Here is a 57,671-nt window from a genome sequence, read left to right as displayed (position 1 = left end):
GGTTTTAAACTTCGCAATATTACTTTTATCAGATACTTTCACGGCAATATACCAGGTCGCCAGGGCGAAAACCAGCATCTTCAATAAAAGACTGATGTATTTTTTTTGTCTTCCAGTCAACTTTCGATAATTAGAGAGCAATGTTACTAAATTTTAGCCAAATGATTAAGTTTTGTCGAATGCAATCCGCGAATAAAACGCAAAATTTGTAATATTGTATATGCAGAAGGAAAAGGCGAAAGAAAGAATAATTTTAGGGATCGACCCCGGTACCGTTGTACTGGGATATGGCATCATCAAAGAAGTTGGCAATAACATATCCTTGATCTCAATGGGGGTCATCAAAATGGGACATTTAGACGATCATGCTCTAAAACTACAACGTATTTTCAAAAAAACTTCGGCTTTAATGCAGGAATATAATCCCGACTGCGTAGCCCTTGAATCACCATTTTATGGCAAAAACATACAGGTCATGCTCAAACTAGGGCGAGCTCAAGGTGTTGCTATGGCGGCGGCGCTGGCGCAAGATATTCCGATCTTTGAATATTCTCCAAGAAAGATAAAACAATCCGTTACAGGAAATGGAAATGCGACAAAGGAGCAGGTTTCCGCTATGCTAAAAAATCTATTAAAATTTGAGGAAACACCACAATTTTTAGATGCCACCGACGGATTGGCAATTGCTGTCTGCCACTCGTTTCAGAAAAATGCAGTATCAGGCAACAGTAAGTCGTACACGGGATGGTCCGCCTTTATCAAAGATAACAAGGATCGAATCAAGTAATCACATTTGCACCTGACGAATCACATTCTTCACATTCAATTCCACAATATCCGTCATCGTTTTACACTTGAGGTAGGAGTTGTTCTGATAAAATTCAGCATAGCCCTCACGTAACTGTTTGATATTCTCCTGGGTCGAGAGCACCTGCGTTTGCGAGGCATCCCTCAGATCAGCGATCCGATGTCTTTCGCTTCGAACTCTATGCACAATAGAGGAACGCTCCTCTTGTTGGTATTGCAGTACTGTTTTTTCATTGAGATGTTCCATCGCCAGTTTGACATAGGGAAGATTCTCCTTAAAAAATTGCGGCATATATACCTTCGGATTTCCTTCATAAAACTGCTGGTCAAAATCTATTGCCCGAATTCGAAACTGGAAATCATCAAAATCTGGTGTAATCTGCATCACGAAATTGTATGCCCGCATATCCCCCAACAACGTAATAATACATCGCTCATTAAACTTGACAAATTCTTTGGAAATCCGGGTCAGATTATAATCAGGCGAGAACATACGTGTTTTCGAAAAAGTGTCTCCCGGAATTCCAACAATATGTTCCTCAACCAAGGTATCATGGTCTACCATATAATTCACCTGATTGGGCGACAATATTTCTTCCAACTCCAGTCCATATATTCTTGATGCATCGGCCTGCTTGATGTAAAAATAATCATACACATCATTTAAACGGTTCACGATACGAATACGAAAGGGTTTCGTATTGCCAAAGCCGCAGTACTCGACACGATCAATATATTTATGCTGGACGATTCGCGTATTACCTGATGCTTTCAATTTAGCATAAATCACCTTCAACCCGTCATATAATTGGTCAATGAGATATTGTGGATACAGTGGAGTCTCCCAAAAAGTATCGTTGCCAAATTTATCCATAACAGGTACTGTCTCCGTAAAATTCAGTAGATCCTTATATCCTATAGGCAATTTTTCATCTCGCTGATACAGCTTAAGGTATTTATGAAGTCCTTCCCCTACTTCAAAAATCGGCTTCTTTTTCGAAATCTTTACATCTTGAACTTCTTCCATCGCTATTCCGTATTTGATTTTTCGTTTACTCAAACATCACACGGTTGGCTACATTTTTAACCTAACAACCGCTAAATACGAACTGATTAGATTGTTAATAGGCCAACTGCATTTCCTACTTCTTAAAAAGGCAATACTAAATTAATTTATCATAATCCTGATTTCAAACATGAAAACAATCACTTAACCTATAATAAGATCACCATGAAACAATTATAATCACTTTCAATCAAAAACATATAACATTATCAATATGAATAAGTATTTTTTATTAAATTTACATCTATAAACCGAAAATTCTTAGTAATTTTGAAATAAATTTAATTACTTTAGCTATTGGTCCGATTTTGATGCAACGGCCAATTAATGAACACAAAAACCATTGTTAATGGAAAATCAATATGCAAACTATGATCTAGACAATTTGGATATCCAAATCTTGTCTATTCTAATGAACGATGCCTCTATTCCTTATACAGAAATAGCAAAAAAGCTAATTGTATCAGGTGGTACAATTCACGTTAGAATGAAGAAGATGGAAGAATTAGGTATCATTAGAGGGTCAAATCTAATTATCAATCCTCAAAAAGTCGGATTTGATATCACGGCCTTTTTGGGTATCTATCTTGAAAAAGGTTCACAATATGCAGATGCGGTAGATAAATTGAAAGAAATCAAAGAAGTGGTCGAATTACATTATTGTACTGGCCAATACAGTATTTTTGCAAAAATCATCTGTAGAGATACAGTTCACCTCAGAAAAGTATTGAATGAAGATATTCAATCCGTACCTGGGATTCAACGTACCGAGACGATCATCTCTCTCGAAGAGAGTATCAAACGTCAAATCAGCTTAGTCTAGTATAAAAAAAGCTTCCATAAAAATGGAAGCTTTTTTTATACTATCTGTTCTAACATTTCGATATAGAGATCGATCCCTGCTCTAATTTCATCGATATAGATAAACTCATCCGCCATATGTGACCGAGCGCTATCACCAGGCCCCAACTTCAGAGAAGGGACAGGAATAAGAGCCTGATCGCTCATCGTCGGCGATCCATATACCTTACGCCCCAGGACAACACCTGCTTTGACAATTGGATGCGTTTCAGGAATAGAAGAAGACTTCAGACGCGTCGATCTCGCTGTGACCTCTGATTTTACATGAGACTTGATAATATCCAACGTCTCTTCATTCGAATAAGCATCTGTGGTTCTGACATCGACAACAAAGTTACAAGTAGCCGGTATCACATTATGTTGTGATCCCGCCTGAATTACGGTTACCGACATCTTAATCGGGCCTAAGGTTGACGAAGTCCTTTCAAACGTATAATTTTGAAACCATTCAATATCCCTAATCGCTTTGTAGATTGCATTATCGCCCTCATTACGTGCGGCATGTCCAGCTGTCCCTAATGCTGTACAATCCAACACCATCAGTCCCTTTTCTGCAATTGCCAAATCCAATAAGGTAGGTTCACCCACAATTGCAAAATCAATTGAACCGATATCATCCAAAACAGATTCTACACCGTTCTTACCTGAGATCTCTTCTTCGGCACTAGCGACAAGACAGAAGTTATACTTCAAGTCCGTATGCTGGTAAAAATACAAAAATGTAGCTATCAATGATACCAAACAGCCTCCGGCATCGTTGCTCCCCAATCCGTACAATTTACCTTCCTCTACAGTCGCCGCGAAAGGATCTCTTGTATAACCTGTATTTGGTTTTACTGTATCGTGATGGGAGTTGAGTAATATCGTAGGTCTGGTGCTATCATAATGAGCGTTATATACCCAGACATTATTGCCTTTTCGATGTGTTTTGATATCACGCTCCTGAAAGAAGCGAACAATTAAATCCGCTGTGAACTCTTCCTCTTTACTTAAAGACGATAGTCCAATTAATTGTTTTAAAAGGGCCAAAGCATCTTCAAATAAGCCCTGCTTATCCTTCATGGTATAGTCCTCCTGCTTTATCCGCAGATAGTTTAATTCCTTTTATAAAAGCAGAACTAAAACCATTATGTTCCATTTCGTTCAATCCCGCTATTGTACAGCCCTTCGGTGATGTTACCTTATCAATCTCTCCTTCTGGATGAGCATTGGTGTGCAATAACAAATCAGCAGCGCCTTTTGCAGTTTGAACCGCCATCTTTAATGCATCATGCGCATGAAATCCGATTTCAACTCCACCTTGTGAAGCAGCACGAATCGCACGTAGGAAGAATGCGATACCGCAAGCACACAACGCTGTTGCCGATGTCATCAGGTCTTCATTAATTACAACCACTGAACCAACAGTTTCAAACATCTTCTCAACCTCTTTCAAACTATCCTCTGAAGCATTGTCACTGGCAATACACGTCATTGATTGCGCTATTGCAATTGCCGTATTGGGCATTGCTCGTATCACTGTGGCATCTGCCCCCAACTCTGCTTTTAAATCGGCACAAGAAACTCCCGACACAATAGAGACAAAAATCTGATTGGTCTTTTCAATTACAGGAGCCACTTCCACCAATACCTTTTTTAGTTGTTGAGGTAGGATTGCGAAAACAACAATATCAGCCCCCTTTACAGCGAGTTTATTATCATTACTTATTGAGAAGCCTTGGCGCGCTTCTTCGGCCAGTGCATTCAAATTTCTCCTCGTCAAGGTAATATCGGCAGCATGGGCAAATTCACTTTTTACAAGTCCTTTTGCCAAAGAAAGACCGATATTACCGCTTCCGATAATGGTGACCTTTTTCATAGCGATCGTTGGGTTTAGGTTAGATTTTTATTTTAATGTCAAGCAAGTGCCAAATTGTCCTTGTTGAAACAAATGCAGATTATTAGCATTTCCAATATAGACCTCTTGAACACCTTTATTTATAGCATTGAATGCATTTTGCAACTTAGGGATCATCCCGTCGTTCACTACGCCGGATTCCTTAAGATGTTCAAACTCTTCTGACTTAATCGTTGGGATTACCGAATTCTCATCTGTTACATCCCGTAAAACGCCGTTCTTCTCGAAACAATAAACCAAAGAAGTTTCATATAATGAAGCCAAAGACACCGCCAATGAAGAAGCTATTGTATCCGCGTTGGTATTGAGCAATTGTCCAAGGCCATTATGTGTAATAGCTGAAAACACAGGAACAAAACCCGCTTCCAAAAACTTTTTGATGGCCAAGGTATTTACAGAGTCATGTAACAAATCACCTACAAAACCATAATCGATATCTTTTACAGGACGCTTTATCGCTTTAATGACATCCCCATCAGCTCCGGTTAATCCGACAGCATCACATTTCAAATTTTGCAACTTCGCAACGATTGTCTTGTTTGTCAATCCGGCGTATACCATTGTTACAACGCGTAACATTTCCTCATTTGTCACACGCCGCCCTTCTACCATTTGGGCTTCGATGCCCAGTTCACTAGCCAAACGAGTTGCAATTTTACCTCCACCATGTACAAGAATCTTTTTCCCTGATAATGCGGAGAACTTTTCTAAAAAAGAATCCAATTGGCGTTCATCATCAATAATATTCCCGCCAATTTTAATAATATTTAATACACTATTAGCCATTACGCAACTTTTCCCAATAAAAATAGTTTTTCAAAAATCAATAGGATTGTACTATACCAAATCCTCTAACATACGTTTCAAAACAACCTGAGCAGCCCAAACACGGTTGCTGGCCTCTTTAATCACGAGTGAGTTTGGCCCATCCAAAATTTCTGAAGATAATTCGAGATCTCTTCGTACTGGCAAGCAATGCATGATTTTGGCATCATTTGTCAGCTTCAGCTTCTTATTATCCATCATCCAATCTTTATCAACACCATATACCTCGCCATATTCCTGATAAGAAGACCAGTTTTTCACATAGACAAAATCAGCATTCTTTAAACTTTCTTCAAGATCATTAGATACGGTTGCACCGGCTGTAAATTCTTCACTTAACTCATAGCCCATAGGTTGAGCTATCGTAAAATCGACCAATCCCTCTTCTTGCGCTTTGCACATCCATTCTGCAAAAGAATTAGGTACCGCTTGAGGTAATGCCTTAACATGCGGAGCCCAAGCCAAAACCACTTTTGGTTTCTCGGTCTTTTTATACTCAGTGATGGTAATCATATCCGTCAAACTCTGTAGCGGATGCCGCGTTGCACTTTCTAAGGAAACAACAGGAACACCACAGTATTTAATGAATTTGTTGAATAAGTCTTCACTATAATCCTCTTCGCGATCTTTCAATTTTGGAAAGGAACGAAGTCCCAAAATATCACAATACTCGCCCATAACAGCAGCGGCTTCACGAATATGTTCAACAGTTGTCCCGTTCATCACAACACCATCCTGTGTTTCAAGAGCCCAACCATCTTTATCCATATTCATAACCATCACATTCATGCCCAAATTCATCGCCGCTTTTTGTGTGCTCAAACGTGTACGTAAACTGGGATTCAAAAATACAAGTCCCAGCGTTTTGTGTTGACCAAGATCCTGATTGTCATATGGTGCAGCTTTCAAATTTAACGCTTCTTGAACAACGTCCGCTACACTGGAAACATCCTTAACAGAGAAAAACTTTTTCATCTATATCTATTTATTCGAGTGCATCTTCAACGGCAATAAATAAGCGCGTCACACTCAGTATATATTTTAACTAATACAGTGCAATCAAATTTCCACAAGCTGAAACAGCCATTGGCCAATTTGACAGCATTTAGGGGTTTACGCAACCGTTACGGCCTTTACATGCTCCTTTAATGCAGATAAAAACTGATCCGCATGCTCTTTCGTCATATTCAGGGCAGGTAATAAGCGAATCACAAATGGCTTAGCCTCTCCCGTAAAGATACGGTTCTTTAACAAGAGATCCTTCTTCACATGACCCAACGATGCTGGAAGTTCGATACCGATCATTAATCCCCTACCTCTAACTTCAATAATTTCCTCTATTTGCTTCAATTCATTGATAAGATAGGTGCCGACTTGTGCAGCATTTTCCATAAGCTGATCTTGTTGGATGACCTCCAAAACAGCCAAAGCTGCCGCGCATGCAAGATGATTCCCCCCGAAGGTAGTACCCAAACTGCCGTAAGTAGCTTTAAATTTAGGCGATATACTTATTGCTCCGATTGGAAACCCATTGCCCATACCTTTTGCCATGGTATAAATATCAGCTTCGACGCCGGAATAATCCTGGGCGTAGAATAAGCCCGTCCTGCCGTAGCCACATTGTACTTCGTCTGCAATGAAAACTGCATTATATTGATCACAAAGAGACCGAATCAAACGAAGAAAAGAAACTGAAGCCTCCCGAATACCGCCAACTCCCTGAATACTCTCTACAATAACGGATGAAATTTCCTCACCATAAGATGCGAAAGCGCTGGTTAAAGCCTCTTCATCATTAAAAGGAAGAAAAACAATATTGTCCGTCTCGTTTACAGGAGCCACGATACTCGGATTGTCTGTTGCAGCAACAGCTAACGATGTGCGTCCATGAAATGCTTTTGAAAATGCAATAACCTTCTTTCTTTTGTTATAAAAAGAAGCTAATTTCAATGCATTTTCATTCGCTTCTGCGCCCGAATTACAAAGAAATAAATCATAATCAACCTTTCCCGACACTTCCCCCAACAATCGGGCAAGTTCACGCTGAATTGGAATTTCAACAGAATTAGAATAGAACGCAATGCGGTTCAATTGCTCTGTTATACGTTGTACATAATGTGGGTGCGTGTGTCCGATCGATATCACAGCGTGGCCACCATACAAGTCCAAGTAAGCATTTCCTTCGGCATCCCACACCGTTGATCCATTAGCTTTTACTATGTTAATGGGATTAATGGGATAAACATCAAATGGTTTCATCTTAATGAATTATAGATTGATAAACGAAATAGCTTGTAATAGAAAAAGCTATCAGATTTTAGCAATACAAATATATTAGTTATAACGGTAGGAATGGTCATAAAATAAAAAAAGTCCTCTTAAAAAGAGGACTTTTTTATGTTAGATCAGCAGAATACTATTCTCCGTCTACTTTTTCTTCACCTTCTACTTCGGCTTTAACTTCTGCAGGAGCTTCAGTTTCGGCAGTAGCAGCTTTTTTAGCACCACCACGACGACGAGTCGCTTTTTTCTCAGCAGCAGCAGCTTTTTTACCGTAGATTTCGTTGTAATCAACTAGTTCGATGAAAGCCATTTCTGCGTTATCACCTAAACGGTTTTCCATTTTGATGATACGCGTGTAACCACCTGGACGGTTAGCTACTTTTTCAGAAATTTCGCGGAATAAGATAGAAACTGCGTCTTTATCTTTCAAATAAGCGAATACTGTACGACGAGAGTGTGTTGTGTCGTATTTAGATTTAGTAATCAAAGGCTCAACATACGTACGTAACGCTTTAGCTTTAGCCAAAGTAGTTGTAATACGTTTGTGTAGGATTAATGATGTCGCCATGTTAGCCAACATTGCTTTTCTATGGCTATCCGTACGGCCTAAGTGATTTACTTTTTTTCCGTGTCTCATTTTGATTTTATTATACTAACCGTACCGTTTTTGTATAGTTCAAATAGGTAAAAATCACCTATTCAGACAGCCAAAAGGAATTACGACTAGTGGTCGCTTAATAAATTATTATTCTTCGTCTAATTTGTATTTCGCCAAGTTCATTCCGAATGATAAACCTTTTGATTTAACCAATTCTTGGATTTCACTTAACGATTTTTTACCGAAGTTTCTGAATTTCAACATATCAGCCACGTCATAAGTTACTAACTCAGCCAATGTGCGAATATCTGCAGCCTTCAAACAGTTCAATGCACGAACTGAAAGATCAAGATCTACTAATTCTGTTTTCAGAATCTTACGCATATGTAAGATTTCTTCATCAACAACTTTAGTTTCTTCTTTCGTTTGAGACTCAAGAAGCATATTCTCATCAGAGAATAGAATAAAGTGTTGAATTAAGATCTTAGCAGCTTCTTTCAAAGCTTCTTCGGGGTGAATTGAGCCATCAGTAGAGATATCCAACAACAATTTCTCGTAGTCAGTTTTTTGCTCTACACGGTAATTCTCAATGGTATATTTAACATTCTTGATCGGAGTAAAGATCGAATCGATTGCGATAACACCTACTGGAGCATCCACAACTTTATTCTCATCAGCATTTACGTATCCACGACCTTTGGCAATACTCAATTCCAATTCAATTGTCACTGAATTATCCATGTTACAGATTACCATGTCTGGGTTCAAGACCGTAAAGTTATTAGAGAATTTTGTGATATCACCAGCTAAGAATTGTTCTTGACCATTGATTACTACAAATACCTTTTCGTTGTCGCCAATCTCACCTGTTTTTTTGAAACGAATTTGTTTCAAGTTCAAGATAATTTCAGTTACGTCTTCAACAACACCTTTGATCGTTGAAAATTCGTGCGAAACGCCAGAAAACCTTATCGACGTAATTGCATATCCTTCTAAAGAGGACAATAGAATACGGCGCAAAGCATTACCAATGGTTACACCAAAACCAGGCTCCAATGGACGAAATTCAAACGTACCATCAAAATCCGTAGATTTTTGCATGATAACTTTATCCGGTCTTTGAAATGCTAAAATTGCCATTTATTTTCTTTTAATGTTTTATTTGTAATAATAATTGTAATACAATAGAAGATGCATACCCCAAAAATTGGACTATGCATTCTTCTATTTTATTTATTATTTAGAGTATAACTCAACGATTAAGTTCTCTTTGATGTTTTCAGGAATGTCAGCTCTTTCTGGATAGCTTAAGAAAGTACCTGTCAATTCTTTCGCATTCCACTCTAACCAAGAAAATTTATTTACAGTACGACCTGCAACTGAATTTGTGATGGCTTCAAGTGTTTGAGAACGTTCACGAACTGCTACAACGTCACCTGGACGCAAGCTATATGATGGAATGTTAACAACTTCGCCGTTAACAGTAACGTGTTTGTGGGATACCAGCTGACGAGCAGCGGCACGAGAAGTAGCGATACCTAAGCGGTAAACTACGTTATCCAAGCGAGCTTCTAACAATTTCAAGAAGATCTCACCTGTAATACCTTGTTTAGAGGCAGCTTTAACAAATAAGTTTGAGAACTGACGCTCCAATACACCGTAAGTGTATTTTGCTTTTTGTTTTTCTAACAACTGAATAGCATATTCAGATTGTTTACCTCTGCGTTTAGAAGCTCCATGTTGTCCAGGAGGGTAATTTTTCTTTTCTAACGCTTTATCTGGGCCGAAGATCGGCTCTCTAAATTTACGGGCAATTTTGGACTTAGGTCCTGTATATCTAGCCATTTTCTTTTACAATTAAAGTATCTATCAGCCTATAGCCGATGAATCTTATCTTTAAATTAATTAAACTCTTCTGCGTTTTGGAGGACGACAACCGTTGTGAGGAAGTGGAGTGATATCTTTGATAGTAGTCACATCGATTCCTACTGTTTGCAATGTTCTGATTGCCGATTCACGACCAGCACCAGGTCCTTTAACAAACACTTCAACTTTACGTAAACCCAAATCGTGAGCAACTTTTCCACAGTCTTGTGCAGCCTGACCAGCAGCATATGGCGTGTTCTTTTTAGAACCACGGAAACCCATTTTACCAGCACTAGACCAAGAAATAGTTTGACCTTGATTATTCGTCAAAGTTACAATGATATTGTTAAACGTTGCGTTAATGTGAGCCTGACCTACAGGTTCGATAACAACGATACGCTTTTTTGCAGCTTTTTTAGTTTTAGCCATTTCTTATTTATTATTTAGTAGCTTTTTTCTTGTTTGCAACTGTCTTACGTTTACCTTTACGAGTACGTGAGTTGTTTTTAGTACGTTGACCACGAACTGGTAAGTGTTTACGGTGACGCAATCCACGGTAACAACCGATATCCATTAAACGTTTGATGTTTAATTGAATTTCAGAACGCAATGCACCTTCAACTTTCAATTCGTCGTTAATGATGGTACGAATTGCTGCCAATTGCTCATCATTCCACTCTTGTACCTTCACATCTTCGCTGATACCAGCTTTTTCCAAGATATATTCAGCTCTTGTACGACCGATACCAAAAATATAGGTAAGGCCGATCACACCTCTTTTGTTTTTAGGTAAATCAATACCTGCTATCCTTGCCATATAATATTAAGCTATTATTTTTTTAATGAATTAACCCTGACGTTGTTTAAACTTTGGGTTCTTTTTGTTGATTACAAAAACTTTACCTTTACGACGGATGATCTTACAGTCCGCGCTACGTTTTTTTATTGATGCTCTTACTTTCATGATATTTATTTTTTCAAAAGCTTGCACTAATACAAGGGCTTACGGCTATTTATAGCGATAAGTAATCCTTCCTTTAGTCAAATCATACGGAGACATTTCCAATTTAACTTTATCACCAGGTAAAATTTTGATATAGTGCATGCGCATTTTACCAGAAATATGGGCAATGATTTCATGTCCATTTTCCAACTCTACCCTAAACATAGCATTAGAAAGTGCCTCTCTAATTATACCGTCTTGTTCTATTGAGGCTTGTTTAGCCATATATTCTCGATTAAATTTAATTTAAAAGCCTGCGAACAGGAGTGCAAAGATAAATAAAAATAATTGAAAACCAACTACTTTTTGTTCAAAACTTTCTCTACATGTTCGAATGTCAGCAACACATCTGGTTCTCCTTTTCGGATTGCAACCATCTGTTCGAAGTGCGCCGATAATTTCCCATCCACTGTACTTACTGTCCAACCATCATCCCAAAAACGAACACCCGCACGCCCTGCATTGATCATCGGTTCGATACAAATAACCAAACCTTCTTCCAATTTAGGACCAGCACCTCGTTTTCCATAATTGGGAACCTCAGGTTTTTCATGTAAGTGATAACCAACTCCGTGTCCAACCAGTTCACGAACAATTCCGAATCCGAATTTGCTCACATACTCCTGAACAGCTGAAGAAATATCCCCAACACGTTTACCAGCCACCGCCTGTTCAACACCTTTGTACAATGATTCCTTTGTTACATCCAGTAACAACTGTGCTTCTTCAGATATTTCACCTACACCAAAGGTGTATGCTGAATCACTGATAAAGCCGTTCAGATTGACACCACCATCGACCGAAACAAGATCTCCATCTTTAATTTCATAATCACTTGGAAAACCGTGTACAATTTGATCGTTGACAGATATACACAAAGAATATGGAAATCCCTGATAATTTAAGAACGCAGGCGTCCCGCCGTTATCATGAATATACTCATAAGCTAATTTATCAAGAGATATAGTCTTTACCCCAGGTTTAATCACTTTTGCGATTTCACCAAGCAATTGCGAAAGCACATCTGCTGACTTCCGCAATTGCTCTATATCTTCTGCTGACTTATAAAATACTTTAGACATCTAAAGAAATTAAATTGCCGAATGATCCATTCCCTCAACAGACGCGGCCGAACGACCTTTAATACGACCTGTTTTCATTAATCCATCGTAATGACGCATCAATAAATGAGATTCGATCTGTTGCAAAGTATCCAACACCACACCTACTAAAATCAATAATGACGTACCACCGTAGAAGTGCGCAAATTGATTATTAATACCAAACAAACTTGCAATAGCAGGTAGAATAGCAATGATCGCTAAGAAAATTGCACCTGGAAATGTAATATTTGATATTACGCGGTCTATAAAATTACTAGTTTCCAATCCCGGTTTAATACCCGGTACAAAACCTCCGTTCTTCTTCATGTCGTCCGACATCTGTTGTGGGTTCACCATAATCGCTGTATAGAAAAACGTAAATGCGATAATTAACACCGCAAATGTCACGTTGTATGCAACAGAAGTATAGTTACTCAACGAAGTCAAAAATTCCGACTGAAGATTTGGGAAGAACTGTCCTAAACTCATTGGCACAAACATGATTGCCTGCGCAAAAATGATAGGCATTACACCTGCAGCATTTACCTTTAACGGTATATACTGACGTACTCCACCGACTTGCTTGTTTCCAACGATTTTCTTCGCGTATTGTACAGGGATCTTACGAACACCTTGTACGATCAAGATCGTAAAGATCACAACAAAGAACAAAGCTACAAATTCAAGCAACAATGGAATTGGACCACCACCACCTTTCGCCATTCTAGAAACCCATTCCGCAGTGATACCACTTGGCAATTGAGCGATAATACCAGTCATGATGATCAAAGAAATACCATTACCGATACCTTTATCCGTAATTTTCTCTCCTAACCACATCACAAATAAAGTACCGCCTGTCAAAACTATAGCAGTCAGAATAGTGAATAATGGGTCAGCTATTGTCTTAGCACTTGGCTCGATTTGAGTACGTACATAAGCAAAAGCTTGAAGCAAAGTAATCCCTAAAGTTAAATAGCGAGTAATTTGATTCATTTTTTGACGACCACTTTCCCCTTCCTTCTGCATCTTTTGGAAGTAAGGAACCGCGATGCCCAGCAATTGAACAACAATGGATGCCGAGATATATGGCATTACCCCTAAAGCAAAGATAGCCGAACGAGAGAATGATCCCCCCGCAAACATATCCAGTAAGCCCAATAAACCCTCTTTTTGACCAGAAGCCAAAGCATGAGGATTTACACCTGGTAATACCACGTGACATCCAATACGGTAAATCAAAAGAAAAAGTAAGGTATTTAGAATACGCGTACGTAAATCATCGATTTTCCAAATATTGGTTAAGGTTGTGATTAGTTTCTTCATTTATTAAATTTTAACGATAGAACCGCCTGCAGCTTCAATAGCTTTTTGAGCAGAAGCAGTAAACGCGTGCGCTGTTACTTCAACTTTAGCTTTCAACTCACCGCGACCCAAGATTTTAACTTTGTCATTTTTAGACACTAAACCATGAGCTTTCAATGCGTCGAAATCTACAGCTGTTAAATTGTATTTCTCGATCAACGCTTGTAAAGTATCTAAGTTTACACCATTATACTCAACACGGTTGATGTTTTTGAAACCAAATTTAGGCACACGACGTTGCAAAGGCATTTGACCACCTTCGAAACCGATTTTCGTAGAGTGACCTGAACGAGAACCAGCACCTTTGTGACCACGTGTTGAAGTACCACCACGACCAGAACCAGTACCACGGCCAATACGTTTGCTACTTTTTACTGCACCTTTTGCAGGTTTTAAATTACTTAAGTTCATTTTTAAACTAAATTGTGCTAGCCCTTCGCTCTCACTAAACAGGTACTAGCGATTAAAAAATAATGATTATTAATAACAAGTAATGGAAGAAGCCCAAAGACCTCTTCCATATGCTAATATTAAATAGTTTCGATAGCTACTAAATGGTTTACTTTACGTACCATTCCAATAATTGATGGAGTAGCTTCAACTTCTACTGAGTGGTTGATTCTTTTCAAACCCAATGCCTCAATAGTTTTCTTTTGGCGCTCGCTTCTGTCGATAACGCTCTTTATCTGGGTGATTTTGATTTTTGCCATGATAATTAACCGTTAAATACTTTATTCAAATCGACACCGCGGTGTTGTGCTACTGTATACGCATCACGCATATCTGCTAAAGCAGTTACAGTTGCTTTTACCACGTTGTGTGGGTTAGAAGAACCTAATGATTTAGCCAATACATCTTTGATACCAGCAGACTCCAATACTGCACGCATTGCACCACCTGCTAAAACTCCTGTACCACCTACAGCTGGTTTAATCAAAACTGAACCACCAGAATATTTACCATATTGTGCGTGCGGAACAGTACCTTTGATAATAGGAACTTTTACCAAATTTTTCTTTGCGTCATCGATACCTTTCGTGATTGCTTCAGTTACCTCTTTAGCTTTACCTAAACCGTAACCAACAATACCGTTTTCATCACCTACTACAACAATTGCAGAGAAGCTGAAAGTACGACCACCTTTAGTAACTTTAGCTACACGTTGGATACTTACTAAGCGATCTTTTAATTCAATTTCGCTTGATTTTACTCTTTTTATATTGCTTAATGCCATTTCTTTCTATGATTAAAAGTCTAAACCGCCTTCGCGAGCACCTTCAGCCAAAGATTTGATACGGCCATGGTATAAGTACCCATTACGGTCAAAAACTACTTTATTAATACCTGCTGCTAATGCTTTTTCAGCCACCAATTTACCTACAGCTTTAGATTGATCAACCTTGTTACCAGATGCAACAAACTCTTTTGACAAGCTAGATGCAGCAACTAATGTTTTGCCTGCATTGTCATCAATGATTTGCGCATAGATACCTTTGTTACTTCTAAAAACCGATAAACGTGGACGTTCAGACGTTCCAGCAAGGTTTTTTCTGATTCCTTTTTTGATTCTCTCTCTACGAGATGCTTTTTGTCCTGCCATGATTATTATTTTTTAGCTGATTTACCTGCTTTTCTTCTCAATACTTCACCTGCAAACTTGACACCTTTTCCTTTGTAAGGTTCTGGTTTACGGAAGCCACGGATTTTAGCCGCTACCTGACCGATCAATTGTTTGTCAGCACACTCTAAAGTGATTGTAGGGTTTTTACCTTTGTCAGCAGTAGTTGATACTTTAACCTCGTTTGGCAATACAAAAACAATCTGGTGAGAGAAACCTAAAGTTAACTCTAATACATTACCAGTACTTGAAGCACGGTAACCTACACCGACTAACTCTTGCGTAGTTTTGTAACCTTCAGTCACACCGTGAACCATGTTAGCCAACAGGGAACGGTATAGACCGTGTAATGCTTTGTGTTTCTTTTGATCAGTTGGACGTGTTACAACGATATTACCCTCTTCTTGAGCAATCGTGATGTCACGGTCAACTTGTTGTGTTAATTCGCCTTTAGGACCTTTTACTGAAACTAAGTTTTTGTCCGAAATAGTAACAGTTACCCCAGCAGGGATAGCGATAGGCGCTTTTCCAATTCTTGACATTTCTTTGTGCTTTTACCTAGATTAATAAACGTAACATAAAACTTCACCACCAACATTTTGAAGTCTAGCTTCCTTATCTGTCATTACACCTTTCGATGTTGACAAGATAGCAATACCTAAACCGTTCAAAACACGAGGCATAGTATCAACGCTTGCATACTTTCTTAAACCAGGTTTACTCACACGTGTCAACGTACGAATAGCCGGAATTTTGCTAATTGGATTATATTTCAATGCGATTTTGATCGTACCCTGTACGCCATTCTCATCGAATTTGTAATTAGCAATGTAACCTTTGTCAAAAAGAACTTTAGTGATCTCTTTTTTTAGGTTCGATGCAGGAATTTCAACAACCCTGTGGTTGGCCTTGATGGCATTCCTTACTCGTGTAAGGTAATCCGCAATTGGATCTGTAGTCATTATATATGAAAATTTGTGACAGCGGTTTCCCTCCCAACCATTGGTATGGGACCTTCTATCTGTTAAACAATTTTAAAATGCAAAAACCCCGGCAATCCTCAGTTGAATTGCCCGGGCAAAATTAAGTATTTTTTTTTAATTACCAAGAAGCTTTTTTCACCCCTGGGATTTTGCCATCTAAAGCCATCTCACGGAATGTTACACGAGAGATACCGAATTGACGCATATATCCTTTAGGACGACCAGTCAATTTACAACGATTGTGTAAACGTACTGGAGAAGCATTTTTAGGCAATTTATCTAATGCAACGTAATCGCCAGCAGCTTTTAATTCTGCACGTTTTGCCGCATATTTAGCTACCAATTTGGCGCGTTTTACTTCGCGTGCTTTTAATCCTTCTTTAGCCATTGTTATTAGTATTTTGATTTTTAAATGGTAAACCGAATTGTTTCAACAATTCTAAAGCCTCAACATCATTTTGAGCAGAAGTCACGAAAGTGATGTCCATACCTTGGATCTTGTTGATTTTGTCAATGTTGATCTCAGGGAAAATGATTTGCTCAGTGATACCTAAGTTATAGTTACCACGTCCGTCAAAGCCTTTATCGTTGATACCGCGGAAGTCACGAATACGTGGAAGCGATACTGCTACCAAACGGTCCAAGAACTCAAACATATTGTTGTCACGTAAAGTAACACGTGCCCCTACAGGCATACCTTTACGTAATTTAAAGTTTGAAATATCTTTTTTCGATTTTGTAGCAACGGCTTGTTGACCTGTGATTAAAGTCAACTCAGCGATAGCGTTATCGATTAATTTTTTGTCAGCTGTTGCAGCTCCTACGCCTTGTGAAACAACGATTTTCTCAAGTTTAGGAACCTGCATAATACTTTTATACTGAAATTTTTCTTGAAGTGCTTTACGGATTTCCTCCGCATATTTCACTTTTAATCTTGGTACGTAAGTCATTATTTAATTTCCTCCCCTGATTTTTTAGCGTAACGAACTAATTTACCATCTGCATTTAACTTACGACCTACACGTGTAGTTGCACCTGTTTTAGGATCGATAACAGCTAAATTAGAGATGTGAATACCAGCTTCTTTCTCAATGATACCACCATTAGGATTAGCTGCACTTGGTTTAGTGTGTTTTTTTACGATGTTAGCGCCCTCAACGATAGCTCTATTTTTATCCACTAAAACAGTTAATACTTTTCCTTGAACACCTTTAGAGTTACCAGCGATAACTTTCACTAAATCACCTTTTTTAATTTTGATTTTGTGCGTAGTTGTTTTTGTTTTCTGTGCCATAATTATAAAACCTCCGGTGCTAATGATACAATTTTCATGAACTGTTTCTCACGCAACTCTCTAGCAACAGGGCCAAAGATACGTGTACCACGTGGTTCATCATTATTATTTAATAATACAGCGGCGTTATCATCGAAACGGATGTATGAACCATCTTTACGACGGATTTCCTTTTTCGTTCTAACCACTACTGCTTTAGAAACGGAACCTTTTTTCACGTTTCCTGAAGGCATAGCGCTTTTCACCGATACAACAATCTTATCTCCGATTGATGCATAACGCTTGCGCGTACCGCCCAATACACGGATTACTAAAACTTGTTTAGCACCGCTATTGTCAGCTACATTAAGTCTTGATTCTTGTTGTACCATGTTATTTAGCTCTTTCTATAATTTCTACTAATCTCCAGTTTTTTGTTTTACTCAGCGGACGAGTTTCCATAATTAATACCGTATCGCCGATACCGCAGGTATTAGTTTCGTCATGAGCTTTAAATTTAGTAGTTTTTTTAACGAACTTACCATAGATCGGGTGTTTCACTTTACGTTCCACTGATACCACGATAGACTTGTCCATCTTGTTGCTAACTACTAAGCCGATTCTTGTTTTTCTTAAATTTCTTTCCATTTCGACTTTAAATTTTACGCCTCAGAGGCTGTTTCATTTTTAGCTGCAGCTTTGCGTGCACTGATCTCTGTACTGATACGAGCGATAGTTTTGCGTGCTGCTTTGATCACGTTAGGGTTCTCAATAGCTGAAACAGCATGTGCAAATTTCAATTTTGTAAGGGCTGTTTTCTCTTCTACAAGACGAGCTTTTAAGTCCTCATTAGATAATTCTAAAATTTCTGAATTTTTCATGTTTTTTCAGTTGTTATTTGGGTTATCATCGCTTTATATATAGCGTTAGGGGTAACGGCCCTAACGCTTAAATGATGACATTACCAAGATTTTTATGCTTCAACGTAGTCTCTACGAATCACAAACTTAGTTTGAACCGGAAGTTTTTGAGCTGCAAGGCGTAAAGCTTCTTTGGCAATTTCCAAAGGCACACCTTCTGCTTCAAATAACATACGGCCTGGGCGTACTACTGCTACCCAGTATTCTGGAGCACCCTTACCTTTACCCATACGTACCTCTGCAGGTTTTTTCGTAACAGGTTTGTCAGGGAAAATACGAATCCAAACTTGACCTTCACGTTTCATATAACGTGTAACCGCAATACGAGCTGCCTCGATTTGACGACTAGTGATCCATGCTTGCTCCATTGTTTTGATACCGAAAGAACCGAAAGCTAACTCCGCTCCACGAGAAGCGTTACCTTTCATGCGGCCTTTCTGCATCTTTCTGAACTTCGTTCTTTTTGGCTGTAACATGTTCGTATACTTTTTAAATCTGCTTTTTCAGCAGGTTTTTGTTGTAATCTAAATAACTATTAATCTTTTTTCGGACCACGGTTGCTTCCACCACGGTTGTTTCCACCACGGTTGTTTCCACCGCGACCACCTTTGTTGTTACGGTTGTCACGACGTTCGCCACCACCTTCGTGGTTGCCACGTGATTTTACACCAGATGCTTGACCAATGTTTGGAGATAAGTCACGTTTACCGTAAACCTCACCTTTACAGATCCAAACTTTGATACCAATTTTACCGTATGTAGTCAATGCTTCAGCTAAAGCGTAGTCGATATCAGCACGCAATGTGTGTAAAGGAGTTCTTCCTTCTTTGTATTGTTCAGTACGCGCCATTTCAGCACCACCTAAACGACCAGAACACATGATTTTGATACCTTCTGCACCCATACGCATCGTAGAAGCGATTGAAGTTTTCATTGCACGACGGAATGAAATACGCGCCTCTAATTGTTTAGCGACACCTTCAGCTACTAACTTAGCATCTAACTCAGGGCGTTTGATCTCGAAAATGTTGATTTGAACATCCTTTTTAGTCAGTTTTTTCAACTCTTCTTTGATCTTGTCAACTTCTTGACCACCTTTACCGATAACGATACCTGGACGAGCAGTGTGAATTGTAACAGTGATACGTTTTAAAGTTCTTTCGATAACAACTTTAGCTACACCACCTTTTGCAATACGAACAGAAAGATATTTTCTGATTTTTTCGTCTTCAACTAATTTATCGGAATAGTTTTTACCTCCGAACCAGTTAGAATCCCAACCTTTGATGATTCCTAATCTGCTACCTATTGGATTTGCTTTTTGTCCCATTTCTCAATAAATTAGTTTTGTTCAACGTTTAATTTGCTATCAACTACCAACGTAACGTGATTTGAACGTTTACGAACTCTATATCCGCGACCTTGAGGAGCCGGACGCAATCTTTTCAATTGACGACCACCACCTACTGATACTTCTTTTACATATAGTTCGCTTTCTTCCACTGATTTACCTTCGTTTTTGGCTTCCCAGTTTTTGATTGCAGATAATAATAATTTTTCTACACGAGCAGCAGCTTCTTTACTTGAGTGTTTCAAAATGTAAATTGCATTTTCAACACGTTGACCGCGAATTAAGTCTACCACCAAACGCATCTTACGAGGCGAAGTCGGGCAGTTCAATAATTTGGCATCCGAAGCTCCTCCTTGTTGAGCTTTCTCTTGCTCTTTACGTTGTCTAATTAAGACAGACTTTTTAAGTTTTTTTGTTGCTTCCATTACCTATTATTTTTTCTTTTCTGCGTGGCCTCTGAATGTACGCGTAGGCGCGAATTCACCAAGCTTGTGACCTACCATATTCTCTGTTACATAAACAGGGATAAATTTATTCCCGTTGTGCACTGCGAAGGTATGGCCAACAAAATCAGGTGAAATCATTGATCTACGAGACCATGTTTTGATAACTGACTTTTTGTTAGTTTCATTCATAGAAAGAACTTTTCTTTCTAAGTTGTGATCGATATAAGGACCTTTTTTAATTGAACGAGCCATTATTTTTTCCTTCTCTCAATGATGTAACGATTCGATGTTTTCTTCTTGTAACGTGTTTTGAAGCCTTTAGCTAATACACCTGTACGTGAGCGTGGGTGACCTCCTGAAGTACGGCCTTCACCACCACCCATAGGGTGATCTACTGGGTTCATCGCAACACCACGAACTCTTGGACGACGACCTAACCAACGTTTGCGACCTGCTTTACCTAACACTTGGTTAGATCTTTCATGGTTCGATACTGAACCAATTGTAGCAACACAAGTCAATAAGATCATACGTGTTTCGCTCGAAGGCAATTTGATGATGGCATATTTACCATCACGAGCAGACAATTGAGCATAAGTACCAGCCGAACGAGCAATTGAACCACCTTGACCAGGATTTAATTCAATGTTGTGGATGATAGAACCCAATGGAATGTTTGCTAATGGTAATGTATTACCAACTTCTGGGGCAACTTTATCACCTGCGATTACAGTTTGACCAACTACTAAACCAGCTGGAGCAAGGATGTAACGTTTTTCACCATCAGCGTAATGCAACAAGGCAATACGAGCAGTACGATTTGGATCGTACTCGATAGTAGCTACTTTTGCAGGGATATCTTTTTTATCGCGTTTGAAATCAATTAATCGGTATACTTTTTTATGTCCCCCACCGAGATAACGCATAGTCATTTTACCGGAGTTATTACGACCGCCTGATTTCTTGTTGATTTTTACTACTAACGATTTTTCAGGAACGTTTGTAGTAACATCAGAGTAGTCAGCGCCTACTCTAAAACGAGTACCAGGGGTTACCGGTTTGAATCTTTTAACTGCCATTTTGTATTATATAGTACTGTAAAAGTCAATAGTTTCGCCGTCTTTAATCGTAATGACAGCCTTTTTATACTTAGGAGCTCTACCAGATACGAAACCTGCTTTTGTGTAACGGCTTTTTGCTTTACCAGCTACTACTGCAGTGTTTACAGCAAGAACTGTAACACCAAACATAGCCTCAACAGCTGCTTTAATCTGGATTTTGTTTGCTCTGTGATCTACTTTGAAAGCGTAACGGTTTAATTTTTCCGTTAACAAAGAAGCTTTCTCAGTCAAGATAGGTTTTTTAATAATTTCCATATTACTTAGCTAATGCTTCCTCCAAAGTTTTAACAGAATCTGTAGTCAACAATAATTTTGTTGCGTTCAATACATCATATGTATTTAAATCAGCTGCAACAATAACTTTTGCTTTTTTCAAGTTTCTGCTTGATTTATAAACAATCTCATCGTAAGCTGGTAATACCAACAATGTTTTCTCATCAGCTACGTTCAACGCATTTATTAAAGCAACATAGTTTTTAGTTTTGATAGCATCGAATTTTACTTCATCCAATACCACAATGTTATTATCTTTTGCTTTGTAAGATAACGCTGATTTACGTGCTACTTGTTTCAATTTTTTGTTCAATTTGAACGAGTAGTCACGAGGTTGAGGACCGAATACACGACCACCACCATTAAACAATGGAGATTTGATAGAACCCGCACGAGCACCACCAGTACCTTTTTGTTTGTGTAATTTACGAGTAGAACCCGCGATTTCGTTACGTTGTTTAGATTTGTGAGTTCCTTGGCGTTGGTTCGCTAAGTATTGTTTCACATCCAAATAGATCGCATGATCGTTAGGCTCTAACCCAAATACCGACTCAGGAAGTTGCACCTTGGCACCTGTTTCTTTACCTGATAAATTTAAAACTTTAACTTCCATCTCTACTATTTGTCTACGATTACATAAGAACCTTTAGCTCCTGGAATGGAACCACTAACAACGATAAGGTTTTGCTCAGCGTAAACTTTCAACACCTGTAAGTTTTGAACTTTAACTCTGTCACCACCTGTACGACCAGCCATGCGCATACCTTTGAATACGCGTGAAGGCCATGATGAAGCACCTAATGAACCTGGAGCACGTAATCTGTTGTGCTGACCGTGAGTCGCACCACCTACACCACCAAATCCATGACGTTTCATTACACCTTGGAAACCTTTACCTTTTGAAGTACCAACTACATCTACGAATTCGCCTTCCTCGAAAAGTGTAACGTCAACTACGTCACCAAGTTGTTTTGCATCTGGGAAAGTTTTAAACTCTACCAACTTACGCTTAGGCGTTGTGTTTGCTTTCGCAAAGTGCCCTTTCAAAGGAGCTGTCGTGTTTTTCTCCTTAGCTTCGTCGAAACCAAGTTGAATTGCCGAGTAGCCATCCTTTTCTTCCGTACGTATCTGCGTAACCACGCACGGCCCGGCCTGAATCACTGTACAAGGAATATTTTTCCCATCAGCGTTAAACAGGCTCGTCATTCCTACTTTTTTTCCAATAATACCTGACATGTTGTAAATTAATTAATTAAAAGTCCTTCGAAGCAGTAGGGCTTCGCTCAAGACATACTATTCCCATTAAGGGACTGCAAAGTTACAAACATTTTTATAACTGTCAAATAATTAGTGAATTATTTTTTTTTATTTTCTACTTCTTTTAAAACCACTCCCCTATTTTTACGATTTGTCCTTTCAAGATTCCTTACATCGAATAATGCCCCAAAAAAAATAAAATTAGCACCCAAATCCATACTGCCATACAGCTGTCATAAGTTGCGCTAATTTTGAACTGTCATACAACACGTCAGGTGATGTATCGCTTACTAAAATTTTAAATACAAAAATCATGAAAACAGAAATCATTTCGAAGAACGAGCTACTTCAACATTGGCTAGGCCATAGAAACCTAACAAGACAGACTATTGAAAAATTTCCAGAAGAAGGATTGTTCAATTACAAGGTAGAAGGCATGCGCACTTTTGCAGATATGATTAAGGAGCTATTAGGTATTGCTGTTCCAGGTCTCCAAGAAATTGTCAACAACAAAAGTGGCAAACTCAACGAGAATCTCAGTTATTCGACCAAAGCACAATTACTTCAGGCTTGGGATGAAGCTACTCCTCAGATCAGTGAACTGTTCAATCAAATTCCAGAAGAACGTTTTGCCGAAGAGTTCAATTTATTTGGACAATACAAATCCCCTATTATCCACAGCATATTTTATTTTATTGACAACGAGATCCACCATCGTGGTCAGGCCTTTGTCTATTTACGCTTACTGGGTATCCAACCACCATTTTTTTGGGAAAGGGGTTAATAATGATACAGACAACGGAAGTTTTCTCCTGACATGGATCAAAAACTTTTTAGTACAATTTACAGTTTAACTTGTTCGGCATCCTCCCTTTCCGCCGAACAAGTTTTTCCTTTACCATAGTAAAGAATCCTGATTACTTCATTTACAGCTAAACTTGCTCCAAAGCAGATGAAAGCAAACCTCTGACAACATCTTTTAGCGATTCGGGTTCAATTATGCGACCTTTATCTGCAAACATCAGATACCATCGCGCAAACCCATTCTCCATATTCATGCAGTCAAAATGCATTTCCACATAGTTATCGGTTACAATTTCTTCTTGGAAACCAAAATAGTGACGATCCCACTCCATATACCTAGCCATTTCTTTATCCACTTGCACCACCACTTTGGTTGTTGGCACTTCATGCCGCTTACTCAGAAAGAAAGATAGTTCGGGATGCTCTTTTCCAAAATCTTCAGCAAGTATTCTAATATTGTTTATTCTATCCAAGCGGAATTGCCTATAATCTTGTCGCAATCTACAAAAAGCAAGTACATACCAAAACTTGCTCTCCACAAAAATACCCACAGCTTCGATTTCACGCCTTTCTGGAGTTTTATCGGAAGGTTTGGAATAATAGATTTCCACACATTTCTTTGCTGCGATGCTTTCGATCAGAATATTGGTGCCATGGGTTAGCTTCTCATTGAATTGATGACGCCCACCGCGCACCAGAAAGTTATCCCCAACTAAGGCTACCTGTTCTTTTTCGTTGCCCCGTAATATAGCTTTCATTTTCAGCAATGCCGTGGTAAAATGATGAGCAAGATTCCGGTCCGTATATTTTTCAACTAATTTCTCTGCTGCGACAAAACTCAATGCCTCTTCCCTTGTAAATTGCAAAGGTGGCATCTTATATCCCTCCACCAAAGAATAACCGCTTCCCGCTTCACCATAAATAGGTACCCCTGCCTGCATCAGAGAACGAATATCTCTATAAATGGTACGCTGACTTACTTCATATCGTTCTGCCAACGCTGCAGCTGTCACAACAGGTTTAGCTTGCAGATGCATATAAATAGCGAGTATACGGTCAAATCTCTTCTGGATATCGGTCATAGGGATAAAGATACAAAATCTAGGCTTTAACGCTACAAAAGTTAAGTTTGAGCACTCCTGTTAAGGAAGGCAATAAATTAATAGCGTTTTGTTAAATAACAGGGAGTTTATAGGGACTTCATACGGACTTAATAGGGACCTCATTCGGATGAAGGCGTATAATATCCGATTTATCTACGGATAATATTTATTTAAAATCTGTACTAATCAAAAAGGCACATCCACCTCTGTTTTATGTGGAATAGACCCGACGCTATGTTTCAGGATATAGCCCCTGCTTCCTTAAAATAGCTGCCCCAATGAAGACATTGAGACAGCAACATTAATTATTATGTGTAACTTAATTGCTTCCGACATCTAATGAGGTACAGCCAGTATCGCTCAAATAGACATTTTCGAAAGTGTAATATTGTCCGGAGCCCGAATGACCGCAACTCATCGCATACCACATTGTTAACCAACTAGGGCAACTTGCATAAATATCATAATTTCCACTTTGAATATTAACGGGATAGGAAAGCGTATTCGCAGGGACTACAACATGCTGTGTGGTTCCTCCTGGAAAATTCCCACTAAAGGTCAAATAAATGGGGGAATTACTAAAGTTATACACATAAAAGTCGAATGTGCTACTTAGTGTTTTAATATTCGTTTTGGTATTTTTTTTTGCACCGACGTTTTCTGTAGAAATTACATTTCGTTTATTAGATAGTTTTATAGCTGGTACACTCAAATCTCTAGCTTGAACGAACAAACCGGTGACAATAAATAACGCAAAGGCTATTACAAATGATTTTTTTAACATAATTCAAAAGTGTTTATAAATAATTGACTATTTCAATAAGCTTTTTTTGAGATATAGCTTATCAACAATTGGCTTCTGCCTTAACTAAATCATAAGTGACCTCCTTTCTTTTAGATAAATTGACTAAAGTTTCTCAATCATTAGCGAATGGTGCCTCATCGTTAATAATTATGGTCGAAAAATCCATGGCGCATCGCATTAAAAAATCTTCCGTAAAAAAATAGGTTTACTATCTATAAATCCGTCCAAATGATTACTTAACCAAAGTGTACTAGTTTGAAATACAAAAACTTACCGACCTCTAAAAAAACACTAATCAGTGCAATTTCAATAAATCTGACTTTACTTTTTTCTTTTCATTCTTTATTAGATTTATGCTACTGGTAACTTATAAACGGAGCGGTATAGATCTGACAATTCGAGTGACAGATCTCGCTAAATATGATGTGTCTATCGCGACTATTATAACAGGAGATGATCCAATGAAAATATGGGGTTGGTTGGAACGGCATTTTTCCGGGTGCACGAACGGCTAAAACTGTCCCTAAAACAACACTCATTTTAGGAACAGTTTAAAGGTCCCTTATCGCCTATTGTTTAATCACTTTCTCGCCATCAAGCAATCGATTATACCGCACCAATGCTTCTACATAATAGTAATCGGCATAGGTTAAAGGCACATCTACCTCTGTTTTATGTGGAATAGAACCGACGCTATGTTTCAAGATATATCCCCCTGCTTCTTTATAATCTGCTTTGTAGGGTTTAGATGATAAAGACCGCAACATCTGCTCGGCCTTTGAAATATAGAGCTGGCTTTCACTACCTGTTGTGTATTGTGCCAATTCCAGCAAAGCCGAGGCCGTTACTGAAGCTGTCGACACATCGCGAAGATCTTTTTGGCTATAATATTTACTGTCCGGTGTAAGCTTGTTTTGGTCCATATCCCAATAGGGAATTAGATCTTTTGGAAGGTTGGGATGATTCAGATAAAACTGCGCAATATGCCGCGCTTGCTCCAAATATTTCTTGTCGCCGGTCTCACGGTACATCATCGTATAACCATAAAGTCCCCAAGACTGTCCCCTAGCCCATGCAGACTCGTCAAAAGCACCTTGGGCAGTCTTTCTCGAAATAATACGTCCATCTTTTGGATTGTAATCCACGACATGATAGGAACTATAATCTTTTCGATAGTGATTGACCATTGTTGTATTTGCATGCGTTATAGCGATATCACGATAGCGCTTATCACCTGTCATCTTGGAAACTTCCGTCAAAAACTCCAGGTTCATCATATTGTCGATGATTACCGGATAGGTCCAAGGCTGCCCATCCCAGTTTTTTCCACCGTCCCATGAACGGATAGTTTTGGGTGCTTCGTGAAAGCGTGTTGCCAACGAGGCTGCTCCAGTACTTAAAATTTCCTTATATGCAGCCGAATCTCCCGTCAAGCGTAACGCATTCCCAAAGCTGCAGTACAACATAAAGCCCAAATCATGTGTTCCCTTGTTGTTCTTTTCCTTCTCGAGTTCTTTTAATTTGCTTTTTGCTTCCGTCAAAAGTTTTTCATCCTTGGTATACTCGTATAAGTATAACACTGTACCGGGATAAAAGCCCGAGCACCACCAACTTGAACCCCAATTCACATATTTACCATCTTTATACGTCGTCGGCATATCCGATTCATTGATCGATGCGGCAAGGTAGGCGATTTGTTTATGTGCATCTTCCAAATTTGTGCGAACAAATTCTTTGTCAAGTCCCAATTTCACTGCTCCTAGGTTTCGCTGACTGGAACAGGAAATTCCCTGAATTCCTAGCCCGATCATTAAAGCTCCCGTAATATAGTGTTGTATCTTCATTTTATCCAATCCTTAATCTTTTGCTTTTTATTCTTTTTCGTTTAATAACTTACATAATAGTCTTTGGGAAATTGCTCAGCATTCCAGCATTTTTGGGAGGTCCATGGTTGTGGAGCACAGGTCCAGAACTCGGCGTTTGCTGGTAGTCCTAATGGCAAAAACGACAAGGAAGCTACATACATTGAACCTGCATTTGTATAATAATCTGCGAGATTGGATTGTTTATCACCCACCACGCCCATACGTAGCCATCCAGATGGCGCAAAGGTTTTGTCAATATAAATATGTCGAAGTATAGTCGTCAACGCTGCCCTGACCTGACCCTTCGAGATGTCTTCGGGCAACTTATTTTCTAGAGCAACTGTTGCTAGCGGCTGAAAAGCAGCATTCTTATAAGTTGATGAACGGCCAACGACAACATAATCGCCTTCTGGGGAAATCATGCGTTCCAAATGATGCGCATAACGCTGCATCCGTTTGTATGCCCGCTCATACATCTCTTTGTATTTTCCTCCCGCTGGGATATTATGACGCAGCGACTCAACCTGCATGCAATGGATTACGTACCCGTTGTAGTGATCAAAACTAAAATGGGCGCCATCGCTATACCAGCCATCTCCCACATACCATTCCTGATCAAATTTATTGACGGCATAATCGATCTTTTCTCGCGCACATTCCTCACCTATGCTGTAAAGAAATGTTTCTGTCATTGCAGCAAACAGCAGCCAATTGCTCTCATTCGGCTTAATCTTACGCAGCAGTTTAAACTCTTCGACCACTCTTTTCTTTGTAATTGGGTCCAATGGTTCCCATAAAGCTTTTGGAGCTCTCAGAAAAGCCAGCGCAAGATGTGCTGCATCTACGAGTGTTTGAGACGACGGACCTCGCCAGGTAAAATAATCCGGTGATTTAGGATCTACACCATACTGTATACCGAGTAATGCTTGATCGCGTAATTTTTTTCGCAATTTTCCTTCCTCAGTGACGTCATCCGGTAATGCCAACCAGGGTGCCATTCCTGCCAGCAAACGTCCAAACGCTTCTAGGTATCCGACTCCAGGGTCCCTACTATCAAAAGTCGGGCTCACCTCCATCGGCATATTTTTACGCCACTGCTGCTTGCTGATATTACCTAATATTGGAGCAGCCATCTTATGTAAGACAGATACCCAATAGGCGCGATCGTTTTCGTTAACGCTTGTCTTATTGTCCAAACTGCTTGCCTCTGCTTCTATTGGTAGAGACGCAGTTAATGCGCCAACTCCAGCTCCGCCTAACAATTTTAATAGGAATCTTCTCTTCATTCGATAATGGTTTATAAATTAATGTGAGCTTGATAATGCTGCACAAAACATTAAAAATCTTTAATTTAACCTAAAAAAACAAACCTAAATAAATCAATCGCTCTAGCAAACGATTGCATGAGCGATTGATAACAGCTTTTTTACAAAATCATCATGAGATTTTAAATTTAGCTGAAACGTTTTTTATTAATATACCCAGCCTGGTGTTGGCTTCAAATTTTTATTTAACTCTATTTCAGATTTTGGGACTGGCCAGGTGTACCATTGGTCACCTATCCATTCATAAGTGGTACCGCCCGTATTTTCTGTACCACCCCAAGCATGTTGTGCAAATTTTTCGTTGAACTTTGTCTCTTTCAGTGTTTTCCAACGCATTTCATCAAAAAAGTTAACTCCCTCACCAATTAATTCCCGACGCCGCTCGTCTCGTACATAATTACGTGCTTTGCTTTGATCTGAAAAAGAGGAGGCCATTGTTGGAATTCCAACCCGATCTCTGACCTGTTTTACTTTTGCCATAGCACCAGGTAAATCATTCATCTCGACTAACGCTTCTGCCCACATCAACAAAACATCTGCATAACGAATAATAGGCTCGTCTACTGGGTTTTGCTCACGACGAGCGTATTCTAAACCTTCCCCCACAAACTTGCGATGGATATACTTAAACTCAGCCTGTGCATTGGCGCTTCCCGAAGTATAATAAGTACTAGGTAAACTACTATTCAAATTAGGCTCAGCTCCAGATTGGTCCACATAGTATTTACCAGTGACCGGGAATCTATAGGTATACATACCTGCAGTAGTGGAATTGCTATTTACTCCCTGGAAAGATGCATAAGGAGTTACCACGTTATACGCTAAACGTGGATCCCTATTTGCGTAAGCTGCTTTAAGGCGTGCTTCATTCCCTTCTGGTAGGTAAAACGCCCGCGCAGTACTATTCAATTTATTCAATTCTGTATTGATTACCGTGGTAACAGTAGAATGGACATCATTTCCGTTAACTTTTTGATCCCGGATAAAAAAGACTTTTCTATTGGGAGCTCCTAAAGCATTTACCGTATTCCATTCAGGAATATAGTCTGACCAACTAAAAGGACGTACGGTAGTTCCATCAATTATTTCTTCATACAAATTAACCAAAGCTGGGGTCACTTGGAGATCTGTCCAACATCCCCGGCTATCTTTTGCCCCCTGTTGAAATGCGGCGGTATACTTCTGTACGGCCGAACCGTATCCTGAAGGTTCCTCTATATATTGAACGCTCAAAATCATCTCTTCACAACGTTCATTGGCAACTTTAAATAATTGCTTATAATTTGAGAAAAGTTTGTAGCCGCTCTCCCCAACTTTCGCAAAATCAGCAACTGCCTGATCGTATTTTTTTGTCATAAGATAAGCACGGCCACGTAGTGCATAAGCAGCACCTTTACTCACACGTCCTTCACCTTGGATTTGATTGTTTGGCAAAGCACTCTCATTGATTGCATCAGTTAAATCCTTAATAATAAGCGCCCAAACTTCCTCTTCAGAACTCTGTCCTTTGTTACCTTCTGCAGGACTAATAGGCTCGGTGTAAATAGGAACACCCAAACCATTCCGACCATACAGCTCATTGAGTCGCATGTAAAAAAAGGCTCTTAATACTTTACATTCCGCTACTAATTTGTTCTTTTTTTCCTGAGCCATCATGGCATCGGGTATATGAACAATTGCATCGTTAGCGCGATGTACGCCATCATACAACCATTTCCATTGGAATGAAAAATAGGAATTACTTGGATTCACGGCGCTGGAGAAAAGGTTATTTAAGTTATATTCACCTTGACCAGTCATACCGAATGCCTCATAAGCATAATACCCAATATTTGCAGATGTTCCTACAATTCCGTCACTTCTTACTGGACGTTGTAATGAATAGTAAACACCTATTACCCCTTGATCAACCAACGTTTCCGTTGACCACATTGTTCCCGAAGATATTTTGTCATTAGGTGCAAGGTCCAATATTTTCGTACAAGACGATAAAGAACTTGCTATACCAATTGCTATGACAGATTTTAATATTTTTTTCATCTCTATTTCTATTTTATTTGACTAAACAGAGTTTAAGATTAAGATGCTAGTCTAAGTCTTACTCTATTGAAAACTTCAAATTAACTTATCCTGCTGTTCTGAGATTAAGTTAAAAAGTTACCGATACCCCGGCGGAATATAGCTTCGCGATGGGATAAACAATCAATGAACCACCTAATTCCGGGTCCACTCCTGGAAAGTCTTTATGTTTAAATGTCAACAGATTTTCTCCTGTTACAAATACCCTTAAGTCTTTAATTTTAGCTTGATTAATCCATTTTTTAGGAAATGTATACCCCAACTGCAAAGACTTTAACTTTAAATACGAGGTATTGTACAAATAGAATGTATTAGCCTGCATGATTGAACTTGAAGAAAGCAAACGTGGGTATTTACCATTTATATTTGCATTTGGATCTGTAGCTGGATCATAATTATCATAATCGCTATTTGCTCTTACTGCATCATAAGAATAGTATTTGGTCCAGGCATCTGCTGGCAATTGATCTCCTGTATTCGCTAAGATTGATCCATTGGATCCACGCTCATTAATATAATGATAAGAGCCGACACGTCCCGCCAAAAGCATGTTTAGATCAAAACCCTTGTAAGCTGCGGTCAGATTTAAGCCAAACACAAATTTGGCAACAGAAGACTTCCCTGTGAATTCACGGTCATCATCATTACCGTATTTACCATCACCGTTCACATCCGCCATAAGCATTTGTCCATACCATATATTTGCTGCACCAGGCCCAACCGTATTATTATTAAAAGAATAATTTGCAGCAATCATAGATTTCACCCACTCCAGATCAGCTTTAGTACGGATCATTCCGTCTGTGGGTCCACCATTTGGATCTACACTTCCGTCAGATTTCATATAGGTTCCAGTTCCCGCATAAGGCCTTCTTAAAAACCACTCGTCAAGCATATGTTGTTCCACACGACGCTCATTCCCTCCTGTAGATACATCGGCTAAATTCGTATAGCGCCAAGTTGGATTACCCCATATATCGAGAGTGGATGGATCTTGCTCATACTTTAATGTGCCTTTAAAACCTGAAACTCTGTTCATGTTATAGGAAATATTACCATTTACTCCATATCTAAACTCTCCAATTTTATCGTTCCAACCTAGATTAAGTTCTATCCCTTTATTATTCATTGAAGCAGTATTGGACATAGGGGCATTGATATTACCCATTGTCAAATAAATAATAGCTGCAGTTAAGATATCAGAAGTCTTTCGGGAATACATATCAGCCTCGACACTCAAACGGCGATTTAAGAAACTGGCTTCCAACCCAAGATTGTATGTCGTTAGCTTCTCCCATGATAAACTAAGATTTTGGATAGTTTGCTGAATAACCCCATTAGCGACCGACTCGTTAAATACATTATTCACTTTCTGATAAAGAGTCTGCCAATCGTAATTTCCACTTATTGTATTCCCTAAGGTTCCATAAGACCCTCTAAGCTTTAAGTAATTAACTGTTGTTTTAGCTGGATCAAAAAAACGTTCGTTACTGATCACCCAACCTGCCGAGAAAGAAGGAAAAAATCCGGCGCGATGTCCCGGAGCAAACTTAGATGACGCATCCGAACGAAAGTTTCCTTCAAACAAATATTTACCATCGTAGGCATAATTTACCCGGCCAAAATAAGAAATCATTGCGTTCTCCGCCTTTGCATTATCTTTTCTATTTTGGTCAGAACCGCCAATGGACTCCATTGTACCTCCCGAGTTTATATCAGTAACACTCCAATCAAGTAATCCACGTTGAGTAGCATTAAAACCACTTGTCTTCGAGTAATATTGTTCATAACCTGCTAATCCACCCACATCATGTTTCCCAAAAGTATGGGCATAACGTAATAATGCATTCGCTGTATAACTCGATGATTTATAAGAAAAACGATAAGTAGTTGCCTGATCCAAATTCCCTATGCCTTCTTTAGGTTTCTCAAAGCTTTCTCTAAAACTATATCTAGGCAAGTTTTGTGAGTAATTTTCATCCTCACGCATATATTCACTGTAATTAAACCGCGCTTCGGCGACAATCCCTTTCCAAAGATCCGCGTTAGCATACCACGTACTATTGATACGTGTGTAGTTGTTTTCCCCTCCATTTGAAGCAACCTGTTGCAGAATATTGTCCTTATTTGTTGTATTAGGATCTTCACTAGCACCATATTTCCCCTGATAAATGGGGGTCATGCCTGGGAAAGCCTGTAACAAATAGGTCATCGAAGTGCTACCTGGTTGCTTATACTCCTTTGTTGCATAGGTTTGTGTACCAAAAGTAATTCTATCCGCAATTTTTGTTTCCAAATTGGTACGAATATTAAATCTTTTCATCCCAGTATTTGCCAACGTTCCAGGATTATTTTGGTATCCAGCGGACATGAGATAAGAAGATTTATCACTCCCTCCCGTTACTAAAACACCATATCGTTGATAATATTGTGGTTGAAAGAGAACCTGTGCCCAATCCGTATTTGGATAAGCTAACCAATTTGGAATGCTATTCCCAGTGATTGGATTAGTATAGATACCATTAGGATCCCCATTCGCTTTTCGCCAATCTTCAATGGTTGACAGTGTATAATCGGGAGATGTGGAAGTTGGGTTAGCATTCACTTTAGCGATGTTGTGCAGTTCCATCCAATCCGCTGTACTCGACATAAACTTTAAATCAGTTTGTGCTTGTTCACGTGCATACAATTCATTGAATGCTATTTTAGGCGCTTCACCTTTCTTCCCTTTTTTAGTGGTCACGAGAATGACACCATTTGCTGCACGAGATCCATAAATCGCTGCAGATGCCGCATCTTTCAAAATGGAAATGTTCTCAATATCATCTGTATTTAATGGAACCATATCGGCCACGGCACCATCCACAAGGATCAGAGGGTTATTATTATTGAAAGATCCTGTACCACGAATACGAATCGATACATCCTCGCTTCCAGGATTACCATTTCCTTGCGTAACACGAATGCCCGGAGCCGTTCCGCCTAAGGCCGCCGCAAGGTTCATAATAGGTCTATTGGTAAGCTTATCTGCACCAACAGTAGCGACAGATCCAGTCAAATTGACTTTTTTCTGTGTGCCATATCCTACAACCACGACTTCATCAAGTGCTGAAGTATTTTTTTCTAGACTAACATTAATTATCGAACGCCCTTTAGAATTGACTTCTTGATCCTGATAACCAATGTATGAAATCAGTATGATAGTATTTTCTGGGACAGAGATGGTATACTGACCCGTCTCATTAGTAGAAGTAGAGATCTTTCCACCCTTTTCTCGAATCGTTACACCCGCTAAAGGTGCACCTTGACTGTCTGTAATCCGCCCCGTAATCGAAATTTTCTGCTGTGCCATACTCGCACCCACAGTAAACATCATCATAGCAGACAGTCCAACTTTGTAAAACTTTGCCATACTTTAGGAAATTAGCTTTATAATAAAAATTGGTTGTTTAACTAGGCCAAAGATGGGCCTATACGCAAATTAAGAGGGGTGAAATTCATAAATATTTGGGGGTAAAATCTTAAATTTGATCCAAATACCCCATAACCATGAACATATTGCCTATTTTATCACGACAATTTCTGCTGTTGATATCCATCATTTCCCTTTGTCATGCTCAGGATCTTAAGTTTGAGACACTGAGCCAGGAGAATGTGTTGGATAAACAGGCAGTATTAACAATTGCGCAGGATAAACAGGGTAAACTTTGGTTCGGTGGTGGCGCTAACCTATTTGTATATGACTCCCAGAATATCACCAATATTTTAGTACAGGATACCGTCTTTAAAAAGATAGATTATATTAATAAGATTGGCATCAACGAAAAAAATCATCTTTTCATCGCTACGGCAACCCAACTATTCATTTTCGACATCGACAAACGTAAAGCTGTATTTAAACAAGGAAAACCTTTTCAGGAAAAAATTGTCATCACCGACATCCAGTTTTTATCAGACCAGATATTTCTATGCACTGACAAGGGGCTTTATCAGGCAATCCCGACAGCTGGCTCCTACAATCTCAAGAGAATCCTCGACCGCCCCCGAGTGCAATCGATCATCCAAACCAGCCCCAACACCTATACAGTAGCAAGTTATAAGGGCATCGAGTCTTTTTCATGGCAAAATAATCAGATCTTCCATATCCAGAATCTGATGTTTCCCCCGCTGCCGTTAAAAGAACGTATTTTCAGTGCCCAATATTTCCATCAAGGTATCTTGTGGGTTGGCACAAAATTGCACGGAATATTCCAATACAACTTCATTGATAAAAAATGGAATAACTTAACAGAATCAAACAGCAACCTACTGAGCAATAACATCAGAAAAATAGTCCCAACCAAACAAGGAGATCTCTTGATCGGTACACTAAAAGGACTCTCCATCTTTAACGGCTCGCCACATTTCCTAAACTATAAACACAATACCTCCGTCAAAAACTCATTGAGTCAAAATTCCATCTATGATATCTTCATAGATCGCCAACAGATCACTTGGATAGGAACTTATTTTGGAGGAATCAATGCCATCTACCCCGATCTCATCCCCATACAGCATTACTCAACACGTTCGCACACTGCTCTCAGCCTCAGTAGCGATATCACCGGCAGTTTTGCTGAGTCAGAAAATGCGTTTTGGATCGGAACAGAAGAAGAAGGAATCAACAAAATTGACAAAATAACTGGAGTAACTTCACCTTTATCAAAATTAACCCAGTCAAACCTGATCAAGGACCTCTATGTTCGCGATAATAAAATCTACGCGGCACAATATGGCGGCGGCTATTCCATTATCGATGCACAATCTGGAAATGCACAGCATTTTTACCTCGAAAAAGAACTCCTAAATCTCAAAAATAACATCTACAGCATTTACGTCGATCCGACACACCGTATTTACCTTGGAACCAACAAAGGGCTCTATATCGTGGAGCCAGGAAAACCTGCAACGTATCATGCTGCATTAAAAACAGGTACAATTGATGATATCCAAGCTGATCATAAACAGCAGACCTATTTTCTTAGAGGCGGGACACTTTTTCGCAAAAAACCGAATGAATCAAACATACGACCAATAAAACAGCTTGATACATTAGCCCTGGGTGGATTTTATGTGCATCCGAATGGTGACATCTGGCTGACGTCAAAAGAAGATCTTTATCATCTTGATCAGCACGATAAGCTTACCAAAGTATCACGTTTTCCAAACAATTCCTTAGGCTGGCCCATCATTGTGAACAATCAAGTGTGGCTTACAAGTAAAAATGGATTAATATGCTACAATCCCAAAACAAAACAGCGTTATCTCCTGAATCAATATGACGGTTTACCGGTCAAAAATCTACTTGGTGCCAAAGTCTTTGCCAGCAAAGCAGGAACACTATTCGTCACGACACTAAATGGTGTAGTTTCTCTAGATACCCGAAAAATTATCTTTAATCAGAACATCCCCGAAGTACTCTTTCGAAATATCTTTCTCGAAGACACGCCATTGAACTACGGACGTTTACAGAAAACGTCAGACCCCAACAGCTACCAGCTCAAACTCCGACACGATGAAAACTTTGTAACGATTAATTTCTCAGGTTCCAATTTCATCAAACCGCAGAAGAACAGATACCGCTATAAGCTCGAAGGTTTCGACAAGGATTGGGTTGAAACAAATACCCCCTCTATACGATATACCAATATTCCTACAGGTATGCACACCTTGACCATTTTCGCCAGTAACAACGATGGTATCTGGAGCAGCATACCCCTGCGGATCAATATCGATATTAAACCTCCCTTTTGGAGGACCTGGTGGGCCTATCTTTTGTATGCCGGCTTGTTTACTCTCGGTGTACATTTTGTTATCAAGTTTGTTGTCGAACGTGAGATGTTGATCAACTCAGAACGGGAACAGGAAAAGAAAATAAAGTTCTTCACACAGATATCCCACGAAATCCGTACACCACTGACTTTGATAACGGCTCCTTTGGATGAAATTATTTCCGAAACAGCCAATCTTACTTCTACCCAGAACAAGGTAAAACGGATAAAAAAGAATGCCAGTAAACTCCTGGGTGTTATCAACGAGCTACTGGATTTTAAAAAATTCGATGACAAACACTTTGTACTGAAGAAAACAGACATCTCTTTTCGGGAATATATAGAAGATACATTCTACCTATTAAATGACCTTGCAAAAGCAAAACACCTCAACTACTATATCCGGCAGCTGGATGCTGTGGGGCTACAATCCATAGATACTGTACAATTTGATAAAGTCATGTTTAACCTCTTATCAAATGCGATCAAGTACACACCAGAACATGGCACAGTTTATCTGGATCTTATCGAAAATGATCACACAATAGCGATCAGTATTATCGATAATGGTATCGGTATCGCTACCGACAACCAATTTAAAATATTTGAAGAGTACTATCGTGAAGAACAGGCTAATGACGTGATCGGAACAGGTATTGGTCTAGCACTTACCAAACAAATTGTGCAGCAGCACGAAGGAGATATTCGCTGCTCAACGATGAATGATGAAAAAGGCCAATGGACTGTATTTACTGTTAGTCTCCCCAAGCAAATAAACCAAAAAACCGGAGTTATACCGCTAGAAATATTAACAAAAGAGACAGAGGAAGCAAACACAACGAATTTAGGCACGCTGGATATTTCCTTAAAGCAGACCATCTTGATTGTAGAGGACAATAGCGAATTATTAGCAGCCGTTGTCAGTCTATTTGAGGAGAGTTTCAGCATTATTACTGCTGTCAATGGTGAGGAAGCCCTTTCTAAAGCATTGGAATATATCCCTGATCTGATTATTTCGGATCTGATGATGCCTTACATGGACGGTGCTCAGCTATGCCAGGCCATTAAAACAAATATGACGACCTGCCATATACCATTCATCTTGCTGACTGCTGTAACCGACAACGATTCCCAAACTTTGGCCTTAGAGCATGGCGCAAACATCTATTTGACAAAACCTTTCGACAATAAACAGCTTTTTCTTTCTGCACACAATCTCATAGCGGTCAGTCAGAAAAGAAGCAAGGAATTTGAAGTCAAAACGGCTATATTCGACAATGAACTCGATGCACAATTTATCTCATCCCTAAATCAGTTGATTGAAGAAAATATCCAATCAGATGGCTTTGATGTCAATTTTATAGCGCGAACAATGGGAATGAGCGCACCAATCCTCTATCGCAAGCTAAAAGCCATATCCAATTTGTCACTCAATAATTATGTAAAAACGTATAGGCTAAACAAAGCGAAAGAGTTACTAACATCCGCAATGAATATCAGTGAAATCGCTTATGCCGTAGGCTTTTCCGACAGGAAATACTTCAGTAAGGAATTTAAAAAACAGTTCGGATACAATCCGTCAGAGCAAACAACAAATTCTAGCCAGACCACTGAAACTTAGTGATATTTCAAAGTAGTCTAGATCCTATCCCATAAAAAAAGAGATGTCTCTAACATCTCTTTTTTTATCTATACCTGTGTACTTAAAACGAGTTAATTTATCAACGACAAGCTTTCTTTGATGGTCCTATTTAGCGATCTCTTTGATCATTGGCTCTCCTGACAATAGGCGTTGATAACGCACCAAGGCTTCAACATAGTAATAATCTGCATAAGTCAAAGGCACATCGATTTCGGAATTCAATGGCAACGCTCCAACACTATGTTGTAAAATGTAACCGCCGTTTTGACCATAAGGAGCAAGATAAGGCGCCTTCGACAGGTTTTTAAGAATAATTTCTGCTTTGTTAAAATAGTTCACAGCCTCACTTCCCTTTGTGTATTGCGAAAGTTCTAATAAAGCCGATGCATACAATGCCGCTGCCGACACATCCCGAAGGTCCTTATTTGGATACATTTTGTCCGACTGCGCAATTTTATCTTTATCAAAATCCCAGTAAGGAACCAGATCAGCAGGCATATTTGGGTTACTTAAGATATATTTTGCGATTTGCTGTGCCTGCTTCAAAAATTCTTTCTTCTTGGTTTCGCGATACATCATCGTATAACCATAGAGTGCCCATCCCTGCCCTCTTGACCATGCCGATTCATCAAATGCACCCTGATGTGTTTTTTTTCCAATAGCCTTACCAGTCTTCTTATCATAATCGATCACATGGTAGGAACTATAATCTTTTCTGAAGTGATTTTTCAAGGTTGTTTCGGCATGAGCTACCGCAATGTCATAGAATTTTTTATCTCCAGTCATTTTAGATACCTGTGTCAAAAATTCCAAATTCATCATGTTATCAATGATTACAGGATATTGCCATGATCCGTGATCCCAAGAACGAATTGTTTTGGTAACGGGACTATAGCGAGATGCTAGGGAATTCGCACCAGTGCTGAGTATCGGCTCATACTTTTGCGTATCTCCCGTGAGACGAAGTGCATTTCCAAAACTACAGAATAACATAAATCCTAAGTCATGCGTACCCTTGGTGTTCTTTTCTTTCTCCAGATACGTCAATTTCTCAGTTGCTTTCTTTAATAATCCCTCATCTTTGGTGCCTTCATATAAATACAGCAATGTCCCCGGATAGAAGCCCGAACACCACCAACTGGATGAAGAAAATACCTCTTTCCCATTTTCGAAAGTTTTTGGAAACTTTTCTGCCGGCGTTTCATTCGCCAGGACTTTTATTTGCTTTGCTGCAGCATCTAACTGTTGCTGAATGAACTCTTTGGATAGATTCGGTTTTGCTGTTTGGGCCTGAACGACAGTCGAAGTGCCCAAAACGGCCAATAATAACACAGAAAGTTGTTTTAATTTCATTATTTTTTATTCGTTTATTTTTATTTGGTCAGCGCATGAGCGCGTCAATTCTATAGTTAAATAATCAGCTCTTTTCTCCATTTTAATATGGAGCGTGGGTTCAAAGCATCTGCCTATCCAGCTTTTCCTGTCTTCCTTTCTCTAAGCTCGATTATCCATGTGCGTTGATCAAAGCGACTGCTCCCTTATCGAGCTGCAGATCAATTATTCCGTCTTGCGCTACAGTAAAGGTACCTTTTCCCTGTATTTTTACCTCTGGTGTTCCGATATCGGATTTTAAACATAGACGACCGCCATATTGACTTCGGATTTGGATGCCGACCGTTTTTCCATTTTTACGCTCCGCTGATACGAGATTTCCACCATCTGTCAAAAAATTGGTAAAGGAAACATCCTTCCATTTAGAAGGAATTGCAGGAAACACACGTAATATGCCATTCCAATACTGCATACACAGTTCTTGAATACTCGCCATCGCTGCGAGTGGGGTTTCTATCACCGGACCGCTTTCGGCATATAGTGTATTGGATTTAATATATTTCTGTAACAAAACATCCAGCGAAGCCAAAGCCGAATCTCCTCTCCCCATCATGGCATACATTGAGGCAGCACCCGTAAATGAATAGCCCTGTAACCATTGCTTTTGGCTCTGCCAATGTGCAATAGAACGTTCAATAAGCGCTTGGTTATTTGCCTGATCCCAGTTTATGTCGTAAAACGGATAAATCATCATGAGATGCGAATAATGACGATGCGACTCACCATAGGGAAGGTCTCTTGCGATCATAAAGCCATCGGCATCTTGTGGATAATCAATCAAGTTGGCTAACACGTCTTTCCAGACCGCATAAAGTTTATCCTTGCCGCCTCTTTCTTGATCCAGCTCTATAAGTGTCTTGAGTCCCCACCTGAAAATGGAAAGATCATAATTTGTATCATAAGCATAACCTTTAGGGTATTCCGGTGAATAGGTTTTCACCCCGATATGGTATTTACCCTGTTGGTCCTTTTGCAATAAGTGCAAATGATAATTTATAGCTTCCTTCAGTAGCGGGAACAAGCGATCATATACTTCCTGAGAAAGGGTCGCTCGATAATACTGATAATAACTATGCAGAAGCCAAACGAGATTTCCCAATTCTTTTTCTCCATCGGAAGCGCCTTCCAGCGCAACATTTTTTGCCAGAAGAACCGGACTCCATAAACTTGGTCCCGAGGAGCGACCTACAGCCAAACTATTATAGCGATAAGGCTCGGGAACATTTTGTCTTAGCTTATCTTTATTTCGATCAATCATCTGGATCAACGAGTTTGCAATACCGAGCTGGTTGGCTTTGAAAACTGGTGAATAAGCAAGTTGCATATTAAGATTAAGCCAGTAAGCTGGCCAAGGAGTTGGACTCGTCCATGGCCCCTGTAAATCCATGGCGGGTTTATCTGACCTTGTTGCACTGGCAAGCTTATACAGTTGCATATCATAAAACCGCTGATAAACCGTATCTGGCAATTCTAGCGTCGATGCCTTAAAATAGTTTGTCCACCACTTGCGATGGGATGCCAGTCCTTTCGTTAACTGTAGAGCATTAAAATTCCGAACATAATGAATCGCCTTTTTGAAATAAGCAGTCCCATGCTGGCTATAATCTACAGTAATTAAATAGGTATCCACTTCTTTATCAGATTTGCTCCAATAAGCCGTTACATACCCTCCCCCCGCTAAGAGAGGCTGGTCAAAATATTTAATTCCGCCTTGTGTACCAAAACTGCCTTTTGGATTTGTCGGATAGTTTTTCGGTTTTTGCGTATAGCTGAATCCCATCCTTGGGCTGATGGCTTCGTCGGGTTTCCATGTAAGCTGGTAATTCCCGTTAAAATCTTTTTTAAATACCTCCAGCAAGATAATATTGTCATTCGATAAGGTGGTTGTCCGAATTCTCATTATGCCCTTATCCGTGCTGACTTTCGCATCTGCATAAGCATCTTTTAAATAAATTTCTCCTTGTGCCTGTACAATCGGGCTTTCAAATTCCATTTCAAAATGACCTAACGACATACGCGCCTGATCAAACAATTTATCGGCCGAATTCGCGCGATGATCATAAACATCAGTTCGTCCAATATCCACACGCATTGAATTCTTGCCGGCTAAGTAAGTCATCGTTCCCAGTAGACCATTTCCGGTAAATACACCTTCATAGATCGTATGACCCAACACGGGAATTCTAAATTGAGCTGATCCTCCAAATGGCCGGCATAGGATGCAAACGAGTAAAAATAGTATTCTTAGATTCATCATTAGGATTTAATGCTATCAGAGCGACCATAAAGATGCTGGATTATTCGACTGAAATCAAGCCTCTTTTACGAAAACGATTGAGAAAAATTGATCGGTAGGGCTTTCCGAATCTATCCGACAGGTCGGTTACCAAGCTGAAATGTAACAATTTAGCAGACACAATGACGTGGCATAGGCAAAAATTGGACACTATATATGAAAGAAATGAATTCAACAGTATTCTTTTGTTATTTTTTAATAAAACACAAATAAACAATACGTAAAATTTTAGTTATCAGTTTACATTTATCAGTTTTTTATCTATTTTTAAGATTAAATATCCAATGCCGTTATTTTTAACAGCCTAATAGTGGATCAATTATAAAACAACTAATCCAACCAAAATGAAAGAACAGAATTCATCAAGGCGTGATTTCATAAAAAAATCCGTGGTCGGTGCTGCGGCATTTTCTATTGTACCACGCTTTGTACTCGGAGGACAGGGCTATCTTGCTCCGAGCGACCATCTAACCAAAGGTGTAATTGGTGTCGGCAATATGGGGCGTGGACACTTTGGCTACGCCGGAACTAAAACAGTAGCTATTTGTGATGTGGACAAAACCCATCTGGCGGCAGCACAAGCAGACTTAGGCGGTGGTGTGAAGGAATACCATGACTTTAGGGAGTTGATTAAATCTCCGGAAGTAGATATCGTACATATTGCTACTCCGCCACATTGGCATGGACTGATGTCCATTGAAGCGGCAAAAGCAGGAAAAGATATCTGGTGTGAAAAACCGATGACACGCACTATCGGTGAAGGTAAAAAAGTGAAAGAAGCCATTGCACAGCATGGTAATATCTTTCGTTTAAATACCTGGTTTCGTTTTAAGGATGATTTTTATGGAATGAATGTTCCCGTAAGCAAAATCAAAAAATTAGTTGATACAGGGATGTTGGGTTGGCCTTTGAAAGTGACGATAAGCAAACATACGGGCTTTGACTGGAAATTTTATTGGGTAGGAAAGGAAAACCTACCGGAAGAGAAAGTACCAGCGGAACTTGACTACGATTTTTGGCTAGGCCCAGCACCATACAAACCTTATAATAAGCACCGTGTACATACGACCTTTAGAGGATATTGGGATTATGATGGCGGCGGCCTAGGAGATATGGGACAACACTATATGGATCCTGTTCAATACTTCTTAGGAAAAGACAACGAAAGTCCCGTTACTGTTGACGTTGATGCTCCGCAGCAACATCCGGATGCCGTGGGCACATGGAGACGAATTACATTTACCTATGCCGATGGTTGTCAGATCATTCTAGATGGTGAAGCGAAAGATGAAAAGGCAGCCTATATTGAAGGTCCAAAAGGTAAATTATATCGAGGGTTTCAATCAGATATACCAGATTTGGAAAGAAAACTTGCACAATATCCTGAACCAGCACCACAGATTACCGACTTCCTGGAATCTGTGCGCACAAGAGAAAAGTTTGCACTGAATGAAATCAATGGACACCGTTCTTGTACTTTGGTCAACATGGGGTTAGCAGCATTGCGACTAAACAGATCATTAAAATACGACTCTCAAAACGAGCTATTTATTAATGATGACGCCGCAAATAGATTGATTCACCAACCAATGAGAGGCCCTTGGTCTATTTAAAAAGAAATCCCAATGAAAAGAATATTCAATTCGCTGACTGTATTGCTTCTTATATCTAGTGCAACTTACGCTCAGCAACCACAAAATAGAACGACTGCAACCAAAATAGCAGACGTATTGGCACAGCAGCCTGCCGAAGACAAAGAAAAATTTTTGCTTGCCATGCATGAGTTGGAAGGTTTTTCGTCTGACGACGTTGTCACTTTCCTCAAGGGACTTAAAGCACCGGGAAGCAATAATGCTCCGATAGAATTTGCAGCAAACAGCTATTCATTCTATGTAAATCAACCAGGTAAAGAACAGCATAAAAGAGTTTTTGTTGAAGGTTTGGCAAAATCCATCTCGCAATTGAGTGAACCAACAAATCAGGTCTTTGCCCTACGCCTATTACGTCAATGTGCAGATAATACCGCTATACCCGCTGTCGCAAATTGCTTGGCAAACGATTATCTTGCCGATGCTGCAGCGAGAACTCTGGTATCTATTCGTACCCCTGAGTCGACAGCAGCATTAGAAAAAGCTTTAGCTGCGTCAACGACAGAGAAAACTGCTATTGCCTTAGTTACTGCACTCGGAGATTTAAAGGATAAAAATGCTGAAAATGCTATTTTGGGATTGACCAAAAAATATAATTCGGACGGTTTTCAACGGACAGCATTAATCGCATTAAGCAAAATAGGTGGCACAGCTTCTGAATCGCTGTTCCAGGAAAAACTAACTGCTGCAGGTTACAGCTACGACAAATTTGATGCGGTTGGTCTTGGTATCGACTATGCCCAAGCATTGATCGACAATAAGCATGATCAAGATGCAATCAAGTTTCTGAACAAATTTTTCCAAGAATCCCAAAAAGCCAAATCAATCAACGGTCAAATTGCATCGCTTAAATTATTGACAACTCTTGACCCGGCGAAACAACAAAAGAACTTATTAGCAGCAGTTAAGAGCGATAATGGTGCTTACCGTAACATTGCTTTACAATTACTCGGAAAATACGGAAAGGGCAGCGACGCAAAAAGCTTGCTTGCTTTAGCAAGCAAGGGTACGCCTGAAGTTCAAGAAAGTGTATTGAACTACTTAGCCCACAATGGTTCGGCAAGCAGTTTAAAACTAATCCAGGCGTTAGTAAATAAAACACAATCTCCAGTAACTAAATTAGCTGGATTAAGTGCACTAAATACACTATCACAGGGAAAAGAAACCAATACTTTAATCCAGGCTCTCAACACAGATCAACAGTTCAACAATTCGGTAAAGGCGTTGATCCTATCATCTAAAGATGCAAATGTTGTTACCGATGTCAACAATGCGCTCGCCACGGTAGATGACGACAAAAAGATTCAATTACTGGATATTTTAAGTAAACGTTCCAACTATGCGTCATCCAAAGCTGTATTAGCAATAAAGAGTTCAAATCCTGCTGTCGAAGAAGCGATCAACAAAGCACTTCCCAATGTTGCCCAGGAGTCGGATTTAGAAGAACTATTCAATAGGCTAAACAATACGACAGATAATAAATCTGCCGTTCTATTGCAGCGTGCCATTGTCAATGTGATTCAGTCAAGCACAAATTCAAAAGGATTAACAGAAAAACTAGCAACTAATATAGCGAAATCAGCAGCGCCTAATACCGCTAAATATTTCCCTATTTTTGCTGGGCTTGGTGACGCACAGTCATTGAAAGCTGTAACTGCATACCTTAACAATAATAATACAAGTCTACGGTCAGCAGCAATTGAATCTTTGGCTGGCTGGTCTTCCTCCAACGCACTTCCAGAATTGGTATCTCTTTCCCGAACAGAAAAAGACGATAATCTGTTCAATACGGTATACCGGGGATTAATTAAATCAATTTCTTCTTCTTCGAATACGCCTGAACAGAAAACGTTGTTATTAAGAGATGCATTCAGCGTTGCCAAAACAGCAGATCAGAAAAAAGCAGCATTATCGGTGTTACAACCTACAGGAACATACCAGTCTTTAGTTTTTGCCGCCGACTTAATGAACGATGCACAACTGGGCGGAACTGCTGCCAATGTAGCAATGAACATTGCAATGGACAACAAGTTCTATGGAAAAAAGGTCAGAGAGGTTCTTGAACAGGTAATCGGTAAATTGTCGGGTAGTGAAAGTGGATACCTTAAAGAAGCCGTTGTTCGCTATCTCGCTGAAATGCCCATCAAAGAGGGTTACGTTTCGATGTTCAATGGTAAAGACCTAAGTGGCTGGAAAGGTTTGGTAGCGGATCCGATCAAACGTAGTAAGATGAACGAGAAAACTTTAGCAGCAGAACAAGCTAAAGCCGATGACATCATGCGCAAAGGCTGGACAGCATCCAATGGCGAAATTACCTTCAGTGGTAAAGGAGATAACCTGGCTACCGTAAAAAAATATGGCGATTTTGAAATGCTTGTAGATTGGAAATTGGAGAACTATGGTGGTATAGAAGGTGATGCCGGTATTTACTTGAGAGGTACTCCACAAGTACAGATTTGGGATATTGCGAATACAAGAGTCGGTGCCCAAGTTGGCTCTGGTGGATTATATAACAACCAGAAAAATGAAAGCAAACCATTGAAGGTTGCCGACAATGCTACCGGCGAATGGAATACGTTTAAAATCAAAATGGTAGACGATAAAGTCACGGTTTGGTTAAATGGACAGTTAGTAACTGATAATATTCCTCTTGAAAACTATTGGGATAGAAACCAATCCATTTTCCCTACCGAACAAATTGAGTTACAAGCGCATGGTTCAGTTGTTTATTATAGAGATCTTTTTATCAAGGAATTCCCAAGAAAGCAAATCTTTAAATTGAGCGATCAAGAGAAAAAAGAAGGTTTTGAAGTACTTTTTGATGGAACAAACCTCGACAAGTGGACAGAAAACCAAGCCTATGTCATCAATGACGAAGGTTATATCTGGGTGTATCCAAATGCAAAATTTGGTGGAAACCTCTACACAAAAGAAGAATACGCAGACTTCATTTATCGCTTCGACTTCAAATTGACCCCTGGTGCCAACAATGGTGTGGGAATAAGGGCTCCTCTAGAGGGGGACGCCGCATATGAGGCAATGGAAATCCAGGTACTTGATGATGGCGCAGATGTTTATAAAGACTTGAAGCAATACCAATATCACGGTTCGATTTATGGTGTTGTTCCTGCCAAAAAAGGTCATTTAAAACCTGTAGGTGAATGGAACTCCGAGGAAATAGTCGTGAAAGGAAATCGTATCAAAGTTACACTAAATGGCGCTGTTATTGTTGATGCGGATACCGCCGAGGCAAGCAAAAACGGAACCTTGGATGGCAAACAACATCCTGGACTTAAACGAACCTCTGGTCATATCGGGTTCCTTGGACACGGTACCGAAGTATTCTTTAAAGATATTCGAGTAAAAAAACTCAAATAGTCTTAACTTATACGTAGAAAGGGGATAAGGAATCTTATCCCCTTTTTGCTAATTAGCCCACTTGTTTGTCAAGTGAGAAAAATAACCAAATGATTCCAAAACTTTTGCTAAATTAAAGCCCTGAGGATTCTATTTCAAAATATGATGTTTTATGACTAAAGCCGTAAACTTACTGATTAACAAAAAATTGGAGAGTAAACCTGAAAAGAAAAATCTGTTCAATAAAATCTCCATTATAAAATTAATAGCCGAATTAGGATCTGTATCGGTAAATGACATTGTAAAAAACCTCTATTTAAGCCTGCCTACGGTGAATAGCCTCATTGCAGAGTTGCTGGAAGATGATTTTATCCGTCAATTTGACAAAGGAGAATCTATTGGCGGACGTAAACCCAATTTATATAAGCTATGTGATGGATTGTTTCAGGTGCTTTCGATTGAGCTCCAACGTTTCTCTATCACTATGAGCATAATGGACAACAACCAGAACATTATTGCTGAAACTGTTGAGCTGGATAATGAATTATCTCGCAATGGAGAAAATCTAGCCGCTATCACACAAATCGTTGATCAATATCTTATCGATAAATCAGTTGATATCGAGAACCTAACAGGGATTATCATTGGTATGCCTGGGCTAATCAACGCTGAAGAAGGTACCAACGAGACTTTTTTACATGACGACAATCAATCCATAACAAATTATTTTGAGCGCATATATAAAAAACCAGTCTTCATTCTCAATGACGTCAAAGGCGCTGCTTATGCTGAATTGAAATTTGGATTGGCAAAAAACACAAAAAACAGTTTAATTATCCTAATGGATTGGGGGATTGGTTTAGGAATCGTGTCCAATGGCGAAGTCTATCTGGGACGTGATGGCTACTCCGGCGAAGTGGGACATATGCCCTTTATCGATAATGGCGAACTATGCTACTGTGGGAAAAGAGGTTGTTTGGAAACCGTAGCTTCCGGAATTGCTTTAGTCAACAATGCGAAACAGGAAATCCAGAAAGGAGAGCTGACTAAATTAAACGAATTGCAACCCGATGAATTACAACATTTAACACCAACGCATATTATTGAAGCTGCAAACAAAGGTGATCAATTTGCAATAAACCAGATTTCAAAACTAGGGACAAATCTAGGGAAAGCATTTGCATCCTTGATACAGCTCCTCAACCCCGAATTGATCGTATTGGGGGGGAAAATTGCAAAAGCAAATGAACTGATCACGATTCCGATACAGCAAGCCATCAATTCTTATACCATGGCAATATTGAAGGAACATTGTGACATAAAAGTGTCAAGCCTAAATCTCGACAGCAATACCGTGGGACTTACAAATTATTTTATCACGAAGTATCTGTCGGTTGAGTTGCTTCATAAATCCAAAATCTAAAACTGCCCTGTACTCAACAAAACAAGAGTGCAGGCTCTTTCTGTCTTAATACCATGCTCCATCGCGAGCTGTTCCAATGCTGAATTCTCTGCCCCTGGATTAAATATTATTCTTTTTGGCTTCGTCGCTAATATATAATCGTAATATTCTTTCTGATTAGGCTCGCTAAGATACATTGTCACCGTATCAATATCTGTATAGATCTCACCTTTCTTTTCAATGGCAACTCCAGCGGCTTCTCCTCCACTCAAGCCAATATTGACGATTGCATGCCCATGTTTATGAAGCATATTTGCCGCTTTATTCGAATAACGTGAAGGATTGGTGCTAGCACCCAAAATCAATGTTTTTTTCATCCCTTTATATATCTTTTGTATTTACTTATTACACGCTCACTCAAGGCATTTAGATTATCTTCTCTGCATTCTAGTTTACGATAAAAAAGATAATCTAAATGCTCCGAGTAGCATCGCTCAGAAATTACTCATCGATGATAAAATCACCATGGGTGCTATAGGCATTTTTACGCAATACCGGCATTCCCATGATTTTATAAAGCTCATCCAATTTGACCAAGCTTCCATTGGTCATATTAGAAAGTAAAACAATAACAATGTTTCTTTTTAAATCTCTTACATAAATATGTCTAAAACCGTGCCACCAGCCTGTATGGTATACGATATGATCATTACCATGCTCAAAGGTACGCCAACCATAACCATAGCTAAAAATTCCTTTTTTGGCATCGGGATATCCTCGGTATGCTGAATCCAATGTTGACTGCTTTAACAATCGTCCATCTCTCAAAGCCAGATCAAAACGATAAAGGTCACGCACTGTACTATAAATTCCTTTGTCACCAAGCGGTCCATCCTGAAAATTTTGCACCACCGATCTTCGCCATACCTTATCATGCCCGATAACGTTGGTCGGAATTTTATCATACACGGCCTTAGAGAGTGCGGCTGTATTTGTCATTCCGGCAACATTGAATACGCTATCTTTCATATACGTCGCATAATCTTGCTTTGATATCTTTTCAATAATGGCCCCTAAGACCATAAAGTTCGAATTATTGTAAAAGAAACGGCCTCCTGGCGCACCATAGCGATTAGGCTTAAATTCGGTCAGCATTTTCATCACATCTTGATTTGTCATTCCTTTCTTGCGATCAGGCCAATGTTCCTCCGAAAAATAAACGTAATTAGGTAATCCCGAGCGGTGTGTCAATAACATTTTTATGGTAATACCAGGATAAGGAAAATCCGGATAGAAGTCATTGATCGTTTGATCGAGACGTAGCTTTCCTGCCTCCACTAACTTCAAAATTCCGACAGCTGTTAACGGTTTAGAAACTGAAGCGAGTTCAAATTTGTCATCTATTTTTAGACTATCCCGTTTTAAGTAATTGGCCCAGCCGAATATATTCTGATATAAGATTTTCCCATCTTTAGCAACAAGAACGTTCCCATTGAATGCAGCTTTTGAATGAAGGTTTTTCATAAAAGCATCGATTTTCTGATCTGCATTATTTGGATTATAGACGAGTCTCGTGCTATCTGCTTTTGCCTGCGCTATTGCTGCTTCCTTCTGTTTTTTCTCTTTTGAACTACAAGCCACTGTAGATACCATCAAAAGAGCGACCATTCCCTTTAAAAAAAATAATTTCACTATACTAAGTCTCCCGGATTTTTGTGTTTTATGTATTGTTTATCAATAAATACCTCCTATTTCCTTTGTTCTAAACAACATTAAATTATTGAAGCTCGTAATAGAAGGACCAGCCTACTGATAATAATGCTAAAATGAAGATTTTAGTATAAAAAAACGAATTTTTCACCACAATAATTGATATTCATCGGATATGTTACCTTTTTTATGTGCGCAGTCTCTTTCACTCTAGCAACGGACAACCTGGGCTTACTTCAAACAAATGGATAACGATGGAAAACTATAGGTAAAAAAACTTTTCCCTATCATAAGATTAACCAATTAAGGCCATAAAAAAAGCCACCTTATTACTAAAGTGGCTTTTAATTCCTCAACTAAAGGATTATGCTAATAATCTTACTGGATTTTCAACCAAAGATTTTAATGTTTGCAAAAATGCAGCTCCAGTTGCACCATCGACCACGCGGTGATCACAACCCAATGTCACTTTCATTACATTACCAGGAACTACAGCACCGTTTTTAACAACAGGAACTGCTTGAATAGCACCAACAGAAAGGATTGCTCCATCTGGTGAGTTGATAATGGATGTAAATTCGTCAATTCCAAACATACCTAAGTTGGACACTGTAAATGTAGATCCTTCCCAATCGGCAGGCTGTAATTTTTTAGCTTTCGCTTTTTGAGCGAAGTCTTTCACCTCTGCAGAGATATGCGACAATGATTTACCATCTGCAAAACGCACAACAGGGACTAATAAACCATCTTCAACAGCCATTGCAACACCAATGTTGGTATGCTCATTGAAACGGATTTTATCACCTTGCCATGAAGAGTTTACGGCAGGATGTTTTTTCAAGGCAACAGCAACAGCTTTTACAACGATATCATTGAAAGAAACTTTTACTGGAGCAACCTCATTAATCTGCGCACGAGCAGCCATTGCATTGTCCATGTCAATTGATACAGTCAAATAGAAGTGTGGAGCTGTAAACAATGACTCTGCTAGACGACGCGCAATAGTTTTACGCATTTGGTTAACTGGTTTTTCAGTATAACGCTCTTCACCAACAAATGTAGGTAAAGTGATTGCTTTTGCTTCTGTTGCAGGAGCGGCTGCAGCTTTTGTTTCCGCAGGTTGTGCAGCAACAGGAACAAATGATTCTACGTCTTTCTTCACAATACGGCCACCATCTGCGGAACCTTTGATATCACTTAAGTTGATACCTTTCTCCTGTGCAATTTTACGTGCTAAAGGAGAAGCTTTCACACGAGAATCATCGCTTGAAGTCGATGCTACCGGTGCGGCAGTTACAGCAGCAGCTGAGTCAGCTTTAGGAGCTTCAGCAGTTTCTGCCTTTGCAGGTGCAGATTTTTGATTTAACAAAGGTGTGATATCAGTTCCTGCAGGACCAACGATCGCGATGATGTCGTTAACCTTTGCCGCTTGTCCAGCTTCAAGGCCAACATATAATAAAGTACCATCAGCATAAGCTGTAACTTCCATTGTCGCTTTATCAGTTTCTACATCAGCAATAGCATCGTCAGATTTAATCGTATCACCAACTTTGAAGTTCCATTGCGCAATGACACCCTCTTTCATGGTATCACTTAACAAAGGCATTGTAATTACCGTACATCCCAATTCCTCAGGAGTTACAGTACTAGCCGAAGATTCTGGACCAGAAACTTCTTCTGCTTTTTTTTCTTCTGTTTTTTCCGGTGCTTTTTCAGCTGCAGGCGCATCACCGCTCAACAATGCTTGAAAATCTTCACCTGGCTCACCTAAAACAGCAATAACAGCATCAATAGCTACTGCTTCGCCTTCTTTAGGACCAATATATAAAAGAGTTCCTTCTTGGTAAGACTCAAAGTCCATTGTAGCTTTATCTGTTTCAATCTCAGCTACTAAATCACCAGAATTTACTTTATCACCAACTTTTTTGTGCCATTTCGCGATGACCCCTTCGGTCATTGTATCGCTCATTTTCGGCATTCTTACTACTTCAGCCATTCTTTATTATATTATCAAGTTAAAGAGTATTAATCTAAAATAAATGGATAGTCTTGTTGTACATATACATCTTTGTACAATTCATCTGCAGTTGGATAAGGAGATTCCTCTGCAAATTTTACAGACTCTTCAACGACCTTTTTCACATCAGCCTCAACCTCTGCAAACCAAGCGTCATCCGCATAGTTGTTTTCTAAAATAGCATGTTTAGTCGACAACAATGGATCACGGTCTTTATACGCTTCAAGCTCTTCTTTCGTACGATATTTAGCCGGATCAGACATTGAGTGTCCTTTGTAACGGTATGTACGAATTTCTAAGAACGTTGGACCTTCACCTGCACGAGCACGTTGAACAGCTTCGTCCATCGCATTGTGTACAGCAACAACATCCATTCCATCAACCGGAGCAGAAGGCATATCGAAACCTAAGCCCATTTTGTAAATATCCTGCATGTTCGTTGTACGTTGTACAGAAGTACCCATTGCATAACCGTTGTTTTCACATACGAAGATAACAGGGAGTTTCCACAACATCGCCATGTTCAATGTCTCATTGAATGCACCTTGACGCACAGCTCCATCACCCATATAACAGATATTTACATTATCTGTACCAAGATATTTTTCAGCAAATGCGATACCAGCACCTAAAGGAATCTGACCTCCAACAATACCATGGCCACCCATGAATTTGTGCTCTTTGGAGAAGAAGTGCATAGAACCTCCTTTACCTTTTGAACAACCAGTGATCTTTCCATATAATTCAGCCATACAAGCATTTGCAGAAACGCCTTTAGCCAAAGCGTGGGCGTGATCACGATAAGCAGTGATTAGAGAATCCTCAGGTTTGATTACTGACATCGTTCCAGCGACTACAGCCTCTTGTCCTATGTACAAGTGACAGAAACCACGAATCTTTTGCTGTCCGTAAAGTTGACCTGCTTTTTCTTCAAACTTACGCATAAGTAACATAGACTTATACCACTCCAAATATGTCTCTTTTGTTATAGGTGTTGAACTCATTTCAAAGTTTTGATTTTCTTACTATTCTAGACTACAAATCTAATAATTTTGGACGAATTTCCTTGCCCAAAAATCAATTTTATTTATACTTTAAGACACTTCTAAGACATTTGATTTAAAGTATATAGCATTTGATTACAAATAAATGAACGGCACAATCAAATAAATCAAAAACTTATGAAAATAAAAAAGCCAAAGGACTTAATAATCATTTGGCTTAATCTATTTTATGCAAACTGTTTGCTATCGAAGTTTTTGGATCAGCTCACTTTCAGTTACCTTTACCTGCTCCCCGCTTTCCATGTCCTTTAAGGACAATTGCCCCGATGCAGCCTCCTCTTCACCGACTAATAACACGTAGGGAATACCCTTCCCATCCGCATAACCCATTTGTTTTTTCAATTTTACAGGAGATGCATAGAGTTCCGAAGCGATATTTTCCTTGCGAAGCTTGTTGAGTAAGCTCAGGGTATAACTTTCCAGCTGTTTGTCAAAATTGATGATCAGGAGCTTGGTAGAATCAGCTTTCCCAGCAGGAAATAAGTTCAACTCTTCCAGCACATCATAAATGCGGTCTGCACCAAAGGAAACGCCGACACCGGTCAGTCCCTTCAAACCAAACATTCCTGTAAGATCATCGTAGCGGCCACCTCCACCGATACTTCCCATGGCAACCTCATTCGTCTTGACCTCAAAGATACAGCCCGTATAATAATTGAGACCTCGGGCCAATGTAATATCCAGATCTATAATTTGATGAAGCAACTTTTCTTCAGCACCTAATTTGGCCACATAGTCAAACACATCCTCAATCTCTGCAATACCATTTAAGCCGACAGAAGAAGTTGCTAAAATCGCTTTTAAGGAAGCAAGTTTCTCATCATTTGAGCCTTCCAATAAAATTATAGGTTTCAAAATAGCAAGATCTGCTTCTGTAAAACCCCTTTCCAACAGTTCTTTGTTGACACCTTCCAACCCGATTTTATCCAATTTATCGATCGCGACAGTCATGTCTACGATCAGCTCCGGTTTGCCGATGATTTCAGCAATACCCGAAAGAATTTTCCTGTTGTTGATTTTGATATTAAAATCTTTCAGTCCAAACCGTTCGAAGGCTTCTTGATAAATCAAAATAAACTCCGCTTCATTCAATAAACTTTCTGACCCGACAACGTCGACATCACATTGGTAAAACTCGCGGTATCTTCCGCGCTGCGGACGATCTGCACGCCATACAGGTTGCACCTGAAAGCGCTTAAACGGTAAAGTAATATCATTTTGGTGCATCACAACATAGCGCGCAAAGGGCACCGTAAGATCATATCTTAGTGCTTTCTCTGTTATATGCGGAATGAGCTTATTGGAATTTTTATCGTGAAGCAGGCTGTCGGGCGCTTTTGTCAGGTAGTCACCCGAATTAAGAATCTTAAAGATCAATTTATCACCCTCGTCGCCGTATTTACCGGTGAGGGTCGTCAAATTTTCAAATGAAGGGGTCTGTATTTCATTATAGCCATATTTTCTGAATACCGTTTTCAGTGTATCGAAAATATAGTTGCGTTTGATCATTTCGGAAGGCGAAAAATCACGCGTTCCTTTTGCCAAAGAAGGTTTTACTACTGCCATATTTGGCAAAGTTAATAAAATCCTTTATTCTACTTCCAGAATTTTAAGGAATTCACAGGCTTTTTCGGCGGCAGATTTCTCGGCAGACTTCTTATTAAAATCACGGCCAAGTCCACAAACAATACCATCCACGACCGCTTCAATACTAAACATCTTAGAAGATTCCCCTTCCGGGTTGTCTGTTTGCCGAAATACAATCTCTTTGCCAGTATGTTGACACCACTCGATCAACCGACTTTTAAAGTTTGTTTCCGTCTGTTCCAATAGGTGAATATCGACGTGCGGTTTAATAATTCGATTCAACAAAAAGCTCTTGGTAAAAACATAGCCCCTATCTAGATAAACTGCCCCAATCAATGCCTCAAAAGCATCACCCAATAAAGATCCTTGTTTATTTGGAAAACTGATCATTCGCGCATCAAACTGGATAAGCTCATTAAACCCCAACTTTCTGGAAAGCTGGTTTAGATTTGCTCTACTGACAATTTTTGAGCGCATTTCAGTCAGGAACCCTTCGTCTTTATAAGGATATTTCTTAAATAACAGTTCAGCCACAACCGAACCCAAAACAGCATCACCTAAGAATTCTAAACGTTCGTTGCTATTTTTTGCGCCCTCTTTAATTGTAACGGCGACAGACTTGTGTCTAAACGCCATCTTGTACAGATGTACATTTCCGGGAACAAATCCTAGCAGGTTTTTTAGTTTTCTAACGTATTCCCGATCTGGCGAAAAATATAATTTATATATCCTTGCAAAAGGCATCTCTTCTAAAAATAAGGCGACAAGTCCTAGTTAAAGAACCTGTCGCTAGCTCATATTATCAAACCATGTTTGAAGGATCAAACATTAAGCTTTATATTTTTTCACAATAACGGTAGCATTATGCCCACCGAAACCGAATGTGTTGCTCAAAGCGGCATTAACGATACGTTTTTGCGCTTTGTTGAATGTAAAATTCAAGTTGTTATCAATTTCCGGATCGTCTGTAAAGTGATTGATTGTCGGAGGGACAATATCATTTTGAACAGCCAATATAGAAGCGATAGTTTCAATAGCCCCTGCAGCACCCAAAAGGTGCCCTGTCATTGATTTAGTTGAACTGATATTCAATTTATAAGCGTGTTCACCAAACAGGTCAACAATAGCCTTCGTTTCACTAATATCACCGACCGGTGTAGATGTTCCATGAACATTGATATAATCAATATCTGAAAAATCCATCTCTGCATCATTTACAGCCATTGTCATAGCCAGTTTTGCGCCCAATCCTTCAGGATGCGAGGCTGTGATGTGATGTGCATCTGCACTCATTCCACCCCCTGCAATCTCTGCATAGATTTTTGCTCCACGTGCTAAGGCATGCTCCAAACTTTCTAAGATCAATGCACCCGAACCCTCTCCCGAAACAAAACCGTCTCTGTCTTTATCAAAAGGACGTGATGCTGTTTTAGGATCATCATTCCGGGTTGACAACGCATGCATAGCATTGAACCCACCAATTCCAGCTTCATTGACTGTAGCTTCTGATCCACCTGTAACAATCACATCAGCTTTGCCCATACGAATATAGTTAAAAGCATCTATCATTGCATTGGTAGCCGAGGCACAAGCCGATACGGCAGAAAAGTTAGGGCCACGTAGACCATGACGCATTGAAATATGTCCTGGAGCAATATCAACGAGCATCTTAGGAATGAAGAAAGGATTGAAACGAGGTGTTCCATCTCCCTTTGCAAAGTTTGCAACTTCTTCAGTGAAAGTTGTTAAACCTCCAATTCCTGATCCCCAAATTACTCCGATACGATTTGTATCTAATTTTTCAAAATCTAAGCCAGCATCTTTAATTGCCTCATCTGTTGACGCAATTGCATACTGGACAAAAGGATCGACTTTACGAGCTTCCTTTCGATCCATAAATTCATGCGGATCAAACCCCTTTACCTCACATGCAAACTGAGTCTTGAATTTTGACGCATCAAAATGCGTAATAGGAGCAGCTCCGCTTACACCATTTATTAACGCCTCCCAGTAAGCTGAGACGGTATTACCAATTGGTGTAAGGGCGCCTAATCCTGTTACTACTACTCTTTTAAGCTCCATTTATTACGATTAGCCTAATTAAATTAGTTAGTTAACGTTTTTTTCTAAATAAGCGATTGCTTGACCAACAGTACCAATAGTCTCTGCTTGATCATCAGGAATAGCAACGTTGAATTCTTTTTCAAACTCCATGATCAACTCAACAGTGTCAAGTGAATCAGCACCTAAATCATTAGTGAATGAAGCTTCTGGTGTTACTTCGTTTTCGTCAACACCTAATTTTTCAACGATAATTGCTTTTACTCTTGAAGCGATATCTGACATGATTTTATAGTTTAATTGTTTAATAAATCTGTGCAAAGAAAAATAAATTTCATCAAAATTCAAACCTAAATTGATATTTAGATGAAAGTCACCATGTTAGGCGACCGAACTTATTCGCGTCTTATACTAGCTAACCCACTCTATATTAACTTAGTTCAAGTATAACAAAAAATATTTTGTATTCCAAACGCTCAGCTAATTAACTCAAATTTTACACAAAAAGTATATTCCTACCTCAAAATTATTAGTACCTTCGTTAGCAGAGGGACATATATTTAAACATTAAAGTGGTCAATAAGTTAGTAGCAAGATTGGATATGGACATGAATGAAGAGTTGGATTTTACCCTACTCGCCATCACCTGTTCGTTGAAAGATTACCGACTCTGCCATTTCATCAACAAGGAGACTAACCTGAATTTTTCCAGAGGAAAAGAAAGCAAGTACGACCATGATGGTCGACAAAAAAACAAAACCGAAGAAGAGCTTGAATATCACATTGT

General features: G+C 39.4%; 60 protein-coding genes (2 of these 60 only partly in view). 8 read left to right on the top strand and 52 right to left on the bottom strand.

Translation table 11 applies throughout. The features are described from left to right. Window positions 1–120: the start of a lysylphosphatidylglycerol synthase domain-containing protein gene (locus B4Z47_RS12060; protein WP_070570381.1), read on the bottom strand. 855 nt of this gene lie to the left of the window's left edge; the window shows 120 of its 975 coding nt (coding positions 1–120); it begins with the start codon at window positions 118–120; the stop codon falls past the left edge of the window. A 100-nt stretch (window positions 121–220) separates the two neighbouring features. Between B4Z47_RS12060 and ruvC the strand changes: the two genes are divergently transcribed. Further along, window positions 221–787 carry a crossover junction endodeoxyribonuclease RuvC gene (ruvC, locus tag B4Z47_RS12055; RefSeq protein WP_046674896.1) on the top strand — a complete coding sequence of 189 codons (567 nt, stop codon included), beginning with the start codon at window positions 221–223 and terminating at the stop codon, window positions 785–787. Here the strand turns inward: ruvC and B4Z47_RS12050 are convergent, their stop codons facing one another. After that, the gene (locus tag B4Z47_RS12050) at window positions 788–1,834 is read right to left on the bottom strand and encodes a hypothetical protein (RefSeq protein WP_046674895.1); all 1,047 of its coding nucleotides are present in this window, start codon (window positions 1,832–1,834) and stop codon (window positions 788–790) included. It abuts the gene before it with no gap. A gap of 388 nt (window positions 1,835–2,222) precedes the next feature. Here B4Z47_RS12050 and B4Z47_RS12045 point away from each other — a divergent pair, with 388 nt between their 5' ends. After that, entirely contained in the window at window positions 2,223–2,696 is a 474-nt protein-coding gene (locus tag B4Z47_RS12045) for an Lrp/AsnC ligand binding domain-containing protein (RefSeq protein ID WP_046674894.1), read from the top strand. Window positions 2,697–2,731: 35 nt separating this feature from the next. On the opposite strand, the gene B4Z47_RS12040 is transcribed toward B4Z47_RS12045, so the two are convergent. The 34 genes from B4Z47_RS12040 to rplC all read right to left on the bottom strand — a co-directional run bounded on the left by B4Z47_RS12040 (window position 2,732) and on the right by rplC (window position 22,895). After that, entirely contained in the window at window positions 2,732–3,796 is a 1,065-nt protein-coding gene (locus B4Z47_RS12040; protein ID WP_286727367.1) for a M20 family metallo-hydrolase, read from the bottom strand. Beyond that, window positions 3,786–4,592, bottom strand: coding sequence for a pyrroline-5-carboxylate reductase (gene proC, locus B4Z47_RS12035; RefSeq protein ID WP_070570386.1), 807 nt, complete (start codon window positions 4,590–4,592; stop codon window positions 3,786–3,788). Before proC ends, B4Z47_RS12040 begins: the two co-directional genes overlap by 11 nt. 27 nt (window positions 4,593–4,619) lie before the next feature. Beyond that, a complete protein-coding gene (gene argB / locus B4Z47_RS12030; RefSeq protein WP_115047047.1) occupies window positions 4,620–5,417 on the bottom strand; it encodes an acetylglutamate kinase in 798 nt (265 codons plus the stop codon). 51 nt (window positions 5,418–5,468) lie between these two features. After that, entirely contained in the window at window positions 5,469–6,431 is a 963-nt protein-coding gene (locus tag B4Z47_RS12025) for an acetylornithine carbamoyltransferase (RefSeq protein ID WP_115047045.1), read from the bottom strand. Between the two features lie 138 nt (window positions 6,432–6,569). Continuing rightward, window positions 6,570–7,715 carry an aspartate aminotransferase family protein gene (locus B4Z47_RS12020; protein WP_115047043.1) on the bottom strand — a complete coding sequence of 382 codons (1,146 nt, stop codon included), beginning with the start codon at window positions 7,713–7,715 and terminating at the stop codon, window positions 6,570–6,572. A gap of 157 nt (window positions 7,716–7,872) precedes the next feature. After that, window positions 7,873–8,376, bottom strand: a complete 504-nt coding sequence (gene rplQ, locus B4Z47_RS12015) for a 50S ribosomal protein L17 (RefSeq protein WP_286727366.1) — start codon at window positions 8,374–8,376, stop codon at window positions 7,873–7,875. Window positions 8,377–8,484: 108 nt separating this feature from the next. Then, the gene (locus tag B4Z47_RS12010; protein ID WP_046674887.1) at window positions 8,485–9,477 is read right to left on the bottom strand and encodes a DNA-directed RNA polymerase subunit alpha; all 993 of its coding nucleotides are present in this window, start codon (window positions 9,475–9,477) and stop codon (window positions 8,485–8,487) included. 96 nt (window positions 9,478–9,573) lie between these two features. Next, the gene (gene rpsD / locus B4Z47_RS12005) at window positions 9,574–10,182 is read right to left on the bottom strand and encodes a 30S ribosomal protein S4 (RefSeq protein ID WP_046674886.1); all 609 of its coding nucleotides are present in this window, start codon (window positions 10,180–10,182) and stop codon (window positions 9,574–9,576) included. 60 nt (window positions 10,183–10,242) lie between these two features. Continuing rightward, window positions 10,243–10,632 (bottom strand): 30S ribosomal protein S11, encoded by a 390-nt coding sequence (gene rpsK / locus B4Z47_RS12000; protein ID WP_046674885.1) that lies wholly within the window; start codon window positions 10,630–10,632, stop codon window positions 10,243–10,245. Window positions 10,633–10,642: 10 nt separating this feature from the next. After that, window positions 10,643–11,020, bottom strand: a complete 378-nt coding sequence (gene rpsM / locus B4Z47_RS11995; protein WP_046674884.1) for a 30S ribosomal protein S13 — start codon at window positions 11,018–11,020, stop codon at window positions 10,643–10,645. A gap of 30 nt (window positions 11,021–11,050) precedes the next feature. Beyond that, complete coding sequence (gene ykgO, locus B4Z47_RS11990; RefSeq protein WP_013665024.1) at window positions 11,051–11,167, bottom strand: type B 50S ribosomal protein L36; 117 nt, start codon at window positions 11,165–11,167, stop codon at window positions 11,051–11,053. A gap of 45 nt (window positions 11,168–11,212) precedes the next feature. Continuing rightward, window positions 11,213–11,431 (bottom strand): translation initiation factor IF-1, encoded by a 219-nt coding sequence (gene infA, locus B4Z47_RS11985; RefSeq protein WP_002997456.1) that lies wholly within the window; start codon window positions 11,429–11,431, stop codon window positions 11,213–11,215. Window positions 11,432–11,505: 74 nt separating this feature from the next. Continuing rightward, complete coding sequence (gene map / locus B4Z47_RS11980; RefSeq protein WP_046674883.1) at window positions 11,506–12,288, bottom strand: type I methionyl aminopeptidase; 783 nt, start codon at window positions 12,286–12,288, stop codon at window positions 11,506–11,508. Window positions 12,289–12,297: 9 nt separating this feature from the next. After that, on the bottom strand, window positions 12,298–13,635 hold the full coding sequence (gene secY / locus B4Z47_RS11975) for a preprotein translocase subunit SecY (RefSeq protein WP_046674882.1): 1,338 nt from the start codon (window positions 13,633–13,635) through the stop codon (window positions 12,298–12,300). A 3-nt stretch (window positions 13,636–13,638) separates the two neighbouring features. Continuing rightward, on the bottom strand, window positions 13,639–14,085 hold the full coding sequence (gene rplO / locus B4Z47_RS11970) for a 50S ribosomal protein L15 (protein WP_046674881.1): 447 nt from the start codon (window positions 14,083–14,085) through the stop codon (window positions 13,639–13,641). A 119-nt stretch (window positions 14,086–14,204) separates the two neighbouring features. Then, a complete protein-coding gene (gene rpmD / locus B4Z47_RS11965; RefSeq protein ID WP_046674880.1) occupies window positions 14,205–14,384 on the bottom strand; it encodes a 50S ribosomal protein L30 in 180 nt (59 codons plus the stop codon). A gap of 5 nt (window positions 14,385–14,389) precedes the next feature. Continuing rightward, window positions 14,390–14,908, bottom strand: coding sequence for a 30S ribosomal protein S5 (gene rpsE, locus B4Z47_RS11960; RefSeq protein ID WP_112373920.1), 519 nt, complete (start codon window positions 14,906–14,908; stop codon window positions 14,390–14,392). Window positions 14,909–14,920: 12 nt separating this feature from the next. Further along, window positions 14,921–15,283 (bottom strand): 50S ribosomal protein L18, encoded by a 363-nt coding sequence (rplR, locus tag B4Z47_RS11955; RefSeq protein WP_172462327.1) that lies wholly within the window; start codon window positions 15,281–15,283, stop codon window positions 14,921–14,923. Then, window positions 15,280–15,834 (bottom strand): 50S ribosomal protein L6, encoded by a 555-nt coding sequence (gene rplF, locus B4Z47_RS11950; protein ID WP_088160090.1) that lies wholly within the window; start codon window positions 15,832–15,834, stop codon window positions 15,280–15,282. Before rplF ends, rplR begins: the two co-directional genes overlap by 4 nt. A 21-nt stretch (window positions 15,835–15,855) precedes the next feature. Further along, the gene (rpsH, locus tag B4Z47_RS11945) at window positions 15,856–16,257 is read right to left on the bottom strand and encodes a 30S ribosomal protein S8 (RefSeq protein ID WP_223584601.1); all 402 of its coding nucleotides are present in this window, start codon (window positions 16,255–16,257) and stop codon (window positions 15,856–15,858) included. Window positions 16,258–16,393: 136 nt separating this feature from the next. Then, on the bottom strand, window positions 16,394–16,663 hold the full coding sequence (rpsN, locus tag B4Z47_RS11940; RefSeq protein WP_028071569.1) for a 30S ribosomal protein S14: 270 nt from the start codon (window positions 16,661–16,663) through the stop codon (window positions 16,394–16,396). Continuing rightward, entirely contained in the window at window positions 16,656–17,225 is a 570-nt protein-coding gene (gene rplE, locus B4Z47_RS11935) for a 50S ribosomal protein L5 (protein WP_046674875.1), read from the bottom strand. The genes rpsN and rplE overlap by 8 nt, the downstream gene beginning before the upstream one ends. Beyond that, window positions 17,225–17,569 carry a 50S ribosomal protein L24 gene (gene rplX / locus B4Z47_RS11930; protein WP_070570406.1) on the bottom strand — a complete coding sequence of 115 codons (345 nt, stop codon included), beginning with the start codon at window positions 17,567–17,569 and terminating at the stop codon, window positions 17,225–17,227. The genes rplE and rplX overlap by 1 nt, the downstream gene beginning before the upstream one ends. 2 nt (window positions 17,570–17,571) lie before the next feature. Next, complete coding sequence (rplN, locus tag B4Z47_RS11925) at window positions 17,572–17,940, bottom strand: 50S ribosomal protein L14 (protein ID WP_046674873.1); 369 nt, start codon at window positions 17,938–17,940, stop codon at window positions 17,572–17,574. Window position 17,941: 1 nt separating this feature from the next. Then, window positions 17,942–18,196: a 30S ribosomal protein S17 gene (gene rpsQ, locus B4Z47_RS11920; RefSeq protein WP_046674872.1), complete on the bottom strand. Its 255-nt coding sequence runs from the start codon at window positions 18,194–18,196 to the stop codon at window positions 17,942–17,944. 14 nt (window positions 18,197–18,210) lie between these two features. Further along, window positions 18,211–18,429 carry a 50S ribosomal protein L29 gene (rpmC, locus tag B4Z47_RS11915; RefSeq protein ID WP_046674871.1) on the bottom strand — a complete coding sequence of 73 codons (219 nt, stop codon included), beginning with the start codon at window positions 18,427–18,429 and terminating at the stop codon, window positions 18,211–18,213. 92 nt (window positions 18,430–18,521) lie between these two features. Continuing rightward, complete coding sequence (rplP, locus tag B4Z47_RS11910) at window positions 18,522–18,944, bottom strand: 50S ribosomal protein L16 (RefSeq protein WP_046674870.1); 423 nt, start codon at window positions 18,942–18,944, stop codon at window positions 18,522–18,524. 59 nt (window positions 18,945–19,003) lie between these two features. Then, on the bottom strand, window positions 19,004–19,798 hold the full coding sequence (gene rpsC / locus B4Z47_RS11905) for a 30S ribosomal protein S3 (protein ID WP_046674869.1): 795 nt from the start codon (window positions 19,796–19,798) through the stop codon (window positions 19,004–19,006). An 11-nt stretch (window positions 19,799–19,809) separates the two neighbouring features. Continuing rightward, a complete protein-coding gene (gene rplV / locus B4Z47_RS11900) occupies window positions 19,810–20,244 on the bottom strand; it encodes a 50S ribosomal protein L22 (protein WP_046674868.1) in 435 nt (144 codons plus the stop codon). A gap of 6 nt (window positions 20,245–20,250) precedes the next feature. After that, window positions 20,251–20,517, bottom strand: a complete 267-nt coding sequence (rpsS, locus tag B4Z47_RS11895; protein ID WP_002997495.1) for a 30S ribosomal protein S19 — start codon at window positions 20,515–20,517, stop codon at window positions 20,251–20,253. Beyond that, window positions 20,517–21,344: a 50S ribosomal protein L2 gene (gene rplB, locus B4Z47_RS11890; protein ID WP_046674867.1), complete on the bottom strand. Its 828-nt coding sequence runs from the start codon at window positions 21,342–21,344 to the stop codon at window positions 20,517–20,519. The genes rpsS and rplB overlap by 1 nt, the downstream gene beginning before the upstream one ends. A 6-nt stretch (window positions 21,345–21,350) precedes the next feature. Then, on the bottom strand, window positions 21,351–21,641 hold the full coding sequence (gene rplW, locus B4Z47_RS11885) for a 50S ribosomal protein L23 (RefSeq protein WP_046674866.1): 291 nt from the start codon (window positions 21,639–21,641) through the stop codon (window positions 21,351–21,353). Between the two features lies 1 nt (window position 21,642). Continuing rightward, window positions 21,643–22,272, bottom strand: coding sequence for a 50S ribosomal protein L4 (gene rplD / locus B4Z47_RS11880; protein WP_046674865.1), 630 nt, complete (start codon window positions 22,270–22,272; stop codon window positions 21,643–21,645). A gap of 5 nt (window positions 22,273–22,277) precedes the next feature. Continuing rightward, on the bottom strand, window positions 22,278–22,895 hold the full coding sequence (gene rplC / locus B4Z47_RS11875) for a 50S ribosomal protein L3 (RefSeq protein WP_104385215.1): 618 nt from the start codon (window positions 22,893–22,895) through the stop codon (window positions 22,278–22,280). A gap of 334 nt (window positions 22,896–23,229) precedes the next feature. Between rplC and B4Z47_RS11870 the strand changes: the two genes are divergently transcribed. After that, window positions 23,230–23,700 carry a DinB family protein gene (locus tag B4Z47_RS11870; protein ID WP_115047041.1) on the top strand — a complete coding sequence of 157 codons (471 nt, stop codon included), beginning with the start codon at window positions 23,230–23,232 and terminating at the stop codon, window positions 23,698–23,700. A 148-nt stretch (window positions 23,701–23,848) separates the two neighbouring features. Here the strand turns inward: B4Z47_RS11870 and B4Z47_RS11865 are convergent, their stop codons facing one another. The 6 genes from B4Z47_RS11865 to B4Z47_RS11840 form a co-directional block, all read right to left on the bottom strand. Next, window positions 23,849–24,802, bottom strand: coding sequence for a helix-turn-helix transcriptional regulator (locus B4Z47_RS11865; protein WP_112373924.1), 954 nt, complete (start codon window positions 24,800–24,802; stop codon window positions 23,849–23,851). A gap of 340 nt (window positions 24,803–25,142) precedes the next feature. Next, window positions 25,143–25,607, bottom strand: a complete 465-nt coding sequence (locus B4Z47_RS11860) for a hypothetical protein (RefSeq protein ID WP_112373925.1) — start codon at window positions 25,605–25,607, stop codon at window positions 25,143–25,145. Window positions 25,608–26,197: 590 nt separating this feature from the next. Continuing rightward, window positions 26,198–27,472 carry a glycoside hydrolase family 88 protein gene (locus B4Z47_RS11855; RefSeq protein WP_115047039.1) on the bottom strand — a complete coding sequence of 425 codons (1,275 nt, stop codon included), beginning with the start codon at window positions 27,470–27,472 and terminating at the stop codon, window positions 26,198–26,200. Between the two features lie 41 nt (window positions 27,473–27,513). Next, window positions 27,514–28,779, bottom strand: a complete 1,266-nt coding sequence (locus B4Z47_RS11850) for a DUF2264 domain-containing protein (RefSeq protein WP_115047037.1) — start codon at window positions 28,777–28,779, stop codon at window positions 27,514–27,516. A gap of 186 nt (window positions 28,780–28,965) precedes the next feature. Next, window positions 28,966–30,858 (bottom strand): RagB/SusD family nutrient uptake outer membrane protein, encoded by a 1,893-nt coding sequence (locus B4Z47_RS11845; protein WP_115047035.1) that lies wholly within the window; start codon window positions 30,856–30,858, stop codon window positions 28,966–28,968. Window positions 30,859–30,967: 109 nt separating this feature from the next. Continuing rightward, complete coding sequence (locus B4Z47_RS11840) at window positions 30,968–34,309, bottom strand: SusC/RagA family TonB-linked outer membrane protein (protein ID WP_286727365.1); 3,342 nt, start codon at window positions 34,307–34,309, stop codon at window positions 30,968–30,970. 137 nt (window positions 34,310–34,446) lie between these two features. Here B4Z47_RS11840 and B4Z47_RS11835 point away from each other — a divergent pair, with 137 nt between their 5' ends. Further along, window positions 34,447–38,328, top strand: coding sequence for a hybrid sensor histidine kinase/response regulator transcription factor (locus tag B4Z47_RS11835; protein WP_115047031.1), 3,882 nt, complete (start codon window positions 34,447–34,449; stop codon window positions 38,326–38,328). 126 nt (window positions 38,329–38,454) lie between these two features. On the opposite strand, the gene B4Z47_RS11830 is transcribed toward B4Z47_RS11835, so the two are convergent. Both B4Z47_RS11830 and B4Z47_RS11825 read right to left on the bottom strand, forming a co-directional pair. Then, window positions 38,455–39,702: a glycoside hydrolase family 88 protein gene (locus B4Z47_RS11830; RefSeq protein ID WP_115047029.1), complete on the bottom strand. Its 1,248-nt coding sequence runs from the start codon at window positions 39,700–39,702 to the stop codon at window positions 38,455–38,457. A 151-nt stretch (window positions 39,703–39,853) separates the two neighbouring features. Beyond that, on the bottom strand, window positions 39,854–41,998 hold the full coding sequence (locus tag B4Z47_RS11825) for a glycosyl hydrolase family 95 catalytic domain-containing protein (RefSeq protein ID WP_147281994.1): 2,145 nt from the start codon (window positions 41,996–41,998) through the stop codon (window positions 39,854–39,856). A 383-nt stretch (window positions 41,999–42,381) separates the two neighbouring features. Between B4Z47_RS11825 and B4Z47_RS11820 the strand changes: the two genes are divergently transcribed. From B4Z47_RS11820 to B4Z47_RS11810, 3 genes are all read left to right on the top strand, one after another. After that, a complete protein-coding gene (locus tag B4Z47_RS11820) occupies window positions 42,382–43,650 on the top strand; it encodes a Gfo/Idh/MocA family oxidoreductase (protein ID WP_046674856.1) in 1,269 nt (422 codons plus the stop codon). 12 nt (window positions 43,651–43,662) lie between these two features. Then, on the top strand, window positions 43,663–47,064 hold the full coding sequence (locus tag B4Z47_RS11815) for a DUF1080 domain-containing protein (RefSeq protein WP_115047025.1): 3,402 nt from the start codon (window positions 43,663–43,665) through the stop codon (window positions 47,062–47,064). Between the two features lie 151 nt (window positions 47,065–47,215). Continuing rightward, on the top strand, window positions 47,216–48,466 hold the full coding sequence (locus B4Z47_RS11810; protein WP_046674854.1) for an ROK family transcriptional regulator: 1,251 nt from the start codon (window positions 47,216–47,218) through the stop codon (window positions 48,464–48,466). Here B4Z47_RS11810 and B4Z47_RS11805 read toward each other — a convergent pair. The 8 genes from B4Z47_RS11805 to B4Z47_RS11770 all read right to left on the bottom strand — a co-directional run bounded on the left by B4Z47_RS11805 (window position 48,463) and on the right by B4Z47_RS11770 (window position 57,169). Beyond that, window positions 48,463–48,822: a CoA-binding protein gene (locus B4Z47_RS11805; RefSeq protein WP_046674853.1), complete on the bottom strand. Its 360-nt coding sequence runs from the start codon at window positions 48,820–48,822 to the stop codon at window positions 48,463–48,465. The two genes, B4Z47_RS11810 and B4Z47_RS11805, sit on opposite strands and share 4 nt — an antisense overlap. A gap of 124 nt (window positions 48,823–48,946) precedes the next feature. Then, window positions 48,947–50,137, bottom strand: coding sequence for a serine hydrolase domain-containing protein (locus tag B4Z47_RS11800; RefSeq protein WP_115047023.1), 1,191 nt, complete (start codon window positions 50,135–50,137; stop codon window positions 48,947–48,949). Between the two features lie 382 nt (window positions 50,138–50,519). Next, on the bottom strand, window positions 50,520–52,151 hold the full coding sequence (locus tag B4Z47_RS11795) for a pyruvate dehydrogenase complex dihydrolipoamide acetyltransferase (protein ID WP_115047021.1): 1,632 nt from the start codon (window positions 52,149–52,151) through the stop codon (window positions 50,520–50,522). A 29-nt stretch (window positions 52,152–52,180) separates the two neighbouring features. Next, window positions 52,181–53,176 (bottom strand): pyruvate dehydrogenase (acetyl-transferring) E1 component subunit alpha, encoded by a 996-nt coding sequence (gene pdhA, locus B4Z47_RS11790; RefSeq protein ID WP_046674850.1) that lies wholly within the window; start codon window positions 53,174–53,176, stop codon window positions 52,181–52,183. Window positions 53,177–53,419: 243 nt separating this feature from the next. Then, the gene (hisS, locus tag B4Z47_RS11785) at window positions 53,420–54,802 is read right to left on the bottom strand and encodes a histidine--tRNA ligase (RefSeq protein ID WP_070561565.1); all 1,383 of its coding nucleotides are present in this window, start codon (window positions 54,800–54,802) and stop codon (window positions 53,420–53,422) included. Between the two features lie 24 nt (window positions 54,803–54,826). After that, window positions 54,827–55,567, bottom strand: coding sequence for a ribonuclease III (gene rnc / locus B4Z47_RS11780; RefSeq protein WP_046674848.1), 741 nt, complete (start codon window positions 55,565–55,567; stop codon window positions 54,827–54,829). Between the two features lie 84 nt (window positions 55,568–55,651). Further along, complete coding sequence (gene fabF / locus B4Z47_RS11775) at window positions 55,652–56,905, bottom strand: beta-ketoacyl-ACP synthase II (protein ID WP_046674847.1); 1,254 nt, start codon at window positions 56,903–56,905, stop codon at window positions 55,652–55,654. Window positions 56,906–56,932: 27 nt separating this feature from the next. After that, a complete protein-coding gene (locus B4Z47_RS11770) occupies window positions 56,933–57,169 on the bottom strand; it encodes an acyl carrier protein (protein WP_028070665.1) in 237 nt (78 codons plus the stop codon). Window positions 57,170–57,456: 287 nt separating this feature from the next. Here B4Z47_RS11770 and B4Z47_RS11765 point away from each other — a divergent pair, with 287 nt between their 5' ends. After that, window positions 57,457–57,671, top strand: partial view of an IPExxxVDY family protein gene (locus tag B4Z47_RS11765; RefSeq protein ID WP_236560104.1) — the start only. 280 nt of this gene lie beyond the right edge of the window; the window shows 215 of its 495 coding nt (coding positions 1–215); its start codon is at window positions 57,457–57,459; the stop codon falls past the right edge of the window.

This window comes from Sphingobacterium sp. UBA2610 (assembly GCF_002339225.1).
Taxonomy (GTDB): Bacteria; Bacteroidota; Bacteroidia; order Sphingobacteriales; family Sphingobacteriaceae; genus Sphingobacterium; species Sphingobacterium multivorum.
This window is presented reverse-complemented; position numbering and strand designations above follow the sequence as displayed.

Coding starts and splice junctions, on each gene's coding strand:
- ruvC (WP_046674896.1), top strand. CDS start 221: ATGCAGAAGGAAAAGGCGAAAGAAAGAATAATTTTAGGGATCGACCCC.
- B4Z47_RS12050 (WP_046674895.1), bottom strand. CDS start 1,834: ATGGAAGAAGTTCAAGATGTAAAGATTTCGAAAAAGAAGCCGATTTTT.
- B4Z47_RS12045 (WP_046674894.1), top strand. CDS start 2,223: ATGGAAAATCAATATGCAAACTATGATCTAGACAATTTGGATATCCAA.
- B4Z47_RS12040 (WP_286727367.1), bottom strand. CDS start 3,796: ATGAAGGATAAGCAGGGCTTATTTGAAGATGCTTTGGCCCTTTTAAAA.
- proC (WP_070570386.1), bottom strand. CDS start 4,592: ATGAAAAAGGTCACCATTATCGGAAGCGGTAATATCGGTCTTTCTTTG.
- argB (WP_115047047.1), bottom strand. CDS start 5,417: ATGGCTAATAGTGTATTAAATATTATTAAAATTGGCGGGAATATTATT.
- B4Z47_RS12025 (WP_115047045.1), bottom strand. CDS start 6,431: ATGAAAAAGTTTTTCTCTGTTAAGGATGTTTCCAGTGTAGCGGACGTT.
- B4Z47_RS12020 (WP_115047043.1), bottom strand. CDS start 7,715: ATGAAACCATTTGATGTTTATCCCATTAATCCCATTAACATAGTAAAA.
- rplQ (WP_286727366.1), bottom strand. CDS start 8,376: ATGAGACACGGAAAAAAAGTAAATCACTTAGGCCGTACGGATAGCCAT.
- B4Z47_RS12010 (WP_046674887.1), bottom strand. CDS start 9,477: ATGGCAATTTTAGCATTTCAAAGACCGGATAAAGTTATCATGCAAAAA.
- rpsD (WP_046674886.1), bottom strand. CDS start 10,182: ATGGCTAGATATACAGGACCTAAGTCCAAAATTGCCCGTAAATTTAGA.
- rpsK (WP_046674885.1), bottom strand. CDS start 10,632: ATGGCTAAAACTAAAAAAGCTGCAAAAAAGCGTATCGTTGTTATCGAA.
- rpsM (WP_046674884.1), bottom strand. CDS start 11,020: ATGGCAAGGATAGCAGGTATTGATTTACCTAAAAACAAAAGAGGTGTG.
- ykgO (WP_013665024.1), bottom strand. CDS start 11,167: ATGAAAGTAAGAGCATCAATAAAAAAACGTAGCGCGGACTGTAAGATC.
- infA (WP_002997456.1), bottom strand. CDS start 11,431: ATGGCTAAACAAGCCTCAATAGAACAAGACGGTATAATTAGAGAGGCA.
- map (WP_046674883.1), bottom strand. CDS start 12,288: ATGTCTAAAGTATTTTATAAGTCAGCAGAAGATATAGAGCAATTGCGG.
- secY (WP_046674882.1), bottom strand. CDS start 13,635: ATGAAGAAACTAATCACAACCTTAACCAATATTTGGAAAATCGATGAT.
- rplO (WP_046674881.1), bottom strand. CDS start 14,085: ATGAACTTAAGTAATTTAAAACCTGCAAAAGGTGCAGTAAAAAGTAGC.
- rpmD (WP_046674880.1), bottom strand. CDS start 14,384: ATGGCAAAAATCAAAATCACCCAGATAAAGAGCGTTATCGACAGAAGC.
- rpsE (WP_112373920.1), bottom strand. CDS start 14,908: ATGGCATTAAGCAATATAAAAAGAGTAAAATCAAGCGAAATTGAATTA.
- rplF (WP_088160090.1), bottom strand. CDS start 15,834: ATGTCAAGAATTGGAAAAGCGCCTATCGCTATCCCTGCTGGGGTAACT.
- rpsN (WP_028071569.1), bottom strand. CDS start 16,663: ATGGCTAAAGAAGGATTAAAAGCACGCGAAGTAAAACGCGCCAAATTG.
- rplE (WP_046674875.1), bottom strand. CDS start 17,225: ATGACTTACGTACCAAGATTAAAAGTGAAATATGCGGAGGAAATCCGT.
- rplX (WP_070570406.1), bottom strand. CDS start 17,569: ATGGCACAGAAAACAAAAACAACTACGCACAAAATCAAAATTAAAAAA.
- rplN (WP_046674873.1), bottom strand. CDS start 17,940: ATGGTACAACAAGAATCAAGACTTAATGTAGCTGACAATAGCGGTGCT.
- rpsQ (WP_046674872.1), bottom strand. CDS start 18,196: ATGGAAAGAAATTTAAGAAAAACAAGAATCGGCTTAGTAGTTAGCAAC.
- rpmC (WP_046674871.1), bottom strand. CDS start 18,429: ATGAAAAATTCAGAAATTTTAGAATTATCTAATGAGGACTTAAAAGCT.
- rplP (WP_046674870.1), bottom strand. CDS start 18,944: ATGTTACAGCCAAAAAGAACGAAGTTCAGAAAGATGCAGAAAGGCCGC.
- rpsC (WP_046674869.1), bottom strand. CDS start 19,798: ATGGGACAAAAAGCAAATCCAATAGGTAGCAGATTAGGAATCATCAAA.
- rplV (WP_046674868.1), bottom strand. CDS start 20,244: ATGGAAGCAACAAAAAAACTTAAAAAGTCTGTCTTAATTAGACAACGT.
- rpsS (WP_002997495.1), bottom strand. CDS start 20,517: ATGGCTCGTTCAATTAAAAAAGGTCCTTATATCGATCACAACTTAGAA.
- rplB (WP_046674867.1), bottom strand. CDS start 21,344: ATGGCAGTTAAAAGATTCAAACCGGTAACCCCTGGTACTCGTTTTAGA.
- rplW (WP_046674866.1), bottom strand. CDS start 21,641: ATGGAAATTATTAAAAAACCTATCTTGACTGAGAAAGCTTCTTTGTTA.
- rplD (WP_046674865.1), bottom strand. CDS start 22,272: ATGGAAGTTAAAGTTTTAAATTTATCAGGTAAAGAAACAGGTGCCAAG.
- rplC (WP_104385215.1), bottom strand. CDS start 22,895: ATGTCAGGTATTATTGGAAAAAAAGTAGGAATGACGAGCCTGTTTAAC.
- B4Z47_RS11870 (WP_115047041.1), top strand. CDS start 23,230: ATGAAAACAGAAATCATTTCGAAGAACGAGCTACTTCAACATTGGCTA.
- B4Z47_RS11865 (WP_112373924.1), bottom strand. CDS start 24,802: ATGACCGATATCCAGAAGAGATTTGACCGTATACTCGCTATTTATATG.
- B4Z47_RS11860 (WP_112373925.1), bottom strand. CDS start 25,607: ATGTTAAAAAAATCATTTGTAATAGCCTTTGCGTTATTTATTGTCACC.
- B4Z47_RS11855 (WP_115047039.1), bottom strand. CDS start 27,472: ATGAAGATACAACACTATATTACGGGAGCTTTAATGATCGGGCTAGGA.
- B4Z47_RS11850 (WP_115047037.1), bottom strand. CDS start 28,779: ATGAAGAGAAGATTCCTATTAAAATTGTTAGGCGGAGCTGGAGTTGGC.
- B4Z47_RS11845 (WP_115047035.1), bottom strand. CDS start 30,858: ATGAAAAAAATATTAAAATCTGTCATAGCAATTGGTATAGCAAGTTCT.
- B4Z47_RS11840 (WP_286727365.1), bottom strand. CDS start 34,309: ATGGCAAAGTTTTACAAAGTTGGACTGTCTGCTATGATGATGTTTACT.
- B4Z47_RS11835 (WP_115047031.1), top strand. CDS start 34,447: ATGAACATATTGCCTATTTTATCACGACAATTTCTGCTGTTGATATCC.
- B4Z47_RS11830 (WP_115047029.1), bottom strand. CDS start 39,702: ATGAAATTAAAACAACTTTCTGTGTTATTATTGGCCGTTTTGGGCACT.
- B4Z47_RS11825 (WP_147281994.1), bottom strand. CDS start 41,998: ATGATGAATCTAAGAATACTATTTTTACTCGTTTGCATCCTATGCCGG.
- B4Z47_RS11820 (WP_046674856.1), top strand. CDS start 42,382: ATGAAAGAACAGAATTCATCAAGGCGTGATTTCATAAAAAAATCCGTG.
- B4Z47_RS11815 (WP_115047025.1), top strand. CDS start 43,663: ATGAAAAGAATATTCAATTCGCTGACTGTATTGCTTCTTATATCTAGT.
- B4Z47_RS11810 (WP_046674854.1), top strand. CDS start 47,216: ATGACTAAAGCCGTAAACTTACTGATTAACAAAAAATTGGAGAGTAAA.
- B4Z47_RS11805 (WP_046674853.1), bottom strand. CDS start 48,822: ATGAAAAAAACATTGATTTTGGGTGCTAGCACCAATCCTTCACGTTAT.
- B4Z47_RS11795 (WP_115047021.1), bottom strand. CDS start 52,151: ATGGCTGAAGTAGTAAGAATGCCGAAAATGAGCGATACAATGACCGAA.
- pdhA (WP_046674850.1), bottom strand. CDS start 53,176: ATGAGTTCAACACCTATAACAAAAGAGACATATTTGGAGTGGTATAAG.
- hisS (WP_070561565.1), bottom strand. CDS start 54,802: ATGGCAGTAGTAAAACCTTCTTTGGCAAAAGGAACGCGTGATTTTTCG.
- rnc (WP_046674848.1), bottom strand. CDS start 55,567: ATGCCTTTTGCAAGGATATATAAATTATATTTTTCGCCAGATCGGGAA.
- fabF (WP_046674847.1), bottom strand. CDS start 56,905: ATGGAGCTTAAAAGAGTAGTAGTAACAGGATTAGGCGCCCTTACACCA.
- B4Z47_RS11770 (WP_028070665.1), bottom strand. CDS start 57,169: ATGTCAGATATCGCTTCAAGAGTAAAAGCAATTATCGTTGAAAAATTA.